This is a genomic window from Rhizobium sp. P32RR-XVIII (genome assembly GCF_012641395.1).
Taxonomy (GTDB): Bacteria; Pseudomonadota; Alphaproteobacteria; order Rhizobiales; family Rhizobiaceae; genus Rhizobium.
On the sequence record NZ_JABAIH010000001.1, the window covers coordinates 556,497 to 613,111 of the forward strand.

At 59.8% G+C, this 56,615-nt stretch carries 57 protein-coding genes (2 of these 57 cut by a window edge); 40 read left to right on the top strand and 17 right to left on the bottom strand.

Going from position 1 to position 56,615, the window contains the following annotated elements:
• The 28 genes from HGP14_RS02855 to HGP14_RS02990 all read left to right on the top strand — a co-directional run.
• On the top strand, nt 1-456 hold the 3' portion of the coding sequence (locus HGP14_RS02855) for a phage tail protein (protein WP_168828325.1). It extends 81 nt beyond the left edge of the window; the window shows 456 of its 537 coding nt (coding positions 82-537); the start codon falls outside the window, past its left edge; the stop codon is at nt 454-456.
• Nucleotides 457-626: 170 nt separating this feature from the next.
• Nucleotides 627-1,250: a winged helix-turn-helix domain-containing protein gene (locus HGP14_RS02860; protein WP_168828326.1), complete on the top strand. Its 624-nt coding sequence runs from the start codon at nt 627-629 to the stop codon at nt 1,248-1,250.
• Complete coding sequence (locus HGP14_RS02865) at nt 1,250-3,262, top strand: phage terminase large subunit family protein (RefSeq protein ID WP_168828327.1); 2,013 nt, start codon at nt 1,250-1,252, stop codon at nt 3,260-3,262. The genes HGP14_RS02860 and HGP14_RS02865 overlap by 1 nt, the downstream gene beginning before the upstream one ends.
• A gap of 3 nt (nt 3,263-3,265) precedes the next feature.
• Complete coding sequence (locus tag HGP14_RS02870; RefSeq protein WP_168828328.1) at nt 3,266-3,466, top strand: phage head-tail joining protein; 201 nt, start codon at nt 3,266-3,268, stop codon at nt 3,464-3,466.
• Nucleotides 3,466-4,953 carry a phage portal protein gene (locus HGP14_RS02875; RefSeq protein ID WP_168828329.1) on the top strand — a complete coding sequence of 496 codons (1,488 nt, stop codon included), beginning with the start codon at nt 3,466-3,468 and terminating at the stop codon, nt 4,951-4,953. The genes HGP14_RS02870 and HGP14_RS02875 overlap by 1 nt, the downstream gene beginning before the upstream one ends.
• The gene (locus HGP14_RS02880) at nt 4,946-5,575 is read left to right on the top strand and encodes an HK97 family phage prohead protease (RefSeq protein WP_168828330.1); all 630 of its coding nucleotides are present in this window, start codon (nt 4,946-4,948) and stop codon (nt 5,573-5,575) included. Before HGP14_RS02875 ends, HGP14_RS02880 begins: the two co-directional genes overlap by 8 nt.
• Nucleotides 5,576-5,654: 79 nt before the next feature.
• Nucleotides 5,655-7,268, top strand: a complete 1,614-nt coding sequence (locus tag HGP14_RS02885; RefSeq protein ID WP_168828331.1) for a hypothetical protein — start codon at nt 5,655-5,657, stop codon at nt 7,266-7,268.
• Nucleotides 7,269-7,338: 70 nt separating this feature from the next.
• The gene (locus tag HGP14_RS02890; protein ID WP_205926999.1) at nt 7,339-7,674 is read left to right on the top strand and encodes a DUF2190 family protein; all 336 of its coding nucleotides are present in this window, start codon (nt 7,339-7,341) and stop codon (nt 7,672-7,674) included.
• 4 nt (nt 7,675-7,678) lie between these two features.
• Entirely contained in the window at nt 7,679-8,086 is a 408-nt protein-coding gene (locus HGP14_RS02895) for a hypothetical protein (RefSeq protein ID WP_168828333.1), read from the top strand.
• A gap of 1 nt (nt 8,087) precedes the next feature.
• Complete coding sequence (locus HGP14_RS02900) at nt 8,088-8,795, top strand: hypothetical protein (RefSeq protein WP_168828334.1); 708 nt, start codon at nt 8,088-8,090, stop codon at nt 8,793-8,795.
• A gap of 15 nt (nt 8,796-8,810) precedes the next feature.
• Nucleotides 8,811-8,999: a hypothetical protein gene (locus HGP14_RS02905; RefSeq protein WP_168828335.1), complete on the top strand. Its 189-nt coding sequence runs from the start codon at nt 8,811-8,813 to the stop codon at nt 8,997-8,999.
• A complete protein-coding gene (locus HGP14_RS02910) occupies nt 9,000-10,505 on the top strand; it encodes a phage tail sheath subtilisin-like domain-containing protein (protein WP_168828336.1) in 1,506 nt (501 codons plus the stop codon).
• Between the two features lie 49 nt (nt 10,506-10,554).
• The gene (locus HGP14_RS02915) at nt 10,555-10,926 is read left to right on the top strand and encodes a phage tail tube protein (RefSeq protein ID WP_168828337.1); all 372 of its coding nucleotides are present in this window, start codon (nt 10,555-10,557) and stop codon (nt 10,924-10,926) included.
• Nucleotides 10,926-11,216: a hypothetical protein gene (locus tag HGP14_RS02920; RefSeq protein WP_168828338.1), complete on the top strand. Its 291-nt coding sequence runs from the start codon at nt 10,926-10,928 to the stop codon at nt 11,214-11,216. The genes HGP14_RS02915 and HGP14_RS02920 overlap by 1 nt, the downstream gene beginning before the upstream one ends.
• Nucleotides 11,217-11,349: 133 nt before the next feature.
• A complete protein-coding gene (locus HGP14_RS02925) occupies nt 11,350-13,188 on the top strand; it encodes a phage tail tape measure protein (protein WP_168828339.1) in 1,839 nt (612 codons plus the stop codon).
• 9 nt (nt 13,189-13,197) lie between these two features.
• Nucleotides 13,198-13,656: a DNA circularization N-terminal domain-containing protein gene (locus HGP14_RS02930; protein WP_168828340.1), complete on the top strand. Its 459-nt coding sequence runs from the start codon at nt 13,198-13,200 to the stop codon at nt 13,654-13,656.
• A gap of 15 nt (nt 13,657-13,671) precedes the next feature.
• Nucleotides 13,672-14,295: a hypothetical protein gene (locus HGP14_RS02935; RefSeq protein ID WP_168828341.1), complete on the top strand. Its 624-nt coding sequence runs from the start codon at nt 13,672-13,674 to the stop codon at nt 14,293-14,295.
• Nucleotides 14,295-15,341 carry a phage baseplate assembly protein gene (locus HGP14_RS02940; RefSeq protein ID WP_168828342.1) on the top strand — a complete coding sequence of 349 codons (1,047 nt, stop codon included), beginning with the start codon at nt 14,295-14,297 and terminating at the stop codon, nt 15,339-15,341. Before HGP14_RS02935 ends, HGP14_RS02940 begins: the two co-directional genes overlap by 1 nt.
• Nucleotides 15,338-15,799 (top strand): phage baseplate assembly protein, encoded by a 462-nt coding sequence (locus HGP14_RS02945; protein WP_168828343.1) that lies wholly within the window; start codon nt 15,338-15,340, stop codon nt 15,797-15,799. Before HGP14_RS02940 ends, HGP14_RS02945 begins: the two co-directional genes overlap by 4 nt.
• An 11-nt stretch (nt 15,800-15,810) precedes the next feature.
• Nucleotides 15,811-16,347 (top strand): phage GP46 family protein, encoded by a 537-nt coding sequence (locus HGP14_RS02950; RefSeq protein ID WP_246704343.1) that lies wholly within the window; start codon nt 15,811-15,813, stop codon nt 16,345-16,347.
• Nucleotides 16,319-17,401 carry a baseplate J/gp47 family protein gene (locus HGP14_RS02955; protein WP_168828344.1) on the top strand — a complete coding sequence of 361 codons (1,083 nt, stop codon included), beginning with the start codon at nt 16,319-16,321 and terminating at the stop codon, nt 17,399-17,401. Before HGP14_RS02950 ends, HGP14_RS02955 begins: the two co-directional genes overlap by 29 nt.
• Nucleotides 17,391-18,101, top strand: coding sequence for a putative phage tail protein (locus tag HGP14_RS02960; RefSeq protein ID WP_168828345.1), 711 nt, complete (start codon nt 17,391-17,393; stop codon nt 18,099-18,101). The genes HGP14_RS02955 and HGP14_RS02960 overlap by 11 nt, the downstream gene beginning before the upstream one ends.
• A 15-nt stretch (nt 18,102-18,116) precedes the next feature.
• On the top strand, nt 18,117-19,367 hold the full coding sequence (locus HGP14_RS02965; protein ID WP_168828346.1) for a hypothetical protein: 1,251 nt from the start codon (nt 18,117-18,119) through the stop codon (nt 19,365-19,367).
• Nucleotides 19,364-19,963 carry a hypothetical protein gene (locus HGP14_RS02970; RefSeq protein ID WP_168828347.1) on the top strand — a complete coding sequence of 200 codons (600 nt, stop codon included), beginning with the start codon at nt 19,364-19,366 and terminating at the stop codon, nt 19,961-19,963. The genes HGP14_RS02965 and HGP14_RS02970 overlap by 4 nt, the downstream gene beginning before the upstream one ends.
• A gap of 71 nt (nt 19,964-20,034) precedes the next feature.
• Nucleotides 20,035-21,060, top strand: a complete 1,026-nt coding sequence (locus HGP14_RS02975) for an acyltransferase family protein (RefSeq protein WP_246704358.1) — start codon at nt 20,035-20,037, stop codon at nt 21,058-21,060.
• Between the two features lie 367 nt (nt 21,061-21,427).
• Complete coding sequence (locus HGP14_RS02980) at nt 21,428-22,318, top strand: glycoside hydrolase family 108 protein (protein WP_168828349.1); 891 nt, start codon at nt 21,428-21,430, stop codon at nt 22,316-22,318.
• Nucleotides 22,299-22,580: a hypothetical protein gene (locus HGP14_RS02985; RefSeq protein ID WP_168828350.1), complete on the top strand. Its 282-nt coding sequence runs from the start codon at nt 22,299-22,301 to the stop codon at nt 22,578-22,580. Before HGP14_RS02980 ends, HGP14_RS02985 begins: the two co-directional genes overlap by 20 nt.
• Before the next feature lie 244 nt (nt 22,581-22,824).
• Nucleotides 22,825-23,256: a hypothetical protein gene (locus HGP14_RS02990; RefSeq protein WP_168828351.1), complete on the top strand. Its 432-nt coding sequence runs from the start codon at nt 22,825-22,827 to the stop codon at nt 23,254-23,256.
• A gap of 688 nt (nt 23,257-23,944) precedes the next feature.
• Here the strand turns inward: HGP14_RS02990 and HGP14_RS02995 are convergent.
• The gene (locus HGP14_RS02995; RefSeq protein WP_168828352.1) at nt 23,945-24,142 is read right to left on the bottom strand and encodes a hypothetical protein; all 198 of its coding nucleotides are present in this window, start codon (nt 24,140-24,142) and stop codon (nt 23,945-23,947) included.
• Between the two features lie 247 nt (nt 24,143-24,389).
• Entirely contained in the window at nt 24,390-24,671 is a 282-nt protein-coding gene (locus HGP14_RS03000) for a hypothetical protein (protein WP_168827806.1), read from the bottom strand.
• Nucleotides 24,672-24,812: 141 nt separating this feature from the next.
• Here HGP14_RS03000 and ligD point away from each other — a divergent pair, with 141 nt between their 5' ends.
• Nucleotides 24,813-25,859, top strand: coding sequence for a non-homologous end-joining DNA ligase (ligD, locus tag HGP14_RS03005; RefSeq protein ID WP_168828353.1), 1,047 nt, complete (start codon nt 24,813-24,815; stop codon nt 25,857-25,859).
• Between the two features lie 118 nt (nt 25,860-25,977).
• On the opposite strand, the gene HGP14_RS03010 is transcribed toward ligD, so the two are convergent.
• The 3 genes from HGP14_RS03010 to HGP14_RS03020 all read right to left on the bottom strand — a co-directional run bounded on the left by HGP14_RS03010 (nt 25,978) and on the right by HGP14_RS03020 (nt 29,994).
• Complete coding sequence (locus HGP14_RS03010; protein ID WP_168828354.1) at nt 25,978-27,099, bottom strand: DUF262 domain-containing protein; 1,122 nt, start codon at nt 27,097-27,099, stop codon at nt 25,978-25,980.
• Nucleotides 27,099-27,719 carry a hypothetical protein gene (locus HGP14_RS03015; protein WP_168828355.1) on the bottom strand — a complete coding sequence of 207 codons (621 nt, stop codon included), beginning with the start codon at nt 27,717-27,719 and terminating at the stop codon, nt 27,099-27,101. Before HGP14_RS03015 ends, HGP14_RS03010 begins: the two co-directional genes overlap by 1 nt.
• A gap of 1,063 nt (nt 27,720-28,782) precedes the next feature.
• Nucleotides 28,783-29,994, bottom strand: coding sequence for a TIGR03862 family flavoprotein (locus tag HGP14_RS03020; RefSeq protein ID WP_168828356.1), 1,212 nt, complete (start codon nt 29,992-29,994; stop codon nt 28,783-28,785).
• Between the two features lie 115 nt (nt 29,995-30,109).
• Here HGP14_RS03020 and HGP14_RS03025 point away from each other — a divergent pair, with 115 nt between their 5' ends.
• Together HGP14_RS03025 and HGP14_RS03030 are read left to right on the top strand one after the other, a co-directional pair.
• Nucleotides 30,110-30,535 carry an OsmC family protein gene (locus tag HGP14_RS03025; protein WP_168828357.1) on the top strand — a complete coding sequence of 142 codons (426 nt, stop codon included), beginning with the start codon at nt 30,110-30,112 and terminating at the stop codon, nt 30,533-30,535.
• Between the two features lie 124 nt (nt 30,536-30,659).
• Complete coding sequence (locus HGP14_RS03030; RefSeq protein WP_168828358.1) at nt 30,660-31,556, top strand: DMT family transporter; 897 nt, start codon at nt 30,660-30,662, stop codon at nt 31,554-31,556.
• Nucleotides 31,557-31,560: 4 nt separating this feature from the next.
• Here HGP14_RS03030 and HGP14_RS03035 read toward each other — a convergent pair whose 3' ends face one another.
• From HGP14_RS03035 to HGP14_RS03065, 7 genes are all read right to left on the bottom strand, one after another.
• On the bottom strand, nt 31,561-32,583 hold the full coding sequence (locus HGP14_RS03035) for a polysaccharide pyruvyl transferase family protein (protein WP_168828359.1): 1,023 nt from the start codon (nt 32,581-32,583) through the stop codon (nt 31,561-31,563).
• A 32-nt stretch (nt 32,584-32,615) separates the two neighbouring features.
• Complete coding sequence (locus HGP14_RS03040) at nt 32,616-34,106, bottom strand: lipopolysaccharide biosynthesis protein (RefSeq protein WP_168828360.1); 1,491 nt, start codon at nt 34,104-34,106, stop codon at nt 32,616-32,618.
• Nucleotides 34,107-34,159: 53 nt separating this feature from the next.
• A complete protein-coding gene (locus HGP14_RS03045; RefSeq protein ID WP_168828361.1) occupies nt 34,160-35,098 on the bottom strand; it encodes a glycosyltransferase family 2 protein in 939 nt (312 codons plus the stop codon).
• A 497-nt stretch (nt 35,099-35,595) separates the two neighbouring features.
• Nucleotides 35,596-37,155 carry a VOC family protein gene (locus HGP14_RS03050; protein ID WP_168828362.1) on the bottom strand — a complete coding sequence of 520 codons (1,560 nt, stop codon included), beginning with the start codon at nt 37,153-37,155 and terminating at the stop codon, nt 35,596-35,598.
• 62 nt (nt 37,156-37,217) lie between these two features.
• Entirely contained in the window at nt 37,218-38,831 is a 1,614-nt protein-coding gene (locus tag HGP14_RS03055; protein ID WP_168828363.1) for a response regulator, read from the bottom strand.
• A gap of 3 nt (nt 38,832-38,834) precedes the next feature.
• Nucleotides 38,835-39,260, bottom strand: coding sequence for a response regulator (locus tag HGP14_RS03060; RefSeq protein ID WP_168828364.1), 426 nt, complete (start codon nt 39,258-39,260; stop codon nt 38,835-38,837).
• Complete coding sequence (locus HGP14_RS03065; protein ID WP_312862088.1) at nt 39,247-41,397, bottom strand: PAS domain S-box protein; 2,151 nt, start codon at nt 41,395-41,397, stop codon at nt 39,247-39,249. Before HGP14_RS03065 ends, HGP14_RS03060 begins: the two co-directional genes overlap by 14 nt.
• 186 nt (nt 41,398-41,583) lie before the next feature.
• Here HGP14_RS03065 and HGP14_RS03070 point away from each other — a divergent pair, with 186 nt between their 5' ends.
• The 3 genes from HGP14_RS03070 to HGP14_RS03080 all read left to right on the top strand — a co-directional run bounded on the left by HGP14_RS03070 (nt 41,584) and on the right by HGP14_RS03080 (nt 43,581).
• Nucleotides 41,584-42,015, top strand: a complete 432-nt coding sequence (locus HGP14_RS03070; protein ID WP_168828365.1) for a response regulator — start codon at nt 41,584-41,586, stop codon at nt 42,013-42,015.
• 408 nt (nt 42,016-42,423) lie between these two features.
• Nucleotides 42,424-43,128 (top strand): helix-turn-helix transcriptional regulator, encoded by a 705-nt coding sequence (locus tag HGP14_RS03075; protein WP_168828366.1) that lies wholly within the window; start codon nt 42,424-42,426, stop codon nt 43,126-43,128.
• Nucleotides 43,129-43,143: 15 nt separating this feature from the next.
• The gene (locus HGP14_RS03080) at nt 43,144-43,581 is read left to right on the top strand and encodes a response regulator (RefSeq protein ID WP_168828367.1); all 438 of its coding nucleotides are present in this window, start codon (nt 43,144-43,146) and stop codon (nt 43,579-43,581) included.
• 5 nt (nt 43,582-43,586) lie between these two features.
• On the opposite strand, the gene HGP14_RS03085 is transcribed toward HGP14_RS03080, so the two are convergent.
• The 4 genes from HGP14_RS03085 to ybaL form a co-directional block, all read right to left on the bottom strand.
• Nucleotides 43,587-44,243, bottom strand: coding sequence for a sensor histidine kinase (locus HGP14_RS03085; RefSeq protein WP_246704344.1), 657 nt, complete (start codon nt 44,241-44,243; stop codon nt 43,587-43,589).
• A gap of 149 nt (nt 44,244-44,392) precedes the next feature.
• The gene (gene secD, locus HGP14_RS03090; RefSeq protein WP_168828369.1) at nt 44,393-46,951 is read right to left on the bottom strand and encodes a protein translocase subunit SecD; all 2,559 of its coding nucleotides are present in this window, start codon (nt 46,949-46,951) and stop codon (nt 44,393-44,395) included.
• An 88-nt stretch (nt 46,952-47,039) separates the two neighbouring features.
• A complete protein-coding gene (locus tag HGP14_RS03095) occupies nt 47,040-47,423 on the bottom strand; it encodes a hypothetical protein (RefSeq protein WP_168828370.1) in 384 nt (127 codons plus the stop codon).
• 51 nt (nt 47,424-47,474) lie between these two features.
• A complete protein-coding gene (ybaL, locus tag HGP14_RS03100) occupies nt 47,475-49,289 on the bottom strand; it encodes a YbaL family putative K(+) efflux transporter (protein ID WP_168828371.1) in 1,815 nt (604 codons plus the stop codon).
• Between the two features lie 34 nt (nt 49,290-49,323).
• Between ybaL and HGP14_RS03105 the strand changes: the two genes are divergently transcribed.
• Complete coding sequence (locus HGP14_RS03105; protein WP_168828372.1) at nt 49,324-49,617, top strand: helix-turn-helix domain-containing protein; 294 nt, start codon at nt 49,324-49,326, stop codon at nt 49,615-49,617.
• 6 nt (nt 49,618-49,623) lie between these two features.
• Here the strand turns inward: HGP14_RS03105 and HGP14_RS03110 are convergent, their stop codons facing one another.
• Nucleotides 49,624-51,051, bottom strand: a complete 1,428-nt coding sequence (locus tag HGP14_RS03110) for a glycosyltransferase family 39 protein (RefSeq protein ID WP_168828373.1) — start codon at nt 51,049-51,051, stop codon at nt 49,624-49,626.
• A gap of 646 nt (nt 51,052-51,697) precedes the next feature.
• On the opposite strand from HGP14_RS03110, the gene HGP14_RS03115 reads away from it, so the two are divergent.
• The 5 genes from HGP14_RS03115 to HGP14_RS03135 all read left to right on the top strand — a co-directional run.
• Nucleotides 51,698-53,329 carry a globin-coupled sensor protein gene (locus tag HGP14_RS03115; RefSeq protein WP_168828374.1) on the top strand — a complete coding sequence of 544 codons (1,632 nt, stop codon included), beginning with the start codon at nt 51,698-51,700 and terminating at the stop codon, nt 53,327-53,329.
• 63 nt (nt 53,330-53,392) lie between these two features.
• The gene (locus tag HGP14_RS03120; RefSeq protein WP_168828375.1) at nt 53,393-53,689 is read left to right on the top strand and encodes an STAS domain-containing protein; all 297 of its coding nucleotides are present in this window, start codon (nt 53,393-53,395) and stop codon (nt 53,687-53,689) included.
• Nucleotides 53,686-54,051 (top strand): chemotaxis response regulator CheY1, encoded by a 366-nt coding sequence (gene cheY1 / locus HGP14_RS03125; RefSeq protein ID WP_003570362.1) that lies wholly within the window; start codon nt 53,686-53,688, stop codon nt 54,049-54,051. Before HGP14_RS03120 ends, cheY1 begins: the two co-directional genes overlap by 4 nt.
• A gap of 17 nt (nt 54,052-54,068) precedes the next feature.
• On the top strand, nt 54,069-56,354 hold the full coding sequence (locus HGP14_RS03130; RefSeq protein WP_168828376.1) for a chemotaxis protein CheA: 2,286 nt from the start codon (nt 54,069-54,071) through the stop codon (nt 56,352-56,354).
• Between the two features lie 4 nt (nt 56,355-56,358).
• Nucleotides 56,359-56,615, top strand: partial view of a chemotaxis protein CheW gene (locus HGP14_RS03135; RefSeq protein ID WP_168828377.1) — the 5' portion only. 211 nt of this gene lie beyond the right edge of the window; 257 of the gene's 468 nt are visible here — the first part of the coding sequence; the start codon lies at nt 56,359-56,361; the stop codon falls past the right edge of the window.

Sequence of the window (56,615 nt, forward strand, 5' to 3'; positions counted from 1 at the left end):
ACGAAGGCGATGGCAAGCGCCATGCGCCGCATGCGCGAGATGGCGAGGACGCGGATCGTCAGGCGTAGTGCCGAGCACACGAAGCTGCCGCAAGGTGTCGTCCGTAAGGTGACGACGGCGCGCTTCAATGCTGGAGGCAATACGCAGGACATCATCGTCAAGTCGGGTTGGGTACATCTCTACAAGCTGGGTGCGACGCAGACGTCGCGTGGCGTCCGGGTGCGAACGCGCGGTTCATATGCTCATGCCTTTCTGGCCGAAATGGATAGCGGCCACCGGGCCGTGGCCATGAGGGTCGGCGACAAGCGCCTGCCGATCCGCGAACTGTTCGGGCCGAACCCGGCGCATGCGATCACCAACAACCCCGAGGTCTACCTCGACGTGCTGGCCGAGATCATTCAGGAGAACCTCGCGCCGCGCGTCCTTCACGAGATCGAACGGTTGCTCCCTCGGTGACGTGGGCCGGGCGCCCCCGGCCCCCCTCATGGGTCCTTCCCCGACCCCCCTCCCAAGCGGGCCGGGACGACCCCGAAATTTCGCTAGTGAAGCGCTACAAAATCCTGACCTGACAAGCCTGACAACGGCCTGTCGGACCTGACGCAACCGGGCAAATGACGCAGAGATCGATGACCATCCTGACTGAACAGACGGGACCGGCGAGCGATGGCCTTTGGGTGACAGTTGCGGAACTGGCACGGCGGAAGAACATCACGCGGCAGACAGCATCTGAGAAGATTGCTCGTCTCGAAAAAGATGGGCTGCTGCAGACCCGCAAGGATGGCCGCTCCCGCCTGGTCGAGCTGGCAACTTTCGATCGGCTGATCGGCGAAACCGGCGACGCGTTCAAAGAGCAGTCAGCGCAAACAAAGCGCGCCGCGCAGATCGCGGCGACACCGCTTCGGGATTCGCAGGCTGACAAGGTCCTCTATGAAGCCAAGCTGAAAGCGCTCGATTTCGGCGAGCGCACTGGCCAGCTGGTGCCGCTGCAAGGCGACCATGGGATCGAGGCAGCGCTGGTGAAGGTCAGCGACAAGATCGTGCGGGATCTTGGGGCTCCGATGAACTGGGTGACTGATCTGATCGAGGCAGCGCGGAATGGAGGTGAGCCGGCCCTTCGCCGCGTGATGCAAGGAAAAATCCGAGATCTGCGCAAGGCGGTTGCAGAACACCTGATGGAACTGGCTGGCGAAGCGAACGAGGCGGAGCGGTCTGGGATCCAGGTGGACATCCACTTCGAGGGCGACGAGTAATGCGGATCAGTCTTCGCAAATCTGCGGTGGCTGTTATCGCCTCGGCACTTGGCGCCGCGATCATGCCTCCGGAGCAGGTTGGCGCCGTCGAGTATGCTCGGCAGAACATGGTCGTTCCTGATGGTCCACGCGCCGGGCAACTCTGGGATGACAGTCTGACGCCGCATATCCGTGAACCCCTCGCAATGACCATGCTCGAAAGCGGGGTTAACGAGATCGCGGTCAGGAAGTCGGCGCAGACCGGCTTCACGACGCTGCTGATGGCGGCGGTCTGCCATACTATTGCGCAGGACCCCTGCCGCATGATGGTCGTGCAGCCGACGACTGGCGCGCTTTCGGAATTCAACCGAGAAAAGCTCTCGGTAATGATCCAAGGTTCGCCGTCCCTGCGCAAGCTTGTCCGCGACCAGACGAGCCGCTCGGGCGAAGGCTCGACGGCTCAGTCCAAGCGGTTTTCCGGCGGTTCGCTGAAACTGGCGATCGCCAACTCTGCGGCGGATCTTCGCTCCTCGACGATCCGCAAAGCTTTCCTCGACGAGATAGACGAGTATCCGGACGATCTCGATGGGCAGGGCGATCCGCTCGGTATGGTGGCTGCACGTCAGGTCAGCTTCCTGATGTCGGGAGACTGGCTGCGCGTTTACATTTCGACGCCAACCGTAAAGGGGTCGTCGAAGATCGACGAGAAGTTCCTGGCTGGAGATCAGCGCTACTGGCGCATGCCGTGCCCCGGATGCGGTTCTAAATTCAAATTCGAGTTCGACCGCAAATACTTCAAGTTCAACGACGAGTTTCCGCACGAACCATTTTATGCAACGCCTTGCTGCGGTTCGGTCATCCTGCCGCACGAAAAGGTGGCGCTCTATCGGAAGGGTGAATGGATCCCGGAGGCGAGCCGGCCGGGAGCCTACCCTTCTTATCATTTCGATGCGCTGACTTCGCCGCTGGTACCCTGGGAACAGATCGCGGCCGAGTTCGTCCAGTGCAGCGGCGATCCGCAAAAGCTGAAGGTCTTTTTCAACCTGGTTCTCGGCCTTGCGTTCGATATGAAGGGCGATGCACCCGACCATGTCCGGCTAATGGAGCGCCGAGATGATGACCTGAAACGGGGCCACATCCCGGCGCAGGGATTGGTCTTCGTTGGCACTGCGGACGTGCAGATGGCCGGCATCTGGTATCTGTTCAAGGCGTGGAGCGCGGATCGCCAGACCTGGCGCGTCGACGCTGGTTACATCGAAGGTGCCACCGATGATCCTCATGCCGGCGCTTTCGTGAAGCTGGAAGAACTTCGCACCAAGCAGTGGCCGGACGCCTTCGGACGAACACGAGCCGTCGACGTTTTCGGAATTGACTCCGGCTACCGCTCGCATGTCGTTTACACCTGGTGCCGTGGCAAGGCAGGCGTCTTTGCGTTGGACGGTCTCGACGGTTGGCAGCGGCCCGCGATCGGCCAGCCAAAGCCGGTCGACATCAACTTCAACGGCAAGCGCATACGCAATGGATGCATGCTGTGGGGTGTCGGCACCTGGTCTCTGAAGGGCGCCTTCTACGCGAACCTCAGGAAAGAGGGCCGAAAAGCGGGAAAGGAATTCGATCCGCCGGGCTATTGCCACTTCGGCCATTGGATGGACGAAGTTTACTTCCGGCAGATCACTTCCGAATATCTCGGAACTGAGAGGTTCAAAGGGCGATCTCGACAGAAGTGGATACCGCGCGCCGGTTACGAGAACCACCTTCTGGACTGCGAAATTTACGGAGACGCGCTCGGCGACTATCTCGGGATCTCGCGAATGACCCCGGATGAATGGCGCCATCTGGCCGCTATGCGCGGTGTTCCAGATACGGTCGTTGATCCGGACATGTTCGCCCCGGCGCCGCTACTCGCTGCGAAGCAAGTTGCCATGCAGCCGGCGTCAGCATCGCCGGAAGCAGAAACCACAGCGGAACCACGCTCATCGATCCGCGATGACGATAGCTGGTATCCGTCCGAAGGCTCCTTTTGGGATCGTTGAACCATGGCATGGACGCAAGTTGACCTCGACACGATCAACGCCGCGGTTGCGACCGGCGCCAAGCGTGTCCGGTTTCAGACGCATGAGGTCGAGTACCAGAGCCTGAACGACATGCTGAAGGCTCGCGACCTTATCAAGGCCGAAGTCGAAGGCGCGAGCGATCGCGGCGGGCCGATCTTTACCGAGTATCAGGGCGCATACTGATGACCATACTCGACAGCATCATCTCCTACTTTGATCCGGTCAAAGGCATTAACCGCGCTGCAGCTCGCCAGATGCTCGATGCATCGAAGCGCGACTATTCTGCCGCGCAATTCGGCCGGCGCAACCGAGGCTGGCGCGGAAGGGGCACGTCGGCGACGGCCGAAGTAAGCATGGCGCTTTCCACCCTTCGCGACCGTTCGCGCGATTTCGTGCGCAACAGCTGGGCCGGTCAGCGCATCCTCGATGTCATGACATCCCATGTCATAGGAACCGGGATCATGACCGTTCCAAATACCGGATCGGACAGGCTCGACGGCCGCTATCGCCTGCTCCGCGAGGAATGGGAATCGCAGTCAGACATCGAAGGCGTACTTGATTACGGCAGTCAGCAGGCGCTGCAGTTGCGGTCGATGATCGAGGGCGGCGACAGTGTGTTGCGCTTGCTTGCTATCCGGATCGAAGATGCCAACGGCACGGTTCCGTTTCGGCTGCAGGGACTCGAGGGCGACCTGATCGACACGACGCGCGACAGCATCATCGGCAGCAACGGCAACGTGCGTCTTGGCGTACAGCTCGGCGAATGGAATGCTCGCGAAGGTTTGTATCTGCACAGTGTCCACCCCGGTGATCAGAACGTTGCCAATGTGAGGGAATCCAAACTCGTCGAGTGGGGCAATCTCTGCCACCTGTATCGCCCCCTTCGGCTTGGCCAGATCCGCGGTATTCCGTGGTTTGCTCCAGTCCTTCTGACTGCGAAGGAAATTCAGGATCTGATGGAAGCTGCAATCGTGCAGCAACGCACGCAGGCAAGCTTCGCCGGTTTCCTGAAGCGCGCGCCTGGCGCATCAAATCCGCTGATGCCGAAGAAGGAAGACGACGCCTCAAGGGTCACCCGCTTAGAGCCCGGCACGATTCAGGATATTGGAGAGTCGGAAATCGTCTTCGCGAACCCGTCGTCTCAATCCGTCTTCGGCGAGGCTTACAAGGCGGGCATGTGGGCGATGGCGGCCGGTGCTGGCATTACCTACGATCAGCTGACCGGCGACCTCAGCCAGGCAAATTACTCGTCGCTTCGCGCTGGAAAGATCGAATTCCGGCGTCTTGTCGAACAGATCCAGTGGGGCTGTTTCGTACCCATGGTTTGCCGGAAGGTCGACCAGCGATTTGTGGAATGGGCGATCATGGCTGGCAAGCTGCCGAACCGTAAGGGCGGTTACCAGGTCGACCACGTGATGCCGGCCATCGAACCGATCGACCCCAAGAAGGACCTGGAAGCCGACATCCTCGCCGTGCGCGCCGGACGCATGTCACCGCAGGAGTTCATCTCCGCCTGGGGCCGCGACTGGCGCAAGGTTGTGACCGACTTCGACAGCTTCTTCAAGTTTGCCGACGCCAATAACGTCTTGCTCGATATCGATCCTCGCCGTCCCGCAAATGGGGCAAAGGCCAACGCCGCACCTGCGGCAGAAGGAACGCAAAATGACTAACGTCATTCGCCTGCCGCAGCTCGTCCGCAATGCCGAGGTCCGCGCTGCTTCATTCAATGACGCGGACAATACCATCGATGTGATCTGGACCACTGGCGCCGCGGTGCGCCGTGTGAGCTGGGTCGACGGTGAATTCGACGAAGAGCTTGTCGTCTCTCCGAGTGCGATCCGTCTGGACCGCCTCAATTCGGGAGCTCCCTTCCTCGACACCCATGGCACATGGAGCCTCGCCAATGTCATCGGCGCTGTCGTGAAGGGCTCCGCCCGCATTGAAGGTGGCAAAGGTGTTGCCAAGATCAGGCTGTCGACGGCGGCCGACGCCGTCGATCGCGTTGCAAAAATCAAGGAAGGCACCGTCTCAAATATCTCTGTCGGTTATCGCATCCACGCTGTGGAAAAGACCGAACGCGAGGGCCGAACTCCGATCCACCGGGTGATCGACTGGGAGCCTTGGGAGATCTCGGCTGTGCCGATTCCCGCAGATCCCGGCGCACAAGTCCGCAGCGGCGCAGATGACGCCGCTCTTTACGCCTGCCGGGTCATGCCTGATCTGACCGGCTCCAACGTAATTCGTCGTATGCGCATGCAGATGCAGATGCGGCAAAACCAATTGGCAAGCTAGCGCAGGCTACCGCGCCATATCCCGCTTCGGCGGGGCGCCCTTTGACGCCTGTGGGCTAGGCTTTCTCAAGGAAAAATCCATGACGAAGAAAAACGTTCTGGCGGTAGCCTGCACGCTCGCTATCGCATTCCTCGCAAGCTTCGGCTTCATGTCGGAAGCCTTCGCGGCCATCCCGCATGCGCCGGTTCACGCCTCGGCATTGATGGATGCGATTCGCGATTTCGCCCCGCATCTCGCAATTCCGCTTGTCGTGCTGCGCGCCGATCTGGAAGAGCTGCAAAAGAAGGCTGCGGCGAAGCTCGGCGAACTCAAGGATGACACCGCTCCTGATGTCGCTCGCACGATCCAGGCTGACCATACGAAGCTGCTCGACGAGATCGAACAGAAGCGCGCTCAGATCCGACAGGCCGAAGAAGAAGAAGTTGCCACGCGCAATGCTTCCTCGGCCAATCAGGCAGTGGTCGAAACAACCCGCGCGGCAGAAATCCACGATATCGGCACCCGCGCCGGCATGGCGGCCGATGTCATCCAGACTGCTCTGCGGAACGGCACGGCGGTTGATGCCTTCCGGGCGCAGGCTTTCGACCATCTTGCGTCCTCGCAATCGCGCACGAGTTCGGTGCATGTCATCACCGACGAGCAGGAAACCCGTCGCAACGCTCAGATCGAGGCCCTCTCCTATCGTCTCGGAGCGCCGATCCCGACTGCTGGACCGAGTGCAGCAGCACGCGGTCACATGGGGCATGGCCTGGTTAGCCTTGCGGTCGAGCTGACCGGCTATCGTGGGTTCCCCCGCAATGCCCGCGAAGTCGAAGGCATCTTCGAACGCGCCGCATTGACGACCTCCGACTTCCCGATCATTCTGGAAGGGTCAATCAACCGCACGCTGGAAACGCGCTATGCGCTGGCCCGTCCGACGTATCGCCAGATCGCGCGCCGCCGGAACTTCCGCGACTTCCGCCCGCACACCTCGATAAAGACCGGTGATTTCCCGATGCTTGAGCGCGTTCTCGAGGATGGTGAGATCAAGTACGGGAAGCTGACCGAAGGCAAGGAGACGCTTTCGGTACTTTCCTATGCGAAGGCGCTCTCGATCTCGCGTCAGCTGATGATCAACGACGATCTCGGGGCCATTCAGGAGATGCTTGCCGATTATGGCTCGACTGTCGCGCTGTTCGAGGAAATTGTTTTCTACACGTCGGCACTAAATGCGAAACTCGCCGATGGCAACACGGTGTTCCATGCCAGCCACAACAACCTGGCAGCATCTGGCGCGGCAATCGACGTGACGACTGTCTCGGCGGGCCGTGCTGCGATGGCGAAGCAGAAGAGCATCGACAATAATCCTCTCCTGCAGAATGCCCCGTCGATCATCCTGACCGGTCCCGACACGATCACGGCGGCGGAGATGCTTGTCGCCAGCATCACGCCGGCGACGGTGCAGACGGTCAACATCTTCTCGGGACGGCTTACCCCGGTTGACACCGCGCAGATCGCGGGCAACGCCTGGTATCTCTTCTCCGATCCCGCGGCCGGCTCCAACTATCGCTGGGGCTACCTCGATGGCTACGAGGCACCTCGCGTACGTGTCGAAAACCCCTTCGGCCGTCAGGGCATGTCCATGTCTGTCGAGCACGATTTCGGTTGCGGCCCAGTCGACTACCGCTACGGCTGGAAGAACCCCGGCGCATAAGCGCCGGGACTTTTCCTTCACCTCTCCGCCGTTGCTCATACGGCATCCCTTCTTTCATTAGGACATGAACATGAAGAACTTCCTTCAGCCTGGCCATTCGATCGATATTACGGTGCCCTCCGGCGGCATCACCGCTGGCCTTCCGGTTATCATCGGCTCGCTCATCGGTATTGCTAGCGTAACCGCACTCGAAGGCGATCGGGCATCGATCGCTCGCGTTGGCGTTTTCGACCTCCCGAAAGTGTCGGCCCAAGCGTGGACTCAGGGTGCGAAAATCTACTGGGATGCGGCTGCGAAGCTCGCCACCACGGTATCCACCAGCAACACGCTGATCGGTATCGCAGCCGATGTCGCGGCCAATCCTTCGGTAAGCGGGCCGGTGCTGCTCGGCGCGACGACGGTCTGAGGCAATGACCAATGTCTTCGAGCGGCTGGCGAAAGTCAGCCGCTCCACCGTCGAGCTCGTCCACGGAAAAGACGTGACGATCTTCCCGATATCGGCGAAAGATCCGAACGCTTCCGTCCGCCTGGCATCGCCGAACACGTCGTATCTCACCTCCGCCTGCTTCTTTGAAAACACGCTGATCGAGAACGACGCGAAGGCGCAGCCGCTGACCGGATCATCCGGACGGCTTGCGCATCGCAGCTTGCAGATACAGGCGTCAATCCGCCTGATCGACGGTATGCCGCTGACAACAGGCTTCTTCCTCCGCCGCGAGGAGGATGGCGCCATCTTCACCATTACGCAGTTCGATCCGGACGGGCTTGGCACGGTTCTCGCCACGCTCGCCAAGGCGCAGAAGCTGCCCGAGGTTTGACATGCTTGCAGCCGAGGCTCTGAGACTTGCCGCAATCGAAGTGTTGCGCCCGACAGCTGCGGTCGAAGCCGGAGAAGGCTTCCCGACGCTCGCTGGCCTCAATGTTCTGGATAGCCGCGAGATCGCGGTGCAGGACATCGATCGCGACAAGCCCTACACGCCGATCCTCGTGCTGCACACTGCCGAGGCCGGCGTGGCGCTGCGCGGTGCCCTGTCGTCGGCGGAAGATACTGCTGCCAACGCGGCTCTTGATATCGTTGCCGAGCTCGCCGTCGTAGAGAACGACAAAGACGGCGAATTCGCCGATGCCCTCGCTGCAAGTGATCCGGAAGCGCGGCTGGTGCTTGCTGCGCTCTGTTCGCAGGTCCGCTATCTGCTGGAGCGGAGCCAGGCCGGCGGGCTGTGGCGTCGCCTGGTTCGTCGGATCGTCAACATCGAATATCAGCCCTTCGAAGTTCCGAACATCGGCATGCGCTGGCAACGCATCACCATGCGATTCCATTGCGAGATCCGCGACGATGACTTCGAGGTCGAGGGCCTGCCAGAGCCCATGGCTACGGTTTATGCGGCGCTGCCGTCGCAATCGTATGCCAAGGCAAAGCTCGCCTCACTCGCCAGCCACTTTTCTCGTGACGTTCTTCCGCGATTGGAAGGCGTCGATGTCGATACCGGGGATAACATGCCCGGCTTCAAAGTCGATTTTCCCTGATCCTTGGAGGGTCCTATGACCGATCTCTACAAGCCCCGAGAGGGCTTGCGCATCCCCATGCCTGGCAGGCAGCCCGACTGGCCGGCGGAAGGGCGTCCCGTCAATTTCGCCAGTCCGTATGAGGCGCGCCTCGTCAAGGCTGGCGACCTCGTCAAAGTCGAAGACCAGCCGGAAGCGACCGGCTCCAGCGGAAGGAAGAAGTAAATGGCATCCAACATCCCCGCCAATCTGACGGCGCCGATCTTCACCTTCGATGTGCAGAGCGGCGGCAATTTTGAAGCCGAGACCCGGTTCATCGTGCTCGGTCATGGCCTTCCAGCTGGCACACTCCCCGAGGGCGGTATCGCGCTCTGCAACACGAAGCACGACGCGCGCCTGCTCGTCGGCGCCGGTTCGATGCTTGAAAGCATGTTCCTAGCGGCTCGCCGCAATGCGCCGACGCAGGAAATCTGGATCGGCCGCGTTGCCGACACCGGCACGGCAGAAATCCGCACCATAACGGTCGGCACAGTTCCCGCCGATGGCGGCCAAGGCGTGCTGCAGATCGCCGGCGAGACCATCTCGATCGAGATTGCGGCAGGCGCCACGGCTAACGCTGTCGCCTCGGCGATCGCGGCCGCCATCAACGGATATTACAACAGCCTGAAGGGCTATTCTCTGCCATTCACGGCGACCGTCTCGACCAACGTCGTCACGATAACGGCGCGTCACAAGGGAACCTATGCCGCGGGCATCGATATCTACATTCCGGTGCTCGACGCCATCAACGCCTTCAACGGCGTTTTGACCTTTGCGACGGCGACGCCCGGCGCCGGAGTGCCGTCGCTGACGAACGTGCTGGCGGCAATGAACGACGATCCTTTCGAGATCATCGTCTCGGCTTTTGGCGATGCGACGAGCCTCGGCCTGCTGGATACCTTCCTAAACGAGGTGTCTGGCCGCTGGTCTTATGCGCAGCAGATCTACGGCCACGCCTTCTATCCGAAGACGGACACCTCGTCGAACCTCGCGAGCTTCGCTCTGGCGCGCGACACCTGGCACCTGAGCATGATCCCGATGCTGTCGGGTGGCGGGCTTGCAACTCCGGAGTATCAGTGGGTTTCGGCCTTCGTCGCCCGGATCGCACCGTGGCTTGGCGGCGGCGCGAATGGCGATGTCTCGCGCAACCAGACCGGCCTTGTGGTGCAGGACGTGCTGGCGCCACGCGACCGCAATTACTGGATGGACTACGCGACGCGTGACGCTATGTTGAAGAACGGCGTTTCGACCTGGTCGGTCAACCGCAACGGCGACGTGACGATCGATAAGATCATCACGCACCAGCAGACGACGGACGGGGCCCCGGACACGACCTTCCGCGACATTCAGGCTGTGTTCCAGGTCACCTATGCGCTGAAGAAATTCCGCGCCGATCTTGCCTTCGAGCATGCGAACAAGGCGCTGGCGCAGGACAATCCGTCGAATCTCGATGCTGTCACCACGCCGAAGGACATTCGCGCGACGCTCTTCCACACCTATCAGTCGATGCCGGGCGTGCTGAAGAATGCAATTGCGGTCCTTCCGTCTATTGTCGTCACCATCGACCAGGACAATCCGAACCGGGTCAACGCGCAGCTGCCGATGGATCGCGTCAACGCCCTCGACATCTTCGCGGGTCTCGCGACGGTCTACAGCCAGTTCACCACATCGGCGGCCACGGCGTCCCTCTGACGCCTGGCTTTGAAACCTTCTCAGCAACTCCATCTAAGGGATCAATCCTATGGGTAAGGATTTCGGCGGGCGCATCAACGTGCGTCTTTCCACCGGTGCCACGCTCAGTTTGCGCGGCACTTTCAACACCAATCCGTCCGGACAAAGCAACGAGGCCGTCGTCAATCAGGACGGCTCCGTCGATCGCGTCGGGACCGTGCAAGCGCGCCGTGCGGAAATCAGCTTCGCAGACAAGGGGCTCGACTATGATGCCCTGATGAAGTCCCGCCGCTTCAACGTGACCATGATCGAGGAGTTCTCCGGCGTCACGCACTACTACACCGACGCCTTCATTGTCGGTGATCCCCAGACAAACCGCATGAACGGCGAAGTCACAGGGCTAACCATCGCCGCCGAGAAATATAATCGGAGCGACAACTGATGGCGAGCGTCGTCGTCAAGCTGTCGAAATCCTATACGGCTCACGACACGGCGTTCTCGGAGATCAAGCTCCGGGAGCCGCGCTACCATGAAATCTTCATGGAAGGGCGGGGCAAGCCGCGGGAGTGGCAGCCGAGCCCGCACGGGCCTGTCGTGGTGACCTATCCGGCTGTGGTCGATTCCTATCTGCAGAAGATCATGGTCGAGCCCGGCTACGACTGTATTTCGGAGCTTTCCACGGTCGATTCTTTCGCGCTGGAAAAGGCGGTCCTCGATTTTTTTCCGCTGTAGGCGACCTCGACGAGATCGCCGATGTGCTGATTTTCCGGCTCGGCTGGCAAGCTGAGCGCATCGAGAGAATGACGCCGTCGCAACTCAACTACTGGGCGAGGCGCGCCGTGGGTTTTGCTGAAAGGAACAGGAAGTGACGCGTACCGTCGAAGCGCAGCTGCGCATCTCTGCCGTCGACAAGACCGGACAGGTGTTCAAGTCCGTCGCCGGCAAGATGGGAGAAATCAACCGCCGTGCCGAAGCTCTCAATCGTCAGCAGGGCGTCCTGGCGCGTAGCTCGCAGGCGGCCTATGGCACCATGCTGCGCTACGCCGCTCCCGCTGCGTTGGCTTACGGCGCGAAAACCGCGTTGACTGATTTCGCCTCGGTCGAGCGCCAGATGACGCGAATCGGCATCACCGCCAATGCGAGCGTCGACCAGACGAATGCGGCGTTCACGCGCCTACAGGAGATCTCGAAGCAAGTGGCTTTGCCAATCGACTCCGCGGTGACCGCGCTGGACACGCTCGTCGCCTCCGGCATGGATCTGAAAGACGCGATGGACTTCCTGCCATCGGTGCTGAAGACGGCGCAGGCCTCTGGCGCTGCGACCGATGACATCGCGAATACAGCCATCAAGGCAGCGTCCGCGCTGAAGATAGAAACCAGTCAGATGCAGCATGCATTCGACATCATGGTGGCGGGCGGCAAGGCCGGTCAGTTCGAGCTGAAGGATATGGCGACCTATATTCCGGATCTCGCCAACTCCTTCGCCTCCCTCGGCTACAATGGCGAAGACGGCCTCAAGAAGCTAGTCGCCATTCTGCAGACGATCCGCGAGGACACCGGCTCGGCATCCTCTGCCGCGACATACGCTCAGAACGTTTTCGGCAAAATCTATTCGTCCGACACTGCAAACAAGTTCAAGGCGTTCGGCATCGACCTTCGCAAGGAGCTGGATCAAGCGCGCAAGAATGGCGAGGATACGGTTGCAGCCTTCACGAGAATTTCCAATGAAGCGATCAAGGGAGATCTCAGCAAGCTGCCGCTACTGTTTACCGACGAGCAATTCCGCCTCGGCATGCAGTCTCTGATGACCAGCGCCGACAGCTACAAGAAGTTCATCGATACCGTGAACGGTTCTCAAGTCGACGGCACGGTGCTGCGTGACCTCCAGCGCGTGACGGGCGATACGCAGGCGAGCATCGACAAATTGTCGAGCAGTTGGGACAAGATGATGAACAGCCTCGGCAAAGGTGTGTCGCGTCCGGCGGTGCCCGCCATGAATGCGGTATCGAACGATCTCGACTATGGCGAGGCTGTGCGGTCCTCACTCGGAGCACAGGGCAAGGGTTATTTGGCGACTGAAAACTGGATGGCTATGAACCTGCCGTTCGGGTCATTCTCCCATAGTGCCGAAGCGGACCGCCTGGCGCTCGCCGGCGGTTACCGTGATCCGGAATTCCTGAAGCGCATGCAGCAGGGGCCAAAAAACATGCTTGGTCCCTACAAGCCAGCAGCGGCTCCATCAACAAGCTTGGCGTCGATCTATGGCGAATATGCCGACAGCCGGCGGGAAGGCAACCGGATCGAAAGGGACAGAGTGCTCGCCGCAGGTGGTATGCCGAGCCTTACTCCCGGTATCAGTGGAAGCTTCGCCGATTTCTTCCGCATTCCGTCCAAGGAAGAATTTAAGGAAGCGATGAAGATCGACATCAGTGGACTGAAAGAATCCGGCGACGAGGCTGGCAAGCGAGTGGCTGACGGCGGCCGTGAAGCAGGAGACTCGATCAAGGAATCTGCCGCATCGCTTACCAGCGCCGGCAATTCGATCGGTGCGGCCATCATGGCCGCAGCCGAGAAGCTGAGCTCGGCCGCGAGTTCCTTCAATCGGGCGCTGACTTATAGCGCTGGAGGGCGGGTCAATGCCGACACCGGCCGTTCGATGCCGCCGCAAGCCTCCGCACCAGGCGGTGGTGGCGGTAGCTACTAGGAGGGTTGAATGCGTGATTGGGCAAAGACCCTTCGGCGCGCCAGCTTTCGCGGCGTCGAGTTCTGGGTCGACTACGAAGACCTGTCGGCGGGCAAGCGGCTGGCGCTGCACGAATATGCCGGCAGCCGGCAAACCGTCGTCGAGGAGCTAGGGCTTGCGACTGCACTCTATAGCGTGACCGCTTATCTCGTCAGCGATACGGCGGACGCTGAAGCGATGCTGCTCTCGGCGGTGATGCTTGCCGATGGTCCCGGCTATCTTGTCCTGCCGATTGACGGCGGCATGATCGCAACCGCGCAGGATTTCCGGCGCTCGCGCCAGAAGGACCGGCAGGGCTACATCGGCTTCGACGTCACCTTCATTCCGATGCTGAACGATGGCGGACTGTCCTTGTCGATCGGCGATGTCACCGCGGCCGTTGCCAATGGCTTTGCCGCTGCTGCGGCGCAGCTCGCAAAAATGTTCTGACCTTCGAGGTTCATGATGGCGGCAGATAGAGGCACGATCCTGACGTGGCTGGCGGACCTTTCTGTCGCCATCGTGACGGATCCGGACGACCTGGCGGACATGACCGCGCGCATCGCTGCGGCGCCCGACATCGACGCCGGCTCATTCGCGAATGAAGCGCTGTCTCTGATGCGGGTAATTGCTGAAAGCGTCGACGAGCTAGCGGACTTCGACCGGCTGGCGCAGCCGGTCGCGGCAAGCGGCATGACCGCCGATGCGATCGCCATCATGCTCGGCATGGGGCTTGCGGTTGCCGGGTGCCGGCCGGACTGGCCGTCGCGGCCTTCGGCGCGTCGGGCGCGCTCGCGGGTTTCGAGTGCTGGTGAGACGGCGGTTGCTGCGATTGACCAGCTTGGCGGTGATGGTGCCGACCTCTATGCCTGGTTGACCTCGATCACTGCCGTCGCCTGCCGACTGATCTCCGATCTAGCCGCGGATGCGGCGCCGGTCATCAAGGTATCGACCGGCGTGTCTCTGCCGTCGACGGTTCTCGCCTATCAGCTTTACGGCGACGCCAACCGCGCCGATGGCCTCGTCAATATCGCCGGATCGGCGACCCCGCTTGTCATGCCAACCCTCTTTGATGCCCTGGCTTCCTGATGTTGGAAACTATCACCATTGACGGCTTCCCCGCCGTCAAGGCAATCACCATCAGCATGTCGGCGGAAGAAGCGGTGCGCACGGCGGAGGTTTCGCTCGTGCCGAAGGGCGACGGGATCTCGGTGTCGCCGGGACAGGCCGCCACCGTCAAGACGAGCGGCGAGGTCCTGCTGACGGGATATGTTCGCGACGTGCGACCCTCGCATGATGCAACCAGCCGGGAGCTGATGGCGACGATCTGCTCGCGCACCGTCGACGCAACGGAATGCTCCGTCGAGCATCCAACCGGCGAGGTGATGAACAAGGATCTGGCGGCGATCGCCAAGGAGTTCGACGGTCTCGGCATCGGCATCGAGAGCGACGGCACGTTGCCAGTGGAGCCGCGTCACAAGCTGCATGTCGGCGAGACGCTGTTTTCCACGATCGAGCGGCGGGCACGCGGACGCGGCATCCTGATCTACGATACGCCGAAGGGGAAGTTGAAGCTTACAACCAAGCCGGAGGGAACCCACACGGGCGGCCTCATCTGGGGCAAGAACATCGAGCAAGCCTCGTCGGAAATCACCGAGCGCGGTCGCCACAGCGCGGTGAAGGTGCGCGGCCAGGCAAGCGAAGGCACCGGCAAGCAGCAGCTGCGTGCCGAGGCGACGGCGCGCGACGCAGGCGTTACCCGCTCGCGACCGCTGATCATCGTCCATGAGGGGGAGACCACGGTCGACCGGCTGAAGAAACGGGCCGATTGGGGCGTCAAGCGTGGTGCGGGTTACGCAGCGACGGCCTCGATCACCGTCACCGGCTGGCGGGATGCCGGCGGCACGATCTGGAACCGCAACTGGCTCGTCTATGTCGAAGACAGTTGGATCGGCATCGAGGGCATGATGGTGATCAAGAGCGTGACGCTGACGCAGGAGAGTGAAGGTCAAGGCACTTACGCCGTCCTCTCGCTCGCGGATCCTCGCGCGCTCGGCGGCGAGAATCCGCGCGGCAAGACGGCAGGCGTCTATTCGGCGCCCGGTGCGATCACGGTGGAGTATGACGACGAATGATCGGCAAGCGGATCGAACTCGACGGCGCCAACGCCGAAGACGGCGGGCAGCAATTCGTCAATGGGCGCGGGCTTGCCAAGGATGGCTATACCCGCATCCATCGCATCGAGCCGGCGGGCTTTGCCTCCTCGCCGGTCAAGGGTGCGAAGGCGCTGCTGTTTGCTCCGAACGGCCACGCCGATCAGGCTTACGTGTTCGGCGGAGAGCATCCCGGTCACAGGCCTGGCGGCCTGCCGGCCGGAGCAACGGCGCTCTACGATCACAACGGCAATATCATCAAGCTCTGGATGGACAGCGTCATCATGGATTTTGGGAGCCGCACCATCACCATGAACGGCGGCGAATGGCAACTCGCCGGAAATGTGACGATTACCGGCAACCTTGAAGTCGTCGGCAACATTCATGCGACCGGCACGATCATCGACGAACTGGGCAACACCAATCACCACAGCCACTAGCGGGGCCTTTCATGCTGAAGATCATTCCGGTCGACGACACCGAAGAGCTATATCGTTCGCCTGATCTTGGCTGGGATGGCATTGTCGGTGATCTCATCCTCAACCCACTGACACATCCCGATGCGCCTGGCGACTTTCGCGCCGAGCAGGGGCTCGCCACGCAAGTGCTGATCTGCCTGATGACGGACCGCCGTGTCGAAGCGAGTGAGCTTCGTGACGGCGATGAGAACCGCGGATGGATCGGCGATAGCTTCGATGCGATGGAAGGCGAAACGCCGATCGGGTCCCGCCTATGGTTGCTTCGTCGCTCGTCGCTTTATCCTGGCATCGAGATCAAGGCGCAGGACTATGCCCGCGAGGCATTGGAGCCACTGATCAGGCAGGGCGCTGTCTCCAAAGTGGATGCTGTCGCAACGCCCGACTTCGCGGCCAATCGGCTCGATCTAGCCGTGTCGCTCTACGGTCGCAACGGCACGCAGATCTACACCTCGAAATTCGAACTACTTTGGAGACAGATCGATGGCGTGGAAAATCCGCTCGCTCAGTGATGCTTCGGCCCGCATCCGCGGTGCCTTCCGGCAATACATACCGGGCAGTGATTCGGCGCTTAAGAACAGCTTCGTGACGATCGTCGCCAAGGTGCTCGCCGGTCTCTCGCACGAATTCGAGTTGCGCATAGCTTATCTCGCCAAGCAGCTTTTTCTCACCACGGCGACCGGTCAGTTTCTCGCGCTGCTTTGCGCCGAGATCGGCATTTATCGCAAGCAGGCGTCGGCAGCCTCCGGCATGGTCACGGGAACGGCCGCGTCATCGACGACCTATCCAGCCGGCATCCGGCTGATTTCCGGCAATATCACCTATGTCTCAACGGCCGTCGCAACCTCGGCAGCTGATGGCACATTGTCGCTTCCGGTGACATCGGAAGCCAAGGGGGCGGCGGCCAACCGGGACGCCGATGGCGCCCTTTCGCTCGCCGATCCGCTGCTCTTTCCGGATCTTGGGCAGGAATGGACGGTGACGATCGGCGGTCTGGGCGGCGGCGCGGACATCGAGAGCGATGAAAGCCTTCGTGCGCGCGGACTGCAGCGCAAGCGCAATCCTCCCGGTGGCGGGACGCTGACGGACTACGAACGCATCGTGCTTGGGGTATCCGGTGTGCTTGCGGCATGGGCCTTTCGCAGCGCCAACAATCCCGGCGGGGTTTACGTCTATTTTCTCTTCGGTGGTCGGGCGAATTCGATCCCGATTTCTTCCGATGTCGAGACCGTGCAGGCGGCAATTGACGCGCAGCGGCTTATCAGAGTCGACGACAGCGTTGCCGTGCCGCCGGTTGCGAGGCCGATCGACGTCACCATCAATGGGCTCGCCGGCGATACGTCGGACATTCGTATCGCGATCGAGGCGGCGATCTCCGCAATGTTCGTCACCAGATGCCGGCCGGGGATCGTCGGGAATACTTTCACCGTCTCTCTCTCGTGGATCAACGAGGCTATCTCGGGGGTCTCAGGGGAGGACCGGCATGTGCTTGCGGCGCCTGTGGCCGATATTGTTTTAACAGGCGGCCAGTTCCCTGTGCTTGGAACGGTGACTTATGGCGCGTGATCCCGGCCTCAATACCGTTACGACGGCGGCAAGTGTGCTCGCCGATGTTCTGCCGGTTGCCGCACCCTATGACCCTCTCGCCAACCCAAGCAATGACGACCTGATTGCTGCTGGCCTTGCTATGTGGCCGCAAGGTCCGGCATGGGGATCGCCTGACGGAACTGCGGTCTCGCTCTCGTCGAAACTTGCCAGGTTCACGCGCGTCCTGTTGGATCCTTTCGTGTGGCTATATGCACGCGCCTGGACGCTTGTCCGCAACATCAGTGTGCGCGGTGTTGATGAATTATTGCCGGAGTGGGAGACCGATTACGGGCTTCCTGATAATTGCGTCACTGGCGAAACGTCTGTCGCGGAGCGGCTGCGCGCGCTCGAAGCTAAGGTGAGCAGCGTTGCCATCGTCACGCCCGGCGATTTCATCAGAGTCGCCTCCTTCTATGGCTTCACAATAACCATCGAAGAGCCGGCCATGTTCGAATGCGGCTTCTCCGAATGTGGCGGCGAGCACACGGTCGGCGATATCCGCCAGGAGGTCTATTGGATCGTCCATGTCGACGGACTGGCGGTCGACTATTTCACCTGCGGCATCAGCGAGTGCGGTCTCGATCCTCTGTTCGATCTCGGCGACGGAGAGCGGTTGCTCTGCATCCTGCGCCGTCTCTCGCCGGCTTGGGCATTACCGGTTCTCAACAGCGACACCTAACATCAAGAGGTACCCATGAAATACCAAGCTCCGTTCGGATCTATCGATCCGAATGCGTCATATGTCGACCGCAATACGCCAGGTGCAGTGAAGGGCTCTGCCGTTCCCGCCGCCGCGATCGAAGGTCCTCAGCGCGAAATCGTCGATGTCATCGAGCAATCCGGGTTCGTTCCTTCGGACGACATGCAGCTGGCTCGCGCCATCCAGTCTCAGCGAATGAACTATGCGGTGGCGGGCGGGACTGCCAATGCCTTGACGACGGTACTCACGCCGGCAACGGAAGCGCTTACCGTCGGTATGGTGCTAAGGCTGCTCGTCACGACTGAGAATACTGGTCCGGTGACGCTGAATGCGGGGGTGGGCGCTCTGGCCGTCGTCACGGCCTCCGGCGCTCCCTTGGCGCGCCGTGATTTGGTGGTCGGCGACATAGCAACGCTAATTTATGACGGTGCCTCATGGCGAATGGCATCCATGGTGCGTAGCGAAGTCTTGCGCAACATCGGGGCCAACGTCACGCTGTATGTCCGCCCGGATGGGTCCGACAGCAACGATGGTTCATCCAATACCCCCGAAGCTGCATTTGCCACGCCTCAAGGCGCTGTTGATTACGTCAATCTCACCTTCGCTGCAAATTCGTTCACCGTTACGATCAATGTCACTGCCGGGACCTATCCCGGCCTGTTGATCCGGCGCTCGCCGATGCGGTTGATCATCCAACGTAACGGTGCTGGCACCGCACGAATCAGTGGTGCCGCGTTGGCCGGCGGGGCTGCAGTCAATGTACAGGGCAACGCTGAAGTAGTGTTTAAGGATATTTCTATCCGGGCGTTGAACGCCAATACCTACGGTCTGGTCGTCGACAATGCATTTGTGACTCTGGACGGCTGCAATCTCGATGACGCGCCGCTCTATAACATCGTTGCCGGCACCGGTGCCAGCATCTTGCTTGTCGGGCTCATCTCGATCACGGGCGGCAATCGCGCCGGCGTCATGCGCGGGCAGACGGGCGGACTAATCGAATCGTCAACCGTAACACCGCCGACAATGCGGATTGATAACGTCATTACGCTTAGCGGTTCCTTTGTCAGCGCGCAGACGGGCGGGGTCGTCTCAGTGCCGTCGATTTCCTACTTGGGCAACAGCAATATTATCGGGCCCCGCTATTCGGCAATTCTTAATGGCGTCATTTCTACAAACGGCGCCGGCGCAAATTTCTTTCCCGGTTCGGTCGCGGGCTCAGTCGCAACTGGAGGCCAATACGTATGATCTACGATCCGCACAATTGGTATTGGCTAGCCGACGACGGACGGCTCTATTCCTCCGCTCGCAACGCTACAATCAGTCGATCCGATGGCGAATATGTTGCGTGGAGTAAAAAGGGGAATGTCGCGACCCGTTGGCCTGTGGATGCGTCCGGCGATCAGACCGAGGGTGCTCTCCAGGACGTTCTAGCACCTTACGGCGTCTACCTCACCCTGTCGGCGCTGAAGGAATGCCTGAAGCACGCCCTTGATAAGGCTGCGGAGATCGAGCGGTTGAGGTGCATCACCCCTGGCTCGGGGCAGGCCATGGAGTATCAACAGGCGGCTGCGGAGGCCGGATTGCTGCTCGCTGCGTTGGCGGCGGATCCGGGACACGTACCTTCCGCCGCCGACTATCCCATGCTGGCTGCCTCGCTCGGCATCGATGGCGAGACGCTTGCCGATGTCGCCACGACTGTGGCAGCTATGCATGCGCAATGGCAGGCAATCGGGTCGGCAATTCGCGCCACCCGGCTCGCCGCTAAGCGGGAGATTGATCTCGCGCAGACCGTTGGAGCTGCAAAGGAGGTCGCCGGAGCGGTGGATTGGCCCGTGCTGTGAGCAAAATGGAATAGACCTTTTCGAGGTTGCCTGATACGACTGGGCTATATTATCCGGAGTTTCATTAAGTGATGTTGCATTCAGTGCAGTATCTTAGGGCGATGGCCGCCCTAGCGGTTGTTTTGTTCCATTTTCGCAGCCTTTTTGTCAGCGCTGGAGGACCTTCATCCGTCGCTGGCTTTTTTGACTGGGGCCACGGCGGAGTGCCGATTTTCTTTGTCGTGGCGGGCTTCATCATGGTGTGGGTCACTCGCTTGTCGCAGAATCCAACTGTTTTCGTAGTCAGTCGATTTGTCAGGATCTATGCTGGGTATCTACCGATTGCTCTGGTGTTTATGCTCTACAAGCGGTGTTCCTATGGACTGGAGCATTGGATCCCTGAAGGATTGGATCTATGGGGGTCTATCACGTTGACAGGAACAAACCCGAGTAAATTGCTCATTTACCCAGCCTGGTCCCTGCCATTTGAACTTTTCTTCTATGTGTGTTTTGCGATCTGCCTTTCCGCTGGAGCGCGCAATTTTTTAGCTGCTGGTTTTGGGCTTGTGTGTTGCGTTGTAGCGGCAGGGGGACTCCTTCCGAAGGCGTTGACTAGTGTGGTCATGAATCCGGTCAACATAAATTTCCTTCTCGGAGTTGGAACTGGTGTCATTGTGCTGTATTTCGGGGGAGCCCGTTCCGGATGGCGACGGCTCTGCGGATCATCTGCCGCGGCTTTCCTGGCGATTGGCATCGTCTATTCGGGGCCCGCGAGTGTTTGGCTAGATGTTCTAGGGTTCGGTGTCGGGACAGCCGCCCTTTTGTATCTTTTAGCAGCGTTGGAACTGGAAGGTCAAATTCCGCCCGTGGCTTGGCTGAGTGCCCTAGGGGATGCTTCATATGGTATCTATTTGCTGCATGTACCGCTCTTGTACGTTCTGCAGACTCTAGAGATTGATGCTTTTATAGCCTATCGCTTGGGCCCGTATGCGCTGGCGACTTTCTTTTTAGTGTTGCTGTGCTGCCTGAGTGTCGCTTACTACCGCGTCGTAGAACTGCCGATCAACAGAATCTTCAAGCGTATCGTTGGCAGGCGGCGAGTGACAAGCGCAGGTTGAGTCAACGTATTTCAGTGTACACCTGTCGGCCCGCGACGCGTGCTGGTGCTCAAGCGCGCCTTCCGGTCTGCCTGCGGGCGGCATCCATTTGGGCAAGATCGTCGGCTCTCTGCCGATCTATAGCATCATTCCTCGCTGCCTCAATTGCCTGATGGCGGCTGTATTCAGACCAAGCGAGATAGCCAGCGATTGCGATCACTATAATACATGTCGCTGCAATCCGCGCAGTTTGTTGTCCATTGCCTTCCCCATCCGACCGACGCGGAAGATAACCCGCGATATCGCAAAAGGTAAACACTGACTAGAAGCCGCCCTTTGATGGCTTCTAGTCTTCGTCCGGCACATCCTCACAATCTGGAGAATCCCAATGCAGGTCCTCGACCCCGCAGACGAATTCGCACGCTCTCTCGCCAAGGTGCTCATCATCGAAGGCGGCTATTCCAACAATCCGAAGGATCCCGGCGGCGCGACGATGAAAGGCGTGACGCAGCGTGTCTATGACGAATACCGCCGCTCGCATGGCCTGCCCCTCATGCCAGTCAAGAACATCAGCAATTCCGAGCTGGAAGCGATCTACCGCAAAAAGTACTGGGACGAAATCAAGGGCGATAAGCTGGCGCCTGGCGTCTCCTGTGTCGTCTTTGATGGTTCGGTGCATTCCGGCGTTGCGCAGTCCGTGAAGTGGCTGCAGCGCGCGCTTCAGGCGATGGGAGTGTATCAGGGGCTCATAGACGGCATTCTCGGCCAGGGGACGCTTCTGGCGCTAGGCGGCGTCAACGACAACGACAGCCTGATTGCGCGCATCCTCGACCGCCGTATGGCCTTTCTTAAGGCGCTGAAGACATGGAAGACGTTCGGCAAGGGCTGGACGGCCCGCGTAAACGGCGTGCGCGCTGTCGGTCAAGCTTGGGCAACCGGCTCTGTTGGCCCCGAGATCGAGTACGTCGCCGGCGGCGAGGCCAAGGCGTTGATCTCCGATGCCAAGCCCGCGCCAGTGCTGGCAGTTGCGGACGCGACGACGGGCGGCGGCATTGGCTCCGGCACTCTCGCCGGCACGCTGCAGCAGGCTCAGGATCAGTTGACGCCTCTCAGCACGAGCAGCGAGTTCATCGGCAAGCTTGTCGCAGGGCTCATCATCGCCAGCGCCGTGCTGACGATCGGCGGCCTTGCCTATCGCTGGTATGCGAAGCGCAAGAAGGACGAGTTGCAGGATGCCCTCGATCTGAACGTGGCGGTCAATGCTCAAGCTGCTGCCTGAATGGCTCAAGATCGGCACTGGCGTGGCCTTGGGCGCCGCGCTGGCCGTCTACCCTGCAATCCTCGTCGGGCGCTCCGAGGGGCGTCAGCAGGCCGCGACCGTCGCACTGGAAGCCGCGGTGAAGCGCTTTGCCGAAAAAGGAAAGATCAATGGTCAAGTCTCTTCTCTTGATGCTGCCGCTCTGTGCAATGATTTCGGGCTGCCAGACAGCGACAAAGCCGATTGCATGCGCCGGGTTCGAGAGGCTTCAGCCAAGCCTTGAAACGTCGGTCCTTATCCTCAAGACCGACCGGCCGTTTGCCAACCAGGTGGCATCACACAATCGCTTCGGCGCCTCTCAGGGCTGCTGGTAGCGAGGGCCCCGCCTCCTCGTTAGGCCGAGCCCTCCTGTTGCCGCCTCAAAGCTTACTGAGCACGGCGGCGGCGAAATAGTCGATCGGCTTTCGCCGGTCAAGCACGCATAGAGCATTTGAAGGGCAGGGCGAGCAGGAATGAACGGAGACACCATGCACATTGAAGTCGAGAAGCCGAAGATTAATCCGGTTCATTTCATCGCCATCATCGGCGCCGGATTGGCCAATGCCTTTGCGGTCGGCGGGGTATGGGTCAGTCTTAACCGCGACATCGCCGATATCCGAAGTGCTCAAGAGCGGACACAGAAGGTTCTCGACGACACCCAGCAGCAGGTGTCGCAAATTCCGCCGCTTTCATTCCAGGTGACGAGAGCTCTTGAGGCAACGGCGGAAAACAAGAAAGGGATCGAGGCTGCGAACGACCGCGTCGATCGCGTCGTGGAATCTCTTGGGGGCAAGCTCGATACCGCAATCGAGAGCATCAACAAGGTGGCGACACGCGTCGAGGTGTTGAGCAGCAAGCTCGATGATGCTCAGGAACGAGCGAACAAGACCATGTTCAGGACGCCGATCGTTCGGCCCTAAGACGACCAAGGGCCCGTCCAAAAGGGTCGGAGAATGGCGAGCCCTTGGTCTTATGGCGGCCTCAGGGAAGTGGGGAACACCGTGGCCGTCATGCGCTGTGCTGGGGGCTACAGCGCTTAAAAATAAAGCTCCGGGAAGCCTGCGCGTTAATAATTAATTTGGATTAGCATCGAAGGGCCCGCTCCTACGGAAAAGCGAGCCCTCGCCGCGCCTCCTGTGTCCCTAGCCATTCAGCGCGGAATTGACCACACGGCACCCAAAGGTGACCGCGACACCAGGGAAGAGGGCTGCGGCTCCAACATCACTGGCGACTCGGTAAGGAAGACTACCGCGCGGCAACATTGATAACGGATTTCGTCAGCGAGCGTTCCGGTCCGCTACCGTACAGTCAAAAAGAAGCCCCGCCGAAACGGGGCAGTTTGACGAAGAAAGGATCGCGCGACTTTCCAGTGAGGGCAAAGGAAGGGTCTATCAGCGAACCACGCCACGCGATCCCAACAGCTAGAACAGCGAAAGCATGCACAAGGTTCCGGTGCGGTAGCGTACCGATCGCGATTGGCTCAGATGAGGCCGAACAGCCTTGCCAAGCTACCGATGACACCGGCAATCGCTCCCGCCGTGGCTATTGCCATCACCGGCCATATCCACAGGCCCGCTCGGCTCTCCCTGATCTTCCGGGTTCATTCCGCTATGCCCCATGCCTCGGCAGCCCCTTGTAATTCAACGGCTGGTGCTTCCGGCAATACCACAGCGCGATTGCCTTGCTCTCCTCGAAGCCATAGCAGCCCCATTCGGTGCAGCGGATACCGGTGGCGTCCTCATAGTCGCACAGGTGATTCTCGTGAATGTTGGCGCCAGGCGCCGATGTATGAGCATCGCTGAGCATTTCCTTACCTCGGCATCTTCGTCACGAAAAATCCAGACTTACCCGTCTCGCCACACTTCTTGCATCGCAGCTTGGGTTCATGCTTGCGCAGGACGGCATCGCCTCCACATTTCAGTCTGAGCGCCCGGATATTGACTTCGGCATAGTGCTCACACTTGCAGATGGCGAATAAAATCTCCCAGCTCATGATATCGCCGAGCTTCTCCTCAGGCCCAATCCGCTCTGGCTTCCGGTCTCTTGCCATGGGCTACCACCGGTTTTCCCGTTTCATCGTCATCGCTCGGGGCGGCTTGGCGGCAGGCATGAACATCACCGCCACCTTCCGGCTGCCGCATACCGGGCAGCGCAGCCGCTCCGACAGCATCGACAGCGGGAAATCGCGGCCTCTCGTAGCTACCAGGGTGACGATATCCAGATCGTGCTTCCAGCTGCAGGCTCGAACGGTCTTGAGACCCTCATGCTTTCCCCACGCGCATCGGGCCTTAAGGTCCCAACCGGCATCCATTGCTTCGCCGATCGTTTCGGCCATGCGTCATCGTCTCCTCGTGACAGGTTTCCAGTGCCCTGATTTTCAGAAAGACGGCCGCTCGTCTGTTCCTTAATTGTTCTCATCGCCGCGACGAGTCAAGCGGGTCATTGCTTTTTAAGCAAAGTCTGATGTGATGGCGGAATGACCAGGCCGCCAAAGTCCAAGCCTCTCCTCAGCGAAGCCAATGAGCCGGTTCGATCCCGGCCACGCAAGCGTCGAGATCCCGCGCAGCCGAACCTTCCCCTCGATCCCATGCCCGATCGCATCGAGCCGTGCCTCGCGCTGCTCAAGCCAAAGGTGCCGAAAGGTCCGGACTGGGTCTACGAGATTAAATGGGATGGCTACCGCCTGGCCGTGCACATCGAGCCGAAAGGCGTGCGGATACTGACGCGCGGCGGCCATGACTGGACGCACCGATTCCCCGCGATAGAGGAGGCGGCAAAGCAGCTCGGCGTGAATACGGCCATCCTCGACGGCGAGGCTGTTGTCTACGACGAGCAGGGCCGGTCTGATTTCGGGCGCCTGCAGCAATCGTTGGGCGGCCGGGGTGGAAAGCAGAATTCCTTCGAAGCGATGTTTGTGGCCTTCGACATTCTCTATTTCGACGGCCACAATCTGACCGGCATGGACCTCATGGCGCGCCGGCATCTGCTTGAAAGTCTGGTTCCTGCCAAAGGCGAGGGCATCATTCGGCTATCTGAGGAGATCGGCGCCGATGGGGACAAGCTCCTTGCCGCCGCTTGCGAGCATGGTCTCGAAGGCATCATCGCCAAGAACCGGCACAGCACCTACCGATCGGGCCGGCTGGGCGATTGGGTTAAGGTCAAGTGCACCCAGAGCGATAGCTTCGTGATCATTGGCTATGAGCGGTCAATGGTCGCTCGGGCGGGCATCGGGCGCCTGTTGCTGGCGGCACGCAAGGGCAAGAAGCTCGTCTATGTCGGCGGGGTAGGGACCGGCTTCAATGAACGATCAGCTCAGGCGCTTCGGGATCTGATGGACGAGATCGTGATCTCGAAACCAGCCGCTGACACCGGCAGGAAGAAGCGCGATGCGGTCTATGTGAAGCCGACACTCATTGCCGAGATCGAATACCGTGCCTGGACGCACGACGGAAAGCTCCGGCACGCGTCTTACAAGGGGCTTCGAGAGGAGCAGGACGAGGCGTCAATCTACGAGATCACGTGAGACATTCGTGGCGGAAAGCATAGTGTTTTCGGAAACGGTCTTTTTGTCTCACAGATCGGCAAGCTCTTGATTCTGGCGGATTGCCTTACTCCGGCATGGGGCACCATGCGGCGCCCACCTACGCCTGGTCCGGTTCTGCTACGACATCTTCGACAACCGCGTTTGGCAAGTCAGCCTGAGGCTGATCATCAAGCGGCGGCAAGACGATCGCAGCGAGCGCCTTCGCTCGAGCAGCCCGGCTTCCTTTGTCGGAGGCCGCTCGCACTACTGATCGTGCATAATTGATGATATTTTCATCCTCACCTCGCCACTCCTCCTCTTCAAGGGCAACGATGCGGTTGACTCGGCTTGCGAAGTCCAGCAGTCCTGCAGCGATCTTGGCGCGCTCATCTTTTGCCCAAGGCAGATATTTGGATCTCGCCGCGACCTCCAAGAAGAGCGTGTAGAAATCCGACTTCTTTCGCCACCGAGTGGTTTTCAGATTTGGCAGAAGAGCGTCGATCTCGTCTGCTGTTTTCCGGAAGGCAGTCTCGAGGCGTTCGCGATCCTCAAAATTGTTCTCGTAGAGCAGATAATAATCCGACAGCTTATCTTTCTTATTTTGCGCGCCATGCAAATAAGCGATAGCCAATTCGCTTATGAATTCGTGATCAAGCATTCGCCGATGATCATTCGCTGAAAACACGCCAGACTCTGCCCACAATTCGTGCTCATCGGCCATCTTCTGTATCGACTTTATGAATGGTCCCCAATAGGTCGCGTTTCGCAATTCTTGCTCATTCAGCGCGACTACGTTTCGATTGAGACGGGCAAAGATTTTTCGGAGCTCTTCCTCTGACATGGGCGGAAGAATGCGGACCACGAACTTGTATCCGAATAGGGTCTTCTTCTGGTCAACGCCCAGTTCGTCGAACTTGAGCCCTCGCCATTGACGGGTGACTTCGTCTCCTTCCAGCGCGAGGTCGCCTTGAAGGAAATCCAGCACAGCACGAATGCGCTGCTGACCGTCAACTACAATGTGCGTTTCTTTGCCGTTCTCATCGCCGACATCCTGCATGTACAATTCAGGAATTGGAAGACCCAGCAGGATCGTGTCGATCAAGTAAGCTTTCTGGGTATCTGTCCAGACTGGATTCCGCTGAAACGGAGCTGAAAGCTCTAGGTCTTCAGCAATGAATGCCTTATTGAACCAGGAAACCGTTCTGTGGGTGGTGTGAAGGAAATTGTCAGCTTCTAGCATCAGTTTTCAATTCCGAGATCGGTTGGGGCGTCTTCTTCGAGGAAGAAGGTATTCCGAAGTTTGCTTATATTATGGGCGTGATACTGACGGAGTGCGTCGTAGTCTTTGTAAATCCGCAGTTTAACGTCCCTATTTAAGGTTGGATCTCGAGTCGACATCTTTTCAAGGGCGGCTTTCCAGCGACGGCCAAATGGTAGAATGGGCAGGATGCGCTCCGTGGCTATCGTCCCCGCAAAGATGTAGTTCTCACGATGGATATTTATTGCTTCTCGACTAGCCCTTGGTAGCGAAAGCCATTGCGGTCTCATCTTTCGCAACTGCCGCCACGCGACATCGAAGTGATGCGGGCTTACTACGCCGCAGTCAATGTCCGATTTCGCGTCATAAGCTTTGAACCGCTTGTATGGGTTTAAGCTGAAGCCTATCGCAGCGCTTCCAGTTAGCACGATGTCCCGAGGGTCAACGTCGATGCCTGCCGCGAGCTCACTCTTCCAGCTAATCCATTGCTCAAAGTTATTGGCGAAAACGAAGGGTGTCGGTTCAAAAAGAAAGTGCGACACGAACTCCGTTGGGTTCTTTTCAAGCATCGCTTGGTGGAGTGCTGCAACGTCGGCAAACATTAGATCATCGTTGTGACGGGGTATGATTCTTACCGGATGTTATCGTCTATGGGTTGCTCAACCGTTTACGGCTAACGTCATATGCGAGCAATTCAACCACTCGCCGTTTCGCAGCTCTCGCCGATTTTACCCGTGAAGGCTTGATTGGTGAAAGGCTTCATTGAATTCACTCAAGGTTCTCGAAGCTTCCCAAGCTGAATACGCGACGTTCCGGCGGATCGCTTTTTGGGTAAAACCGAGCTGGACACTTTTCCGAAAAACGTAATGATTGCGTGGCAATTACTGGTGTCCAGCTTTCAGCTAACCATACTGTTTTTGTTGAATTTCCGTGTCTCGGCTCTGGGCACCACTTCTATCAAGCCAGATCAACCTGTTACCAAAGCCGTACTGAAACGACCCGGTGCCATTTGTCATTCATGTGGCCAGCCCGGCGCGACATGTGGCACCTAGGCGAACTCTTCAGGCAGAGGCTCAGAGCGCTCCTGCTGCGTTTGTCAGACTCCTCATCAAGGAACAACTGACCGTACGTATTCTATTGCCTGAAGATGCTCATTCTCAAAGAATTGGTTTCGGTGCGAGGCGAATTGCGGTTCCGGTTCAAAGTGAGCGGTTAACTAAGTTGCGAAGTCTCCCGTTGAGTGGAGTCAGCATCCGCCTATACGTTAGTGCTCACTGATGTATGCCGGAGGGCCACGTCAGTAGGCAACAAGGGCTCCCACTGGAACATTCTTCGTCTCTGGTGGGAGTCTTTCCGTTTGCCGCGGGAGCCGTCGCAGGTGTATTATTTTAGTCGTTAGGAAGATACGCCCCCTAACAAGCCCATGCGAAAGCGAAGTGCGTTTCCAACACGCACCGGCCTTCTCGCAAACTAAAAAGGCCCTCACTTAGCAACACAGGTGGGGGCTTTTTCATTTGCAGGAGCGCTGCCGAAGGAGTATTGTATTAGGCGTTAGGGATGTACAGTCCCTGACAACCCTGCAAGGGAGGTCTCATCACCAACCTTCGCAGAAAAAAGGCCCCCACAATCCTGCGACAGCAGATGTGGGGGCTTTTTCTTGTGAGATTATCGGCCCTCAAGCCACCGATCGAGTCCGATGGCCGCAGCCTTGCCTGTCGCCAGGCACGCCGTCAGCAGATAGCCGCCGGTCGGCGCTTCCCAGTCGAGCATTTCTCCAGCCGCGAAGAGGCCGGGGACGGCCTTCAGCATGTAGCCATCGTCAAGTGCGCTCCATTCGATGCCGCCTGCCGAGGATATGGCCTCAGTGATGGGGCGGGGGCGGGTGAGGGGGATCGGCAGAGATTTGATGAGACCGGCTAGGCTGAGCGCATCCTTGAAGTCGGTTTCGCTCGCGCGTTCGCGCAGCAGGGCAATCTTGGTGCCGTCCAAGCCAGCGCCCTTGCGGAGGCGGTTGGAGAGGCTGGTTTTCCTGTCCTGCCGGGCGAGATCCGTTGCGAGGCGTTCGGGGCTTCTTCCGGGCGCGAGGTCAATGATCAGAGATGCAGGCTTGCCGTCCTCAAGCTCGTCGCGAAGGGCTGCGGCGTGCGCGTAGACGAGGCTGCCTTCGATGCCGTGGCGGCTGATGACGAACTCGCCGGGAAAGGTTCCGGCGGGCGAGGTGGCGGTGACGGATTTGAGCGGCTCGCCCGCAAAACGCTCGCGGAAGGGTTCGCTCCAGTCGACGTCGAAGCCGCAATTGGCGGGGCGGAATGGAGAAATGGCAACGCCCCTATCTCGGAGCCAAGGCATCCAGGCGGCATTCGAGCCGAGCCGCGGCCAGCTGGCGCCCCCGAGCGCCAGCAAGGCGGCGTCGGGGTGGATGATCAGATGGTCTTTCGGGGTCTCAAAAGCGTAACCGCCGTCCTCGAAGCCGGTCCAGCGGTGGCGGGTCAGGATTTCGACGCCTTGCCCTTCGAGGCGGGCGATCCAGGCACGCAGCAGCGGCGAAGCCTTCATCACCGTTGGGAAGACCCGGCCGGAGGAGCCGGTGAAGGTCTCGGTGCCGAGGCCTTCCGCCCAGGCGCGGACACCGGCTGGCGTGAAGCCGTCCAAGGCGGATCGCAGCCGGTCGCCCGCCTTGCCGAAGCGGGTAACGAAACGCGCGTAATCTTCCGAATGAGTGATGTTGAGACCGGATTTGCCGGCGAGCAGGAATTTGCGCGCCACCGTCGGCATGGTTTCGTAGACGGTGACATCGTGCCCGGATGCCGAAAGCACTTCGGCCGCCATGAGACCCGCTGGACCCCCGCCGATGATCGCGATCTGTTTTTTCTTCATGGTTGCCTGATACAGGATTCATATCCGCGCGTCTTCGGATTTGCGGGAAGCGGGTTCGTTGCGGGCGGCTGGCAAAGGCACTATCTGAATCGGGATAACAACGGAGTTTCGTAGCATGGCCGACCTCAAGGTAAAACCAAGACCCACGGGCGCGACCGCCGTTCTCGGGCGCACCGGCTTTCCGCACATCACCTCGGCGACCAAGGGCGAACTCGACATTGTCACCGGCGCCTCGCAGCCGGGTTTCAATCCGCTGGACCTGCTTTATTCTTCGCTTTCGGCCTGTCTGGCGCTCAGTGCACGCATCGCCGCAAGCCAGATGGGCGTCCTCGACAGGATCACCGAAATCAGCGCGGATGTGACCGGCGAGAAGGCAACGGAAGGGCTTTCGCGCGTGCAGACGTTCAACATCGCCTTCAGCATTAAGGGCGATATCGACGAGGAGACGCGGCAGAAGATCGCCCATGCGGCGGAAGAAATCTGCACGGTGAGCAATACGATCCGCGGCAATCCGGAATTCGCGACGGTGATTTCCGGTTAAGATCGCGTCACCGACTACTTTTGTCGGCCTTTGTCGCTCCTGCACTATCCCCGGTTGCTCGCATCTGGTAATTCGCTGCTAGATCGTCGCTTTAAAGCCAGCGGCGGAGAAAGCATCGAGATTCATGTCGCAGGCCGCTTCCCCTACAGTCGAAACAATGCCTTCCAACCGTTTTGCCCTGACAGCGTTGATCCTCGGAGGAGCAGCGATCGGCGGCTCGCCGATTTTCGTGCGGCTGTCCGAAGTCGGGCCGATGGCGACGGCGTTCTGGCGCGTCGCGCTCGCATTGATACCGATTTTCATATTCTCGCTGATCAAGGGCAAGGACGCCGGGCCGAAGCCGGAAAAGCTTTCGGATTACGCCTTGCTGATCCTGCCGGGCGCAATCCTGTCCCTGGATCTTGCTGCATGGCACCTCTCTATCACCATGACATCGGTCGCCAACGCGACGCTGCTCGCGAATCTTGCGCCGGTCTTTGTCACGGTGATCGGCTTCCTGTTCTTCCGCGCGGTAGTGACCCGGCTTTTCGTTCTGGGCCTCGCGCTGGCCTTGGCCGGTGTCATCATCCTGAAGGGCGGACCTGCCGCTTTGGGGAACGGAGATTTGCGGGGTGATGGAGTCGCGATCGTCGCCGCGATGTTCTATGCCGGATACATCCTCTCGATCGGCAGGCTTCGAAGCCGCTTCGATACGATCCGCATCATGCTCTGGAGCACGGCTTCCGCCGCGGTTTGCGTGTTTCCGCTAGCCTTCTTCTTCGAGGATCAGATATTGCCGGCGACAGCCTATGGCTGGGCGGTGGTTTTTGGCCTGGCCTTCATCAGCCATGCCGGCGGCCAGGTGGCGATCGCCTATGCGCTCGCCTATCTGCCGGCTGCTTTCTCCTCGCTGACGCTGCTGCTCCAGCCCGTTGTCGCGGCAATCCTTGCCTGGGCGTTGCTCAACGAAGCGATCGGCCCGATGCAGGCGATCGGCGGAGCCGTGGTGCTCGCCGGGATCATGGTCGCCCGGCGAGGCTGATGGGTCAGGCTACGGCGGCCTGCGTTACGCGCCGCGCGTCGAGGATCGCAAGAGCCTCATCGACGGTGGCGGCAAGCTCTGCCTTTTCGGTGTTGCAGGTTCCCCAGGCTTCGATAAAGCTGCTTGTCTTGCCGTAGCTATTGTCCAGCACGCAATGGTCGGCACTGAGAAGCACGCACATGATGTGACCATGCATACGGTCGGTGATGACCTGGCGCGCCGAGCTCAGCAATGCCACGCCGCGGTCGAAACGCTGCTGCGCACGCTCGCGATAGGCAAGCTCGGTCATGCGGGCACGTCCGCCGATTTTTCCGGACATCAGGCCCTTCAGGATCGCCGTATGCTTGGTCTGCTTCTGGAAATCGGCAGGCTCATCCGGCCAGTCGGATTTGACCGTGCCATGTCGTCCGGTGGCAGCGGTGAGGTCCTGCGCGGCGCCGACTTCCTGATCTTCGCGGAGGTTGAGCAGGAGCTCGTGCTGTGGCGCCGGGCGGGCGACCGGGCCGATGCAGAAGGCCATGTCCGGGCAAAGGCGGGTGTCGCACTGGAACCAGCGGCGGGCGAATTCCAGGCTCTTCTTGTCGCGCACCAGGAGCGTGAAGTTGCCATGCTGCTCGATCGCCCGCGCCGTGCTGTCGATGTTGGCCTGCTCCTTGAAATGGATCGTCTGCGGCATCTGCACGATCGGACGGCCCTTGAATTTCGTCAGCAGGCCCTCGCGGAACTGGCGATAGCCGGCCCATATGTCGCCGAAATTCCCGCCGCCATGCAGGAAGATGCGGCCGTCGCCGATTGCGGCGAGCATCCGCTCCTCGTTATAGGTCGGGATCTCGGTCACGTAGGACGGCCGCGTCTTGCGACGGTCGAAATAGGCAAGCTCGCCGAGCCAGATGGCACTGTCGCCGATGTTGTAGTGGTTCGGGAAATCGAGCAGCGCGAAACGCTCCGCCGGGTCCACAACGTCGGAGAGGTTGTTTGCGATCAAGCCCTGAAGCCGATTGATGATTGTAATGTTGGTTTCCTGCATGGAAGCTCCTGTTTGCTGGCCTGGCTGCGAGGCTAAGCCTCGGCCCGTTTGCCGAACGGCAGCAGCGATTTGCCAAGTGCGATATAGGGACGGATAGCCGACCAGCCGAAGACCGGCAGGAAGGCCAGATAAATAACAGCGCCGACGCCGATGCTGACGCCGAGCGATACCCAGCGGCTTTGAAGATGGTCAGCGATGAACGGGTGGGCGAACCAGACGCAGACAGCCATGAGCGCGCCGCCGCAGAAGGGAAGGGCGACTGCCTTGAATGTGCCTACGGCGTCGATCCCGGCATACTTGCTTAGGACATACTGCTGGTAAGGCATCGTCAGCCAAGCTCGCAGCACATAGCCGGCGGCAACCGCAAGGATGCCGTAGGGGACCAGCAGCCAGGTGAGGACCAGTGTCGCGGCAAACTGGAGGGCGGCGACCGAGAGGATCGATTCCGCACGATTGACGGCCGAGAGCGCCGAGGATGCGAAGAAGTTTGTGACGAAAGGCACGGACATCAACACCAGCACGGTGGCGATGTCGCCGGCATTGCCCCACTTGTCGCCAAAGAGCAGGGCGATCATGTCGTTCGACAGCGCCCCGAAACCGAAGAGCAGCGGGATCGTGCCAAGAGCGGCAGCGCCGACGATCTTGTTATAGGCATTGCGGAAGGCGACACGATCGTTCTGCAGGCGCGACAGCGTGACAAGCGAGACGCTGCCGATGGGCGCGAGAACGGCCTGGCCAATCAGTTCGATCAGCCGCCAGGCGATGCGGTAGCGGCCAACCTCGACGGCGCCGTACCAGCGGGAAATGAAGATATCCTGCACGCGCGCCAGCAGCATCCACATGAGCTGCGTGACCACGAGGCTGACGCTGAAGAGGAAGACGGAGCGAAACATCGCGACGTTGAAGCGAAACTTCGGCATCCACGGATAGTAGAACCAGCCGAGGAGCACGGTCACGGCGGCGTTGACGGCGGTCTGCGCAACGAGTGCCCACACGCCCCAGCCGAGAAAGGCACAGACGACTGCGGTGATCCCGGACAGCAGGCTCGCGGCGATTGCCTGACCGGCGAGGCTCTTATGGCCGAACTCGCGGGCGAGCCGGGCATTGTGGATGACCGCAAGCGAGGAAAGGATGAGCAGCGGCGCAAGCCATCGCAGAATGCCGGCCACCGCGGGATCGCGCACGAGCAGGCCATAGTAGGGCGCGAAGACGAAGACGAGGGACGCGACGATGGCGCTGAAGGCAATGGTCGCCCAGAAGCACGTGTCGGCAAGCTCCTCATCAAGATCGAGCTGGCGCGTGATCGCATCGCCGAGGCCGGCATAGGCGAGCACGCGGCCGATCTCGACGAAGAGGCTCGCGAGCGCGAACGTGCCAAAATCGGCGGGGCCGAGGATTCGGGCAAGAATGACGAAGATGACAAAGGTTGCGACGGTGCTCCACGCGACGCGGACCACCGACCAGAGGACGGACAGTGCCGTCTTCTTCTTCAGGTCGGCATGCGCAACTGCATGTTCTGCCATTCAGGTTCCAATCGAATTTATCACGGATCGAGCGCGTGGCTTGCGGTGGCGGATCACTTATGGATTGCCGATGGTGCCGCCGGGCTCTTGGATTTGGCGCTCCGCCAATAGGCGAGCATGCCGGTGATTTGGTCGCGGAGTTGACGGCGATAGGTGAGCCCCATTTCTTCGCTCATCTTGCGACCGCTAACGACTTCCTTGATCGCCTGACGGATATCCCACCGCAGCATGCCGCGCATGTTGGAGCGCCGGTCGAACATGTATTTCGCATAGAGCGCCCCATTGCCGAATGCGTAGCCGGCGTGCAGGCGATGAATATCCTCGACCTTGCGGCGGCCATGGAAGTGCTTGACGACGAAATCCGGGAAATATTCAACACGGATGCCGGCGTTGAAGGCACGGTGTGTGTAATCCGTGTCCTCGCCGGAGCGGAACGGCGATCCGGCGCCGAAGCGCGGATCGAAGATACCGATTGTGTCGGCAAGCGCTTTTGGGAAGACCATGTTGGCGCCGTGGATGAAGCCTCCTGCATGGAGTTCGCTGGTCAATACAGCGGGTTCAAGCTCAGTCTTGATGGTGACGGGAAGATCGCGCTCATCGCCGAGCTCGATGCGACCGCCGCGCATGATGAGCTGTTTATCATTGGCGAAGGCGGCGTGGATGGCCGTGAAGTAATCGGGAAAGACTTCGCAATCGTCATCCGTGAAAGCAAGGATAAAGCCAGCGGCAGCCCTTATTCCGGCATTCCGGGCATTGGCGAGGCCGGGCAGCGTTTCGTGGATGAGACGGGTCTCGATCGGCGCCGTGGCCGCCCATTTGCGAAAGACATCTGCCGTATCGTCCGTGGATCCATTGTCCACGAAAACGAGTTCCAAGTGCAAATGCTCCGCCTGGCGCGCGGCAGCCGCGACGGCATCAAGGCAGTTCAATAGGCCGTAGGCCCGATTTCTCGACGAGATGATCAGGCTGACGTCAACAGGCCGAGGAGGCATTCATTTCCCCTTCTGCGATCGATGTGCGGGCCAAGATAGGTTGCTCATCGAAGTTCGGCAAGAATTTTTTGCGCTGCAGCAAAATAGAACAGGGCCAGAAAAAATCGAAAAAATAAGGTAATTTGTTGACGAAGATGCGCGTGGAGGATGATGGCAGAAAATCTAATGAAGAAATATGTAATAATAATTGATAGTTATTGTATTTATTGACTTATATTATACGTTGCATCGACATGTGAGACGTAAAAATTCCTATAGGCCAAAGAAATGTGTCGTATAAATAAGAAAAATCTCCGGAGTATATTTATATCGCGGCTCTATGGCGTTGATGTTTCTGCGTATTCTAATGCAGAAGTAAACAAAGTGACCGAATGAAATCAGAATTCAGCAGAAAAGTTCGAGTTCTGAAAAAATCATGGTCGCTAACATCAGATTAAGCAATCAAAAAACAGCATGCACCTGAGTGACGTTCCAGTTCATTACTGCGCACCGCCAGTCTAAGGGTTTTTCTGCAGAAGCCATTTCTGGATAATCGGCACATCGGCATCGCCGAGATCATGGCCGCCGGAGATGATATCCGAATCGACGGTAGCGCCAGATGTTTTCAGGCGCGCCTCCAGTTCGTTCGCATATTTGCCGTAGGCGTCGGTCTTGCCGCTAATGACGAGGAGATCCGTACCGGTCAGGTCGGCATGCGGATAGTTCTTCAGCACGGGCATGGAACGGAGCAGCACTGCGCGGTGAACGAGGTGCGGATGCAGGTAGAGCAGCGAGTTCAGCAGATTGGCGCCGTTTGAATAGCCGACATAGACGATCTTTGCCGGGTCGAGGCCGTAGGATTTGACGGCGCTGTCGATAAAGGCGGCGAAGGCCTCGGCCTCGTTCTTGATATCGTCCTGGTCGAACGAGAATGGCGTTAGGCGCTTGTACCAACGAGGAAAGCCCTCTTCCGTCGCGCGCCCGCGGACTCCGAGCAGCGTCGCTCGCGGTGCTACCTTGTGCAGCAACGGCATCAGCGTCGTCTCGTTGCCGCCCGATCCGTGCAGCAGTACGAAGACGCTGCCGTCAGGATGCGGTGGCGTGTAGAAGCGGTGAACGAAGGGCAGGTCGCGATAGTTCACGCGAGGCTCGCCGGGCATGGAAAACTGCGGCAGCACAACCTTCAAATCACTGAGATCGGTAATCGCGTCCTTCGGCGGCAGGAAAAGCTTTGAGCCGAGAGTTGACGGCGGCTCGTCGGTTGTCATCCCGGGCTTGTCGGTCGCAAGCTCGACGAGAGTGCCTCCGGGCTCACGGACATAAAGCGACCGGAAATATTTGCGGTCATGCGTGTTGGTCGCCGAGGCATTCGTCTTGGCGAGCGCCTCGTGAACCGAAGACAGCTCCGCGTCGTCGGCGGCACGGAAGGCCACATGATCGATCGCGCCGGTGCCCGGCGCGCCGGACCAGAAGCCGCGGGCATTGCGCACATCGATAATGTCGCCCGATGACGAGACGAGTCGATCGATTGCGCCCTTGTTTGCCTGGAACCGGTAACCGAAGTGGCTTTCGAGGAAGCTGCGGCTCTCGTCCGGCACTTCCGTCAGCATGGTCGCGCCGCGGACACGCTGTACAGTGTGCTCGACGGGAACCGGACCGTCGTGCCAAGGGGCGGCGGCCGTCAGGTCCTTGTTGCCGGTGAACTTCAGGATGATGTTGTCCGGATCCTTGAAGCGCAGCACGGGCTCACCGAATTCGTCGGCCGGTCCTTCCATTCGAACGCCGAAGCCCATTGCCCGCGTCAGCCAATAGCCGATGCTCGCCGGATTGATGGCAAGCCCAATTTCGCTGATCTGCCCGAAGCCAGCACGCCCCGGCGAACCATCCTCCCAAACAAGGAAGGTGACGAGCGACCCGGGTGTTCCGTCGGCATCGCCATAGAAGAGATGCAGTTGCGTTGCATCTTCGAAGCCGGCGGTCTGTTTGACGAGCCGCAGTCCGAGGAACCCGGCGTAGAAATCGACGTTCGCCTGCACCTTGCGGGTGATAGCCGTCACGTGATGTATGCCAGAAACCATCGAGTGCATTCCGTCTTGAATAGGGGTGGCGAGAAGCGCCACAACTAGAGCCGTTATGAGATTCATGCCAGTGCCGCGGAAGATTGCCTTGATTGTTCTACACAGAGAACGAGCGTGTCGCCGTGGGGTTTCAGTTCCAGCGTAACAATGTCCTCCAGCGCCTTTGCCAACTGCTGCTGGGTCGGCGGCTTGATCATGTAGCCGACTGCGCCGAGGGCCTTCGCCCTTTGAATATCGCTCTGGTCGCTTGAGGTGCTCAGGATGCAGACGGGAATCCGACTGAGGCGCTCGTCGGCCGAAAGTGCGTTCAAGACTTCGAAACCGTCCATGATCGGCATATTGATGTCGAGAAGAATAAGGTCCATCAGCGGCTGATCCGACAGCCTGGCACGCTGTTGGAGTAGCCGCATCGCCTCACGGCCGTTGGTCGCGACATGGAGGTTGAAGCTGACTTTTTCTCGCTGCATGAGCTTCAACTTAAAAAGCTGAATGTCGGCCGGGCTATCCTCGACGAGCAGCACCTCGGCAAGTCTGCTGTCTGCCCCGGTTGGGTGCGGCCGCACGATCTGCGTCGCAGGGATGCGCTCGGGCGCCGGCCCAGCCGATTGGGCGAGCGGTACCTCGAGGATGAAAGTTGCCCCTTCGCCGGAGCCTCCCTCGCACCAGATGGCGCCGCCGTGCAGTTGCGCTATACGACGACAGATGGCAAGTCCGAGGCCGGTTCCTTCGATGCCCGGGCCGACGAGCCGTTTGAACGGCTGGAAAATCAGTTCGCGATGTTGGGGATCGATGCCGGGGCCGTTGTCGCTGAGGGAAAGTTTGCAAAGGCCGCCGGCCGGGGTCGCAACGATCCGGATCTCGGGCGTGCGGTCCTCGCAATAGCGGATGGAGTTCGAAATGAGGTTCTGCAGAGCCTGGATCAGCAACGTCGCGTCGCCCATCACTTCCGGCAGGTCTCCGTGAGTTATCACCGCCTGACGGCTTTCGATTTGCTGATGAAGATTGTCCCGCACCTGATCGAGCACCATACCAAGCGAGACCGGCTTGAGTTCGAGTTCGCCGGAGACCTCCAGCTTGGTGAGGCCTGAAACTTTGACGATCAGGTCCTCCATGTGGTCGGCAGCGCTCAAAATATAGTCGAGAAGTTCGCGGTCCTCGGCCGGAAGCGAGGGCGAGCCATGCAGGATCCTGCTGAAGGATTTGATGGTTCTCAGCGGTTCCTTGAGATCGTGCGCCATTGCACGCGTGAATATTTCAAGAGACTGGCGCTTCTGCTCCAGCTTGGTCTCCAGCGCGCCATGCATGATGGCATTCTGGACGCAACGGTGCAGCCCTTCCGGCGTTAACGCGTCCTTTGTGACGTAGTCGCGAGCACCTCTCTTCATCACCTCGACGGCTACGGTCTCATTGCCTTGGCCCGTCAGCATGATGACATTCGCGGAAGAATCGCGCTTTAGGATTTCCGCAAGCACATCAAGGCCGTCGCGGCCGGGCAAAGAATAGTCGAGGAGGATGCAATTCGGCCGTTTCCGGCCAATGAGCGCGAGACCGTCATCACCTGTTTCGGCCTCTGATACGATGTAGGCCGTACCGGGTACACGGCTGAGCATGCGCCGGTACACCTCGCGGTCATCGATATTGTCGTCGATGATCAGTACCGTGCAGTCTTCCGGCAATGGTCACTCCTCTAGGGGCAATATGGCAATCTCGAACCAGTATTCCTTCAGTCTTTGTATGGCTGCAAAAAGGCCGTCCAGATCAACTGGCTTTTGCACATAGGTATTGGCACCGAGCGCGTAGCAGCCTTCGATGTCGCGCTCGTCGTTAGAGGTTGTCAGGATGACGACCGGTATCTTGTGCCAGTGCGCGTTGGATTTGATCGCCTCCAGCGTCTTGCGCCCGTCGAGCCCCGGCATGTTGAGATCGAGCAGGATCAGGCCCGGCCGCGGATTCATGGTTGCCAGTGTGTCGAGAGCCTCCCGACCGGACGCCGCCCATCGGATTGGATTACGGAGGTTTGTGCGTTTGAAAGCGCGCATCGTCGCCTCGAAGTCGTCCTCGCTGTCCTCGACGATGAGGATCGGTTGCGTATCACGCTGCTGCATTCTGCCCCTCGCGTTTCCTGCCCAAAGTGAAATAGAATGTCGTGCCCGCGCCGACTTCCGATTCCAGCCATATCTCGCCACTATGACGGGCGACTATCTTCCGTACGAAGGTCAGACCTGCGCCCGTGCCATCGTCCGAATCCTGCGATTTTTCCAAGCGCTTGAAAATACGGAAAATGTCCTCGTGGAATTCCTGGGGTATGCCTTTGCCGTTATCCCTAACGAAGAAGACGCCACGCGCTGTCGCGCCATTCTTTGCAACGAAGTGCTCGAGATAGCCGATACTCACAAGCGGCTGGGGTTTGTCGTTGTATTTGATCGCATTGGTAATCAGGTTCCGGAAGACTTCGGTCAGGCGCGGCGCGTCGCAGATCACCTCCGGCAAGCGGCCGTCTATGACAACCTTGGCATGGCGCTCTTCCAGGAGATGCTCCATGGTGGCCACCACATCCTTCACGATCAGGTTGATGTCGGCGCGCTTCACCGCGAGCTGCTGACGGCCGATCCGTGAGAAATAGAGCAGATCATTGACCAGCTTTTCCATACGCTGGCTGAGCCGCACCAATCGGTTCAGGCGCCGTACACCGTCATCATCGAGGTGGGCTTCGTAATCCTCCAGCAGGAAACGGGAATGGTTATGAATCCCGCGTAGCGGCTCTTTCAAGTCATGCGAGGCAATATAGGCAAATTCGTCGAGGTCGTGATTGCTGCGCTCCAGATCGGCGGTATAGTCCCCAAGCTTTGCCAGCGTCGTTTTCAGCCGCTCCTCCTGGCGCACACGTTCGCTGATGTCGCGCACGATCCCGACGAAGGTTCTCGTCCCGCCGGTCTTCACCTCGCTGACGGAGACGTCGAGCGGAAAGACGACGCCATTCTTGCGCCGCCCTGAAACCTGGCGAGTGGTGCCGATGACCCGCTGTTCGCCGGTTTCGGCATAATGGTCGAGATAGCCATCATGCTTCGAACGGTATGGCTCCGGCATCAGCATCTTGATGTTCTGACCGATCGCTTCCTGCGGCGTGTAACCGAACATCCTTTCGGCCGCTGGATTGAAACTTGAAATCGTCCCCTTTTCATCGATGGTGAGCACCGCATCGGGTGCATTGCGCACCAGGCCACTAAAGCGGATGCGCTCGGTCTCGAGGCTCACCCTGTTTCGCATATAGGAGTAGACGAGCAAGGCAATCAGCCATAGCAGCGTGATGGTGATCGCCCGGTTCACGCCTTGATGCCAAAAGCTCACGGTATCATGCTGGACGGCGAAGAAACCGAGCAGCACGAGGATGGTGCAAAGCAGGGCGAAGAAGAACGGAGCCCTCCGGTTTTCGAACCAGAGAGCTGTAAGGATCAGCGGCACGTAGAGAATACCGTTCGCTACACCGAGAGGCGTGTAGAGGTCTGCAAGGAGACCCGTGAAGCCCACGAGTGCCGGAATCCAGAGCGGTATCCCGCCGCGGCGTGCAGGACGCCGTTCCCAAGCGCTTGCAAGCAATCCTGCGCCGAAGAAAACCATGGCGGTCGCCGTCGGCAGTGCCATGGTGGCGTACGGGCCCCAGCGGTAGCCCTGCTCCGCGTGTGTGACATAACCGGTCAGGGCGATCATGCCGAGAGTAATGACCAGATAACTCACCAGTTCCTGACCGAGAGGCGCTCGAGCGTCCTTCCAATTCTGGCCGATGATGAGCGAGAGATTGCCGGCTAGGAAGATCACCGTAGTATTCGGTGCCATCCCCCCGCCGATCTGTTTGGCGAAATCGCGGTAGACAAGAATGTCGGTCAACATCCGGTCGATGTTGTGAATCGCTGGCCCGAATGTGCTTATTTCGATCAGCCTGGCAAGTACGATGAGGATGGCAAGCAAGGAAAGCAGCGATGATACCACGGATGCCAGCCGTCGACGGGAGGCGGAACAGGCAAGGGCTGTGCCTGATAGCACAAAGCAGAGCGCCGTGTTGAACGCCATCGACGGGAGAGCGGGAAAAACGGAAATGATGAGCTCGAGCTGGAGAAACCAGCCTGCGAGAGCGGCCAGGCCAAGAAGGTTGAGGAGCAAGCCAATGCCGACAACGACGGAACAATAGCCCTTCCGCTTTTTTTGCGAAGCGCCCTCCCGGCCTGCCACTGCTGCATCCCACACGTCGTCAGTCTCCCAGTTCGGGACAATTCTTTCCGAAATCCCGCAAGACACAATAGCGAACGTCGCGTTATGCGGGGTTTTCACCGGATGGTTGCGTTCAGCTGCTACCGATTGTCCGCAAATGCGGCTAGTGTCTCGACATTACACAATCGAGGAGCGTCCCGGATTTACCGGAAGCGAGCACCGATGACCGTCATATTTTACGTCGATGACAGCAGGGATGACCTTTTCTACCTGGAGTACATCCGCAAGAGGCAGAGGGCCGCAGTCTCCCTTCTCTGTTTCACAACGGCGGAAGCTGCGTTTATCGCATTGGAACAGCGGCTTGCCGAAAACGCAGCGCTTCCGGATTTGCTCGTCGCCGATCTCTATATGCCCCTCGATGACGGCTTGGCACTCGTCAAACGGCTTCGGACCGATGCACGGTTCAGGGCTATGCGGCTTGCCGTCTGCAGCGGATCAGATGCCGAGGCGGACCGGCAGCGGGCGCTAGCTGTGGGTGCCGATATCTATCTTGCAAAGCCTCTCGACTTTGCGGTCCTCATGCATTGCGCCAGGCAACGCCGAAGCTCCGGTACGGTAAAAGACGTGTCCGACGAGGCAGGAGACGGCGATTGACAAGGCTCGCTCGCGCTTCCAAGATGCAACCAGCAGGAGGACGAGCCTCGAAGCACTGAGAGAGCCGACCGGCCCATATTCGCCGCCACGAATTCAGCCAACCCCTTAGCTGAATGGATCTATCGGCTCTCTCGCGCGTACTTCGGGCACTTCTTCCGTTCTTCATGGATGTGAACAACAGAAATTGCGATACCTAGTAAAAGCTACAATTCAAGTAACGCTGCCGCCCTCTGTATCACTTGCAGTTGAGAGAATTGATGCTTATCCGCCTTCAGGATACTGGAAGTCCCCATCCCCTATCCTCATCAATTGCCTCAAGACTTCTGTAACTTCTCGCATTCAAAACGTATATCCCAAGATTTTGGGATGAGAATGACTAACGGAGGTTAGACGTAGGATATTGCTGGAATGACCAACGCTTCGGCGGTTCCATTTCATTCAGGGCCCGAGCTTAGCCGGGCGATCAATCGCACCGATTTTTTCCGCCTTTTCAAGGCGGCAGCGCAGCACTACCACTTCGATAATTTTGCGCTTGCGCGCATTTCCGAGGTGAACGCGCCTTTCGGCGGACGCGAAATCGTCATCACCAATATCGCCGAACGCCGGGTCCCGATTTTCATCCAGACGCTCAAGGAAGCGCTGGGCGCGCTCAAGGCAAAGACCGCACAGTTCTTGACGACGCCGGTCGCCGGCAGGAGTGGACAGCTTGAGGGCCTTTCGGCCGACCTTGCATTCAACGAATTCAGCGGTAACACCTTTCTGCTCATACCCCTCTTCACGCCGGAGGGGCGGCGTTACTGTCTTGTCCTCAGTGGAATTCGCCCGGAACCGGACCAGGGAGAGACTGCCGACGTTCTGTTGGATGTCATGCGTATTTTTGACAAGCTTTACGAGGAAATCCTGACGCAGGAAATGTCGGGTCGTCTGACGCAGAGGGAGGCGGAAATTGTCAAGTGGACCAGCGAAGGCAAGACCTCGGCAGAGATCGCGATCATCCTTGGCTTGTCGGAGCATACCGTCAATTCTCATATTACCGCGGCCGTCAGGAAGCTTGATGCGGTCAACCGCGTTCACATGGTGGCCATTGCCCTGAGGAATGGGTTGGTTACGTAACTTAGGGGGAACAGCATGACAGCCGAAACGGCCCCTGGAGATGCCGTCAAGGTCCTGTTCGTGGATGACGAATTCGTCGAGTTCAGGTCGTTGAAGAAGAAGATCGGCAGCCTTGCCGAGCCTGCTGTCGATATCGAATACTCGCAATCGATCGGCGACGCCCTCGAAAAGATCAAGAGCAGCCGCTTCGACCTTGTTCTGCTTGATAACCGGCTGCTGCCAAACGCCGATTTCCGAGAGACGGTGCCCGAGCTTCGCGGCATAGGCTACACTGGACCGATCGGGGTTGTTTCAACGGATATTTCGGGCAGCTACTTCCAGCAATTTCCGGATTACGGCGTTGACTTCCGCATCGGCAAGGATGAGATCGACGCTCGCACGCTGCAGTACATCATCCGTGAATATGTAAAGTACGATGTTCCCGATTTCTGGAAGGACGATTACTCGATCTGATGCGGTCATGCGGCCGGCAGGCGGATCGTAAAGCGGCTGCCCGTTTCGTCCGAGCGGCAGAGGGTCACGTCGCCGCCCATCGCTATTAACAGTTCGCGCGCCGCGGTCAGCCCAAGTCCGGCGCCCGGGACGGCGCCTGCCTGTGGCAGCTTCCAGAAAGGCTCGAATATCCGGTCCCAATGGGCGGGTTCGATGCCCCGCCCATTGTCGGAGATGTGTAGCAGCCAATCGCCGGCACTCTTTTCCGCTGTTACCTCGACATGCGGTGCTGCGGCACTCCGATAAATCAGCGCATTGGCTAGAATGTGCTTCAGCACGGCCGAGAGGATCGTTGCATCGCTGTGGATCGTGGGAAGCGTGCCGTGGCTCATGGTGGCGTCCTGTGCAGCCGTCTCGCTGATCACCTCTGTCCATATGCTTTCGATCAAACCACCGAGTTCGAGCGGCTCAGGCGAGAGCTGTGGCGTGCCGGCAGCGAAGCTCATGAGCGCTCGTGTAAGACGTTGGGCCCCCTGGGCTTTCTGAAGGATAGCTGTGAGGCTCTCGCGCTGTTCGCCATCGAGCTTCGCCCCAAGCTCGTCCAGGAGGATTTCTGCATACATGGCGATGTGCCGGAGCGGCGATTGGAGGTCGTGCGAAGCCGTCGCCAGAAAACGCTTCATACGCTCCTCCTCGCCCGGGCCCGAAACAGCAACTGGCGCTTGATCGTATGACATGCGGACGCACCCCTTCACTTCATTGCAGCCAGAATAAAAAGCGGGCGCCGGTTCTGCAACCGGCGCCCGTACAACCATCTGTTACCAGAGGTATCCTAGCCGATGGACTTGCGCGCTTCGGTGGTTTCCGGCGGCAGAATTTCGGGCTCGGCGCTCGAGGACGCTGCTACCGCCTTGGCATGGCGGCGGCGCCAGTCGCCGAGGAAGAGCAGGATCGGTGCTGCGATGAAGACGGACGAAGCGCCGGCAACGAGGATACCGAAGACCATCGGAACAGCGAAGCTTTCGACCGCGCTGCCGCCCCAGATTGCCATCGGCAGCAGGGCAAGGAACGCCGTCGCGTTGGTGTAGAGGCTCCGCGCCAGCGTCTCGTTGATCGACCGGTCGATTAGTTCGCGCAGCGGCATCGACTTGTAGAGACGCATGTTTTCACGCATGCGGTCGTAGACCACAACCTTGTCATTCACCGAATAGCCGACCAAAGTCAGGATGGCGGCGATGGCGGTGAGGTTGAAGTCGAGGCCGGTGAGCGCGAAGAAGCCGATCGCCTTGGTCACGTCGAGGATGAGCGTGACGATGGCGCCCACGGCGAATGGCCACTCGAAGCGGTACCAGATGTAGAACAGCATCGCGAAGCTGGCGATGACGACCGACAGGATGCCGGCCCATGCAAGCTCACCGCTGACCTTCGGACCGATGACGTCGGTGCCGGTGACAGTTGCAGACGGGTCGATCTTGATGATTTCCGCCTTCAGTTTCTCGACGGCGGCCGTCTGGGCTTCTTCACCGCCGTCCTGGCGCTGCGCGCGCACCGCCATGGTGTTGTTATCGCCGTAGGATTGGAGTGAGACTTCGCCGAGGCCAAGGCTGTTCAGGCCTTCGCGGAAACGGCCGAGGTCGCTGGCTTCCGTCGTCTTGACCGACATCTGGATGCCGCCGCGGAAGTCGACGCCGTAGTTGAGGCCCGGATGAATGAAGAGGGCGACCGAGGCGATCGACAGAAGCGCCGAAACCGTCACGCCGAAGAAGCGCGCCTTCATGAACTGGATGTGGCGGCCGTAAGGATTGAACATCACCGGTATCAGCGGCCGGATGTTCAGGACCTTGAGCTTGCGGCGGCGAGTGATCTCAATCATCGTCACGCGGACGAAGGCGACGGAGGTAAACATCGAGATGATGAGACCGAGCGCCATGGTCACGGCGAAACCACGGACCGGTCCGGTGCCGAACCAGAACAGGATCGCCGCGGCGATGAGCGCCGTCATGTTGCCGTCGATAATCGTCGAATAGGCGCGACGGAAGCCGGTATCGATTGCTGCAAAGGCGCTCTTGCCCTTGCGCGTCTCTTCGCGGATGCGCTCGTTGATCAGGACGTTCGCGTCGACGGCAAGACCAATACCGAGCACGACGCCGGCGATACCCGGCAGGGTCAGCGTCGCTCCGACGAGCGTCAGGGCCGAGAAGGTCAGGATCGTGTGGATAAGCAGCGCGAAGTTCGCGAGAAAACCCCAGGTGCCGTACAGGATGAAAATGAAAGCCGCGACCAGCACGAAGCCGACGATGCCGGAATAGAGGCCCATCTTGATGGCGTCTGCGCCAAGGTCGGCGCCTACGGTACGTTCTTCGATGACGGTCAGCTTGGCGGGCAGGGCGCCGGCGCGCAGCAAGGCGGCGAGCGTCGTCGCGCTGTCTGCCGAGAAGTTGCCGGAGATCTGGCCGGAGCCGCCGGTGATCGGTTCGCGAATGACAGGCGCGCTCAGCACCTTGTCGTCGAGGACGATGGCAAAGGGATTGCCGACGTTCTGGCGGGTGATTTCGGCAAAGCGGGTGGCGCCGGCGCTGTCAAAGCGGAAGCTGACGACCGGCTCATGCGTGTTCGGGTCGAAGCTGACGCGAGCGTCCGAAAGGCGATCACCGGAGATCTCGACGCGGTCGAGGACCGGAAAGCTATTGCCCTCTTCATCTTTCATCATGGTCACGCCGGGACCGGGCTGGTTATTCGGCGCGAGCATATGGAAGGACATTTTGGCGGTGGAGCCGAGCAGCTCGCGCAGGCGGGACGGGTCCTGAGCGCCGGGGAGCTGAACGAGAATGCGGTTGGCTCCGATGCGCTGGATCGTCGGCTCAGCGACGCCGACCTGGTCGACGCGCTGGCGGATGACCTCGAGGCTCTGCTGCACGGCGTTGTCGACATTGGCGGAGATGCCGGCCGGCGAGAAGCCGATGGTGATCGTCGGGCCATTGGCGGTGATGGAGAGGTCCGACTGGCCCGCGCTAAGGCCCGTGCTGATCGGATTGCTGAGCGTGCGCAGTTCGGTGACGGCGGCATCGCTCTGCGAGGCGTCTGCAAGCGTCACCACGATCTGGTTGTTGCTGCGAGTAACCGACTTCGGCTGGATACCCTTTTCGCGCAGGACGCGGCGGGCATCCTGAACCATCGAGTTCAGGCGCTCCTTGGTCAGGTCGCCTTCATCGACTTCGAGCACGAGATGCGAGCCGCCGCGAAGGTCGAGGCCGAGCGAAACCTGATTGTGCGGCAGCCAGGAAGGCAGGCGCTGGAGAACTGACTGCGGCAGCCCGTTTGGCAGGGCGATCAATAGGCCGAGCGCGATGATCACCGTATAGGTGAACACCAGCCATGGTGAATTGCGCATGTATCTTTTTCCTTGATATGCGGTTGCCGGCGCATCCGCGCTGGCGACATGTCTTTCAATCTATCGGAAGCGCCAGCGGCGCGCAGTCTCAGGCCGAACGTGGCGGAGCGCGCGGTTGGTGGGCTCGGCCGGCGGCTGGCGCAAGCGGAGCGTCGAAGGATGTGAGAGCCTTGATCGGAGCCCAGCCGATGAAATCGAGGCCGGGAACGGCGGCAAGGAAGATCGAACCGGAATCATAGACTGCCTGCTTCGGCGCGATCTTGCGGTCCGTGGCAAGCACGCCGCGCACGGCATCGCGGGCCGTGATCTGCAGCGGCTGCGGATCCTTGGAAGGAGATGACAGCGTATTGGCGGCGGCCGAGGGCGAGAGAATGAGATTGCCGCCGAAGAGCAGGCCGAGATAGGCGAAGACGGCAATGAGCATGGAAGCGGCGAGACGAGTGGTCAGGCGGCGCTCATCGAGCTCCGTCATCTCTGCCTCGGTAATTTCACTCCCGTATCGGCTCAAAAGCGCGCCAATCTCTCATTCTTTTTCGGGTGGCGGAACGTTCTCCGCAACCGGAATTGTATCAGTGCCGTTCCCATCTTCATAGGCCGGACTGTCATGATGTACTTGCGCGAGCCGGTCAACCATCCCCATGGCGATTTCTCGCTCGCCCATGATGACGGTATCGGCGCCATACCGCTTCAACTCGTCGACTTCCGCGTCCGAGTGGGCCCGGGCGACGATCAGGATCGACGGATTAAGACCGCGACCGTGCTCGGCGATGCGGCAGGCCTCGAAGGCATTGGGGATTGCAATGACCAGGCTGCGCGCGCCCGCAACATTGGCGAGATCGAGAACCTCGCGAGCGGCGGCGTTGCCGGGGATCGTCTCGACGCCCTGTGCGGCAAGCTCCTCGATGCGTTTTTCGGAATCCTCGATAACGAGGAACGGGGTGCCCGAAGACTTGAGGTTCTGGCCGACAATGCCGCCGACCCTGCCATAGCCAATCAGGATGGCATGTCCGGAAAGCGATGTCGGCAGGATTTCGTCTTCCGGCTCGGCTGACACGACAGTCGTCTCCGCTGTAGCGGTCGTTTCGGCGGGGGCCTCTTCGCGCTTCGAACGTTCGAGAAACGGCCGCATATGGTCGCAAGCGATGAAAAGCAGCGGATTGAGAATGATCGAAATGAGCGCGCCGGCCAGGATGAGGTCACGGCCTTCTTCCGGGAGCAGGCCGAGATCGACGCCGAGGGCGGCCAGGATGAAGGAGAATTCGCCGATCTGTCCCAAGCTGGCCGAGATTGTCAGCGCCGTTCCCACCGGCCTTCGGAAGAGCAGGACGATGAGAAAGGCGGCGACGGACTTGCCGATGACGATGATGAAGACGGTCGCCAGGACCGGCAGGGGCTTGTCGACCAGGATGTTCGGATCGAAGAGCATGCCGACGGAAACGAAGAAGAGAACAGCAAACGCGTCGCGAAGCGGTAAGCTTTCCTGAGCGGCGCGGTGGCTGAGTTCGCTTTCCGAGAGCACCATGCCCGCAAAGAATGCGCCGAGGGCAAGAGACACGCCGAAGAGCTTCGATGCGCCAAAGGCAACGCCGAGCGCGATGGCGAGTACGCCGAGCCGGAAAAGTTCGCGTGACCCGGTATGGGCGATCCGGTGCATCGTCCAGGGAATGAGCTTGCGGCCGAAGACCAGCATCAGCGCAACGAATAGCGCGACTTTCACCAGCGTCACGCCGATGATGCCTGTGATTCCGAGATCAAGCCCGAGCAGGCGGCTGAGGCTTGCCGAGAACGGCTCTGCGCTGGCATGGGCACTATCGCCGATGCTGGCGGCTGCGGGTATCAGCACCAGCGCGAGGACCATCGCGAGATCTTCGACGATCAGCCAGCCGACAGCGATCTTGCCGCGCTCGGTCTCCACGAGCCGGCGCTCTTGCAACGCTTTCAGGAGCACGACGGTGGAGGCAACGGACAGCGCAAGACCGAACACGAGACTGCCGCCGGTCGGCCAGCCCATAAGGGCACCGAGCCCCCAGCCGAGCAAAGTCGCAAAGCCGATTTGAACGACGGCGCCCGGTACGGCAATACCGCGCACCGAAAGCAGATCTTTGAGCGAGAAGTGGAGCCCGACGCCGAACATCAGGAGGATGACGCCGATTTCAGCAAGTTCGGGCGCAAGGTTCTGGTCTGCAACGAAGCCCGGCGTGTGCGGGCCGGCGAGAACGCCCGCCACAAGATATCCGACCAACGGCGGCAGTCGAAGCCTGTTGGCAAGCGCGCCGAGAATGAACGCCAGCACGAGACCTCCGACGATTGTCGAAATCAAAGGCGTGTCGTGAGGCATCCGTTCTCCCCGATCTGGAATTCTCGTTCACATTATGACATATATGGCTTATATTGACCAATATGGGTGGTTTGAAATCATGGGTCAAGGCGCGAAAGAAACAATTCTAACGCCTGCTTTATGCCGCGCCGCACGAGGTTTGCTCGATTGGACGCAGGCGGAACTCGCCGAGAAGGCAGCGGTCTCCCGCAGCACGATACGTGATTATGAGGGGCAGCACCACGAAATCCACCGCGCCACCGAGGCGCAGTTGCGCCTCGCCTTCGAGGATGGCGGTGTGCGTTTCATTGAGATCGAAGGAGCGGGAACAGGCCTTTACCTGCCCTGAGGCGTACTAGCTCCGTGGTCTCAGGCAGGCGGCGGGCACCTTATAGGCATTGACCGTCTTGCCCCGATAGTAACCGTCTGCAGGCTGCCAGCTTTTGACCAGTTCAGGTGCCGCGGCTGCGCAGCTCAGTTCGCCGCGTGTGACGAACAGAACCTGATCCTGGACATCGGCCGGAAGCGCAAATTCCTGTTCGTAGTAATTTGCGGGGAAGCCAGCGGGCGGACGCGAGTAGATCCTCATCGGCTCGTTTCTCAGCGTGTGGAACATGTCGGCGACAAAATCGCGATTGTCGGTGACAATAGTGCTCACGCCTGCCTGCTTGGCAAGGGCGCCTGTCTCACGGCTGATTTCGCTACGACCCAGATAACGCTTCATAACCTCATTGCCGCCCGGAAGCACAAGCTGATGGGCAAAGATCGTCGCAAGCGGGAAAAGGAAGCTCGCAACGCCGCCAATGATCAGCGAGATGCGCAGGCCCTTCGGCCATAGCTGGACCAGCACCCAGACGGCGAGCACCGTCCCGGCGACATAGGCCGACACGCCCCAATTTGCTTCGGCCTTGGCGACCAGCGCCTGCAGGGTGATCAGGAAAACGACTGGTATGGAGAGCCAGATGAGAAGCTTTTCCTTCTCGCTGCTCTTTCCCTTGATCATGCGCCACGTTGCCCAAAGCATCGCGAAGAAAACAATCGGTCCGACGACGCCGAACTGGGCTGCGAAGAATTCGAGGGCACCTGCGAAATTCAGCCGAAGCTCATTCCACTGCGCGATATCCTCCGTGTGGCGGACGGTCGTTGCGTCGTGGGTAAAGTTCCACCAGAGATTCGGGGCTGCGACGATGAGCGCGGCGACGACCGATATGAAGAAGTCACGCCAGGCGATGCGCGCAGCCGGAACCAGCAGCAGTGCGAACAGTCCGCCGGGCACGATAAAAAGGATCGCGTATTTCGACAGGAAGGAGCAACCGAAAGCAACGCCCATGATGAGAGCAAGTGCAATCGAGCGCTTCTCTGTCAGGCCGAAATAGGCCCAGAGGCCGATTGTCATGAAGAATAGAAGAACGACATCGGTCGAGAAGAAGACCGATGATAGCGCAACGGCAGGCATCGTTATATAGATAGCGCCGGCCCAGCCCTCGGCCTTGGGACCTGCCACGCGTGCGGCGAATTTCATCAGCAGGAATGCTGTGCCCATGTGGACGAGAGGCCCGCAAAGGCGCACCCAGAAGATATCGCTGGAGCCCGAAACTTCCGTCATCGCGCGGATGAACCAGGCGATCATCGGCGGTTTCGAATAGTAACCAAAATCGAGATTCTGGGACCAGAACCAGTATTGCGCCTCGTCGACGAAAAAATCCGTCGTGTCGAAATGTAGCGTTATGATACGCCACAGAGTGACAGCTAAAATGATGAAAAGGCCGGTTCTGGCAGTCATGAACAACTTCCGCTGAGCTTGAGGCGCCTGCGATACATCAGAGGAAGGTGGCTGCCAACAGGGGTGGCGCAGAAAGCCGCACTATGCCGCAGAGGGCAATGGGATTCAGAGCACGCGGAGGCTGATCACGCCGCGGCTGGCTTCAATCCGGTCAAGCAGGGCGACGGCGGCCAGCGTGGCAATTGCGATGACGCACGAACCCAATCCGAGAACAATCATTGCTCTATCCTTAACGACATCATGTCATGTCTTACAGGCGGGATATAACATAGACCTTGCGCGGGACTTGTAGCGCGTTTGCAACTCCCAGGAACAAATTCATGCCGGGCGGTCGAAATGCTTGGATGCCAAGGTCCTTCAAATGCCTATTAACCTTCAAGCAAGGAATTAACCATAAACATTGCAGTACACGTCGGAATGGGAAGATGTTTACTCGTTCCCAGCAGGCATGACGCCGTCCCGCCGTACCGGCTCGATCCGGTATCGATCTCTTTTCCGAAATAGAAATTGCTGATCGGGAGACATTCGCCCGCCGGTTTGTGGCCGGTGGCATGGGTCGTTTCCCCCGCATTGCGCTCGGATGGAGCACAAATTTTTCATCGGACCCTGTCCGGAAGGTGATTGGGGATAGGCATTGGGGCAGGATATGCCATCAGATCAGGCCAAAGGCGCGCAGGCAGGTAGCCTCCGTGATCGCCTTCGCTTTGCCGGCCTCGATGCCGGGCAATGCGAGATGGTGCGCCGCCACCGGCCGATGCTTGAAGCCCGGCTGAAGAGCGGCCTTCGCGATCTGTTCCAGCGCTACCAGACCTTCCCCGACGCCGCGCGCAATTTCGAGAACGACCGCCAGGTCGATCGTCTGCACGATCTCCAATCCTCCCACTGGGACGTGCTGACGGATGCCCGCTTCGACAGCCTTTATGCCGAGCGCGTCAAGGTGCTGTCAGATACCGAGAGCAGGATGGGCCTCGATCCGCGCTGGCACGTCGCCGGCCATGGCGTGGTGCTGGAGCACATCATTTCCGGTCTGGCGGGTGAGCTCGCAGGCAAGCCGTTGCTTCCGGGTGCCAGACGCCGTGCAAAAGACATCAGCGAGATGATGACGGCCATCATCCGGCTGGTCATGGTGGATGTCGAAATCGCCGTGTCGCTTCGTTTCAATGCCCTTCGTGCTTCCCAGCAACAGGCGCTTGCCGAGCAGCGTGAACAGGACAAGGCGGAAGTCACCCGAATATTCGGCGAGGTGGTCAATGGCCTCGCAGCCCGCGATCTGACCGCGCGGGCAGCCACCGATGGAGACAGCGCCTATGCGGATATCGCTGGCGCCCTCAATGCGGCCCTCGACGCCATCCAGGGGGAATTTGTAGGTCTCGGCGAACGCACCGCGAAAGCCGAACTCTCGACCCATTCGCTTGCGGCCGCCTCCCAAAGCTTCTCCGCTCATTCTGCTGACCATTCACAGCAACTCATGACATCGGCAGTCGCCCTCGAAGCCATCGCCGGAAGCGTGCGCAACGGGGCATTGGAAAGCCGCGCCGCCGAAAAGGCCGCGGCCTCGACCCGCGCCGCGGCCGAAGAGAGCGGCCAGGTCGTAGGCCGCGCCATCAGCGCCATGGCGGATATCGAACAGTCCGCGGAAAAGATCGGTCAGATCATCGGAGCGATCGACGAAATTGCGTTCCAGACCAACCTGCTTGCTCTGAATGCGGGCATCGAGGCGGCACGTGCCGGCGAGTCCGGCCGTGGCTTTGCCGTCGTGGCGCAGGAAGTGCGGGCGCTTGCGCAACGCTCCGCCGAAGCCGCCCGCGAAATCAAAACCCTCGTCACGACGACCAAGTCCCAGGTGGATGCCGGCGTGCAGATGGTGGGCCGAACCCAGGATTCGATCGGCAGTATCGTACGGCAGGTGACAGACATCAACGCTGCGATCGCCACCATTGCAAGCCATACGGGCGAGCACGCCGCGAGCCTCGACACGGTGGTGGGCGACGTCAAGGCGCTCGGCGGGCAGGTTGCCGACAACGCCGCATCCGCCCAGCGTTCGGCCGCCGATGCCGACGAGTTGCATACGGTAATCCTCGAACTCGGTCAGACCATCCGTGAATTCCGCATCGCCCGCGAAAACGGGCGCGTCGAGGCTACGGCGGGTCGCTCGCTTCATCATCGCCGCGTCGAGACTCCAGCGCGGCCCATCACCCTGGACGAGCAATACGACGCAGAAGATTTCGGGTTCTCGCTTCCTGCCGCCAGCTTCGGAGGTGGCCGGAATGTTTACTAACCTATCGGAAGATGCCCCCGCCTCATTCTTGCGGGCAGGGGACCAGGGGACAAGGAAAAGCTGATGGCAGCAAAGAAGAGTGGGAAGACCTTGAGTTTGGGAGCGGTGCTCGATCTCAACGAGGCGTCGGCCTTGCGCGACAAGCTTATCTCCGTGCGCGGCAACGATCTTTCGATCGATGCATCCGCCGTCGAGCGACTGGGCGGTCTTGGTGTTCAGGTTCTGATGGCGGCCGTGAAGACCTGGGACCAGGACAAGCATTCGTTCGCCTTCGTGAAAGTGTCCGATGCGTTTCAAAAAGCCATGCAGCTGGTTGGCGTCGACATCGACCACCTGCTTGCCAAGGAGATCCGGCAATGAAGAAAAAAGTGCTGACCGTGGATGATTCACGGACGATTCGAAACATGCTTCTCGTGACGCTGAACAATGCGGGCTTCGAGACGATCCAGGCGGAAGACGGCGTCGAGGGCCTCGAAGTTCTCGAGGAATCCAATCCGGACGTCATCGTCACCGACATCAACATGCCGCGCCTCGATGGCTTCGGCTTCATCGAGGGTGTCCGCCGCAACGAGAAGTACCGGGCGATCCCGATCCTGGTCCTGACGACGGAAAGCGACGCGGAAAAGAAGAACCGTGCGCGTCAGGCCGGAGCCACCGGCTGGATCGTCAAGCCGTTCGACCCTGCCAAGCTGATCGATGCCATTGAGCGCGTAACCGCTTAAAACCAGGAATTCCTCCTATGGATATGAACGAAATCAAAGAGATCTTTTTCCAGGAATGCGAGGAGCAGCTCGCCGAACTGGAATCCGGTCTTCTGAAAATGAATGATGGCGATCGCGATCCGGAAACCGTCAATGCGGTGTTCCGTGCCGTCCATTCGATCAAGGGCGGCGCCGGCGCCTTCGGTCTGGACGCTCTCGTCGCCTTCGCCCATGTGTTCGAGACCACACTTGATTGCGTTCGCTCCAATAGGCTTGAGCCGACACAGGATGTCCTGAAGGTCATGCTGAAATCGGCCGATGTGCTGGCAGACCTCACCAATGCCGCCCGGGACGGCGGCAGCGTCGACGAAAGCCGCAGCCGCGGCCTGGTGAAAGAGCTCGAAGCGCTTGCACACGGCGAAATGCCGTCGCCGTCGAGCGCCGCCGAGGCTCCCGCGCCGAAGGCCGCCGCAAAACCTGCTCCGGCACCCGTTGCCGCCGCTCCGTCGCCGACCGACGAAAGCGGTTTCCAGCCTATTCCCTTCTCCTTCGGCGATTTCGGCGATGAAGAAGAAGCCGGTTCCGATCTTCCGGCTTATGAAATCACCTTCAAGCCACGCTCCGATCTCTATTCGAAGGGTAACGACGCGACCCTGCTGCTGCGCGATCTCTCCCGCCTGGGAGAGATGAGCTGCTATTGCAACATGGATGCGCTGCCAGGCCTCGAAGAATTGGATGCAGAAGCAGCTTACTTCTACTGGAACATCACGCTGAAGACGGATAAGGGCGAGGACGCCATTCGCGCGGTGTTCGAGTTCGCCGAATGGGATTGCGATCTGACGATCAAGGCGGTCGAAGCCGATGCCGCAACGGCGTCCAACGACGAACTGCCTATGATCCCCGTTCCCTTCGATTTGTCGATCCTCGATGACGGTGGTGCCATCGAGGCCCGGGAGGCGACGTCGGAGGTCGCTGCAGCCGTCGCCGCCGCTGAAACTGCCTCGAACGTTACGCAGATGGCTGCCGCGGCGGCCCGCGTCGAAAAGAAGGAATCGTCGGCGGCTGCCGCTGCCAGTGCGGCCGCTGCTGCACAAAACAATGCCGCCGCCGCAAGCGCGGGCCAGACCATCCGCGTCGATCTCGACCGCGTCGACCGCCTGATCAACCTTGTGGGCGAGCTTGTCATTAACCAGGCGATGCTCTCACAGAGCGTCATCGAGAACGATACGACCGGCACGTCTTCGATCAACATGGGCCTTGAGGAGCTGCAGCAGCTTACCCGCGAGATCCAGGATTCGGTGATGGCGATCCGCGCCCAGCCGGTGAAGCCGGTGTTCCAGCGCATGTCGCGTATCGTCCGCGAAATCGCCGACATGACGGGCAAGACGATCCGCCTGATCACCGAAGGTGAAAACACCGAGGTCGACAAGACGGTCATCGACAAGATCGCCGAACCGCTGACGCACATGATCCGCAATGCCGTCGATCACGGCATCGAATCACCGGAAAAGCGCGCTGCCAGCGGAAAGAACGCTGAAGGCACCGTCCGCCTTACGGCAAAGCACCGGTCGGGACGTATCCTGATCGAACTCGCCGACGACGGCGCCGGTATTAACCGCGAAAAGGTCAAGCAGAAGGCAATTGCCAACGAGCTGATCCCGGCCGATTCAAACCTGTCGGACGAAGAAATCGACAACCTGATCTTCCTGCCGGGCTTCTCCACGGCCGACAAGATCTCGGATATCTCCGGTCGCGGTGTCGGTATGGACGTCGTCAAGCGCTCGATCCAGGCGCTCGGCGGTCGCATCAGTATCACCTCGAGGCCGGGGCAGGGTTCCGTCTTCACGATGAGCCTGCCGCTGACGCTCGCCGTGCTCGACGGCATGGTGGTAACGGTCGCAGGCCAGACGCTTGTGGTACCGCTGACGGCCATCGTCGAAACGCTGCAGCCGGAAGCCTCCGCAATCCATTCATTCGGTGCGAACCACCGCTTGATCTCGATCCGCAATTCGTTCTGCCCGCTGGTCGATGTCGGCCGCATCCTGAACTACCGCGCAACGCAGGCGAACCCGGTGGAGGGTGTCGCGCTGCTCGTGGAATCCGAAGGCGGCGGTCAGCGCGCTCTGATGGTCGACGCCATCCAGGGTCAGCGCCAGGTCGTCATCAAGAGCCTGGAAGCAAACTACACCCACGTTCCGGGCATTGCGGCTGCAACGATCCTCGGCGACGGGCGCGTGGCGCTCATCCTCGACGTCGATGCCGTCGTCGGCGCATCGCGCGGCCAGGCCCTGAAGCCGGAAATGTCTTTGGCAGCGGTGGGATAAGACGATGTCGTACGGCGTGAAAAATCTGAGCCACGGGGATCGCGAACTGATCGCGTTCCGCATTGGCGACCAGGAATTTTGCGTAAACATCATGTCGGTTCGCGAAATCCGCGGCTGGACGCCGGCAACGGCTATGCCGCATTCGCCAGCGTACATGAAAGGCGTCATCAACCTGCGTGGCGCGGTGCTGCCGATCATCGATCTTTCGGTGCGTCTCGGCATGAAAGCCGCTGAACCGTCGCAGCGCCATGTCATCATTGT

Coding starts and splice junctions, on each gene's coding strand:
- HGP14_RS02960 (WP_168828345.1), top strand. CDS start 17,391: ATGGCGCGTGATCCCGGCCTCAATACCGTTACGACGGCGGCAAGTGTG.
- HGP14_RS02950 (WP_246704343.1), top strand. CDS start 15,811: ATGCTGAAGATCATTCCGGTCGACGACACCGAAGAGCTATATCGTTCG.
- HGP14_RS02865 (WP_168828327.1), top strand. CDS start 1,250: ATGCGGATCAGTCTTCGCAAATCTGCGGTGGCTGTTATCGCCTCGGCA.
- HGP14_RS03105 (WP_168828372.1), top strand. CDS start 49,324: ATGACATATATGGCTTATATTGACCAATATGGGTGGTTTGAAATCATG.
- HGP14_RS03095 (WP_168828370.1), bottom strand. CDS start 47,423: ATGACGGAGCTCGATGAGCGCCGCCTGACCACTCGTCTCGCCGCTTCC.
- HGP14_RS02870 (WP_168828328.1), top strand. CDS start 3,266: ATGGCATGGACGCAAGTTGACCTCGACACGATCAACGCCGCGGTTGCG.
- HGP14_RS02860 (WP_168828326.1), top strand. CDS start 627: ATGACCATCCTGACTGAACAGACGGGACCGGCGAGCGATGGCCTTTGG.
- HGP14_RS03080 (WP_168828367.1), top strand. CDS start 43,144: ATGACAGCCGAAACGGCCCCTGGAGATGCCGTCAAGGTCCTGTTCGTG.
- secD (WP_168828369.1), bottom strand. CDS start 46,951: ATGCGCAATTCACCATGGCTGGTGTTCACCTATACGGTGATCATCGCG.
- HGP14_RS03040 (WP_168828360.1), bottom strand. CDS start 34,106: ATGGCAGAACATGCAGTTGCGCATGCCGACCTGAAGAAGAAGACGGCA.
- HGP14_RS02985 (WP_168828350.1), top strand. CDS start 22,299: ATGCTCAAGCTGCTGCCTGAATGGCTCAAGATCGGCACTGGCGTGGCC.
- HGP14_RS03045 (WP_168828361.1), bottom strand. CDS start 35,098: ATGCCTCCTCGGCCTGTTGACGTCAGCCTGATCATCTCGTCGAGAAAT.
- HGP14_RS02955 (WP_168828344.1), top strand. CDS start 16,319: ATGGCGTGGAAAATCCGCTCGCTCAGTGATGCTTCGGCCCGCATCCGC.
- HGP14_RS02935 (WP_168828341.1), top strand. CDS start 13,672: ATGGCGGCAGATAGAGGCACGATCCTGACGTGGCTGGCGGACCTTTCT.
- HGP14_RS02920 (WP_168828338.1), top strand. CDS start 10,926: ATGGCGAGCGTCGTCGTCAAGCTGTCGAAATCCTATACGGCTCACGAC.
- ybaL (WP_168828371.1), bottom strand. CDS start 49,289: ATGCCTCACGACACGCCTTTGATTTCGACAATCGTCGGAGGTCTCGTG.
- HGP14_RS02980 (WP_168828349.1), top strand. CDS start 21,428: ATGCAGGTCCTCGACCCCGCAGACGAATTCGCACGCTCTCTCGCCAAG.
- HGP14_RS03075 (WP_168828366.1), top strand. CDS start 42,424: ATGACCAACGCTTCGGCGGTTCCATTTCATTCAGGGCCCGAGCTTAGC.
- ligD (WP_168828353.1), top strand. CDS start 24,813: ATGACCAGGCCGCCAAAGTCCAAGCCTCTCCTCAGCGAAGCCAATGAG.
- HGP14_RS03030 (WP_168828358.1), top strand. CDS start 30,660: ATGTCGCAGGCCGCTTCCCCTACAGTCGAAACAATGCCTTCCAACCGT.
- HGP14_RS02975 (WP_246704358.1), top strand. CDS start 20,035: ATGTTGCATTCAGTGCAGTATCTTAGGGCGATGGCCGCCCTAGCGGTT.
- HGP14_RS02990 (WP_168828351.1), top strand. CDS start 22,825: ATGCACATTGAAGTCGAGAAGCCGAAGATTAATCCGGTTCATTTCATC.
- HGP14_RS03060 (WP_168828364.1), bottom strand. CDS start 39,260: ATGCAGCAGCGTGATACGCAACCGATCCTCATCGTCGAGGACAGCGAG.
- HGP14_RS02875 (WP_168828329.1), top strand. CDS start 3,466: ATGACCATACTCGACAGCATCATCTCCTACTTTGATCCGGTCAAAGGC.
- HGP14_RS03010 (WP_168828354.1), bottom strand. CDS start 27,099: ATGCTAGAAGCTGACAATTTCCTTCACACCACCCACAGAACGGTTTCC.
- HGP14_RS02945 (WP_168828343.1), top strand. CDS start 15,338: ATGATCGGCAAGCGGATCGAACTCGACGGCGCCAACGCCGAAGACGGC.
- HGP14_RS02995 (WP_168828352.1), bottom strand. CDS start 24,142: ATGCTCAGCGATGCTCATACATCGGCGCCTGGCGCCAACATTCACGAG.
- HGP14_RS02895 (WP_168828333.1), top strand. CDS start 7,679: ATGACCAATGTCTTCGAGCGGCTGGCGAAAGTCAGCCGCTCCACCGTC.
- HGP14_RS02890 (WP_205926999.1), top strand. CDS start 7,339: ATGAAGAACTTCCTTCAGCCTGGCCATTCGATCGATATTACGGTGCCC.
- HGP14_RS02930 (WP_168828340.1), top strand. CDS start 13,198: ATGCGTGATTGGGCAAAGACCCTTCGGCGCGCCAGCTTTCGCGGCGTC.
- HGP14_RS02965 (WP_168828346.1), top strand. CDS start 18,117: ATGAAATACCAAGCTCCGTTCGGATCTATCGATCCGAATGCGTCATAT.
- HGP14_RS02910 (WP_168828336.1), top strand. CDS start 9,000: ATGGCATCCAACATCCCCGCCAATCTGACGGCGCCGATCTTCACCTTC.
- HGP14_RS02940 (WP_168828342.1), top strand. CDS start 14,295: ATGTTGGAAACTATCACCATTGACGGCTTCCCCGCCGTCAAGGCAATC.
- cheY1 (WP_003570362.1), top strand. CDS start 53,686: ATGAAGAAAAAAGTGCTGACCGTGGATGATTCACGGACGATTCGAAAC.
- HGP14_RS03120 (WP_168828375.1), top strand. CDS start 53,393: ATGGCAGCAAAGAAGAGTGGGAAGACCTTGAGTTTGGGAGCGGTGCTC.
- HGP14_RS02885 (WP_168828331.1), top strand. CDS start 5,655: ATGACGAAGAAAAACGTTCTGGCGGTAGCCTGCACGCTCGCTATCGCA.
- HGP14_RS03115 (WP_168828374.1), top strand. CDS start 51,698: ATGCCATCAGATCAGGCCAAAGGCGCGCAGGCAGGTAGCCTCCGTGAT.
- HGP14_RS03110 (WP_168828373.1), bottom strand. CDS start 51,051: ATGACTGCCAGAACCGGCCTTTTCATCATTTTAGCTGTCACTCTGTGG.
- HGP14_RS02905 (WP_168828335.1), top strand. CDS start 8,811: ATGACCGATCTCTACAAGCCCCGAGAGGGCTTGCGCATCCCCATGCCT.
- HGP14_RS03130 (WP_168828376.1), top strand. CDS start 54,069: ATGGATATGAACGAAATCAAAGAGATCTTTTTCCAGGAATGCGAGGAG.
- HGP14_RS03070 (WP_168828365.1), top strand. CDS start 41,584: ATGACCGTCATATTTTACGTCGATGACAGCAGGGATGACCTTTTCTAC.
- HGP14_RS03050 (WP_168828362.1), bottom strand. CDS start 37,155: ATGGTTTCTGGCATACATCACGTGACGGCTATCACCCGCAAGGTGCAG.
- HGP14_RS02915 (WP_168828337.1), top strand. CDS start 10,555: ATGGGTAAGGATTTCGGCGGGCGCATCAACGTGCGTCTTTCCACCGGT.
- HGP14_RS03025 (WP_168828357.1), top strand. CDS start 30,110: ATGGCCGACCTCAAGGTAAAACCAAGACCCACGGGCGCGACCGCCGTT.
- HGP14_RS02880 (WP_168828330.1), top strand. CDS start 4,946: ATGACTAACGTCATTCGCCTGCCGCAGCTCGTCCGCAATGCCGAGGTC.
- HGP14_RS03085 (WP_246704344.1), bottom strand. CDS start 44,243: ATGAAGCGTTTTCTGGCGACGGCTTCGCACGACCTCCAATCGCCGCTC.
- HGP14_RS02900 (WP_168828334.1), top strand. CDS start 8,088: ATGCTTGCAGCCGAGGCTCTGAGACTTGCCGCAATCGAAGTGTTGCGC.
- HGP14_RS02970 (WP_168828347.1), top strand. CDS start 19,364: ATGATCTACGATCCGCACAATTGGTATTGGCTAGCCGACGACGGACGG.
- HGP14_RS03035 (WP_168828359.1), bottom strand. CDS start 32,583: ATGCAGGAAACCAACATTACAATCATCAATCGGCTTCAGGGCTTGATC.
- HGP14_RS03000 (WP_168827806.1), bottom strand. CDS start 24,671: ATGGCCGAAACGATCGGCGAAGCAATGGATGCCGGTTGGGACCTTAAG.
- HGP14_RS03015 (WP_168828355.1), bottom strand. CDS start 27,719: ATGTTTGCCGACGTTGCAGCACTCCACCAAGCGATGCTTGAAAAGAAC.
- HGP14_RS03020 (WP_168828356.1), bottom strand. CDS start 29,994: ATGAAGAAAAAACAGATCGCGATCATCGGCGGGGGTCCAGCGGGTCTC.